The following is a 57,188-nucleotide window of genomic DNA, read 5'->3' as shown; positions in this document are numbered from 1 at the left end:
ACCAAATTCGGTAAAAATCAGGTCGGATTTTAGCAGCATTGTCGTAGGAAGCGATCGCATCTTCGTATTTTTGCAATTTGGAGAGTGCAACGCCTCGATTGTTCCAAGCGTCAGTATAATCATTTTTAATTTGTAGGGCTTGATTGTAAGAAATTACTGCTTGTTCGTACTCCTGCATTTTGGAAAAAGCAACGCCTCGGTTGTTCCAAGCATCGGCATAATCGGGTTTGGCTTGAATTGCTTGTTCGTAACAGCCGATCGCCTCCTGGTACTTCTGCAACTCCAACAATACCACGCCTCGATTGTTCCAAGCATCGGGATAATTGGGGCGAATTGTAGTAGCTTGTTCGTAAGAGGCGATCGCCTCTGGATACCGCTGCATTCTCGTGAGCACTACTCCTCGGTTATTCCAAGTATCGGCTAAATCCGGCTGAATTTGCAGGGCCTGATCGTAAGCGGCGATCGCATCTTGATAACGGTTTTCAAAGAAACAAGCATCTCCCTGTTTAGCATAGTCGGCGGCCGTCAATAACTTTTGGTAATTGCCATAGTTAACCGGAGCAAATTCTTGAATTTGGGCATCGGGGAATAAAAGGTCTGTTTCTGCCTCGGTCGAGTGACTTGGGTTTTGAATTTCGCCTAAGATAGTTTCAGCGTCGGAAATTAATAGTTTTAATTGAGAGATTGTATCGTAATGGAGACTTTCAATTTCTTGGCGGGCAATTGTTGTCTGCTTGGACAATTTGCTCAACAGAAACCAAACCCCGACTCCGGCTGCTGTCGGAAACAAAGTTAGGGCAATTATCAGCCCGTTCAGCAGTACCGCCGTGCGCCCGAAAGCAATGTCAACTTCTTCTTGAACTCGATCGTGAATTTCTTCTTTAAGTTGCTGCTGTGAGAATTGCTGCTGAACCAACAGTGCCGCCGTCGGTTCAGATGCAAAAACGGTATTGGCGCAGACTAGAATAGTCGAAAGGGCGATCGGGCTAATACTTTTTCTAAAGATACTTGACAAACGCATTGCCTTAGTGATACGCACCTGAGTTGCGATTTCCATGTGTCAAGAGATGCTGATAACGATGATCCCAGACTAGCCCATTTGTTCACCAAAAAATTGGGTTTGAAGCCCCGTCATAAGCTTGACGGCTTTAATTATAAAACTTTGTTAAAATATCTAATAAATCCTCAGCTAAAGTTTATAATTTAGACAGGCAAGTAAGAACAACCATCTACGTGTTGAAACGATTTCATAAGGTGAAACTCCTGGGTTGGATCGCTACTCGGCAATGCCGAGCCTGTCCAAACACGTAATAGTGAGTCGTTGAGCGTACCTAACTGGATTATTGATGGAATCAGAAAGCGATCTAAAAACAAAAGTAAGCGCAACAGCAATACTTCTCGTGCAAGTAGTTGTTTCGAGCGTGTAGATGCGATTTGACAGCGCGTTTAAGACTTAAGTCTTAAGAATCTCCGTGGCTTTAGCCCGGAGAGTGTCAAACGTTAGTAGCTTTGACACAGGATACTGTGATTTTGGAGTTTAAGGAAGGGCCTTACGACGTGGGGGCTGATAAAGACTTTTTGGCAAGTTTTCCTGCTGAGGGAACTGCGGCGGCGCGAGAATTAGTCCAGATGTGGGAAGCGGAATTTAACAGTTGACTGTTGACTGTTGACTGTTGGCTGTTGACTGTTGACTGTTGACTGTTGACTGTTAAAAATCTAAAATCTAAAATCTAAAATCTAAAATCTAAAATCGATGGGCTGTTGACTGTTAAAAACCTAAAATCTAAAATCTAAAATCTAAAATCTAAAATCGATGGGCTGATTACTAATTACTGATAAATCTAATTGTCGTCATCCGATTGTATAAATCCGGGGCGGTACGAATGATTTTTCTCAGGAGCTCATCCGTCACCCAAAAGACGAGGGGAAACGAAAATGTTTTGCTGAATTCGCTGCATAGTAGGTTGGTAGAAACGAGCAATCTATCGATCGGCTCCACGGATTCCAAACCGAGGAGCATTAAAGCTGGAGGCTTTTCGCCATCTATTTCTGCTGCGATTGTCGTGTAGAGAGTTGTCGCCGATTTGGGCAAAAACAGTTGTCGCGGTTTCACGGGACAATTTGCTTGCAGCCGATCGACTATTTGCTGCCGCAAAGCTAGCGAGTTGCAGTTGACTAAAACGAAAGAAAAGTAACCTTGGGAAAGACGGAGCGCCCGAATTAAAGTTGAGAACGACCGCTCGTTATATTTAGCTGAGTCGTACTTAGCTGCATCGTCTTTAGCTGTATTTTCTGAGCTTTGCTCGACAAACATAAATTGCATATTTTTTATCTAGTTTTAGAGATTTTCTAGATTAAATGATGTTTCTAAAGAAAATGTGAAGATCGGAAATTTATTTTTTCCTTTAAAAACATTTTGGTCACTATACCACGGTTTTAAATTAATATCAATAGTCCGAGCGAAATAGCCCGATCGACTGATTTGGCTTGAACCACTCAAAAAGCACCTGCGACGGCACAACAAAAGTATAGCCCCAGGCAGAAGGAAGAAGCATATTTCGCAAAGGTTTCAGCAATTAATAACGTTCTAAATATCTGGGACGGTTGCTAGATTAAATGTAATTTAAAATACAAAAAAATCAACGGAAATTCTCAGCTAGCGGCAAAGTAAACCAAAAACTTGCCCCAGCACCGGGAGTGCTAATTACCCCTATTTGGCCACCGTGAGCGCCAATAATTTGCCGACAAAGATATAGACCCAAACCCAAACCGACGGAGTGTCGGGATTGATCGCCCCTAACGTAAAGGTCAAAAAGATGTTCGCACTGTTCCGGCAATATTCCCACCCCGTCATCTTCCACGGTACAGTAAATCATCCTACTTCCGGGATTGGTAATGGGGAATTGTGGATTGGTAATCGGTAATTTGTCGATGTTTTGTTTTGCTGTTGTTTGATTTATAGTTAATTTACCGGCCTTGATTAATTGAGCCGAAACGGTTAAATTAAGTCCGGGCAGATTGTGTTTCAAAGCATTAGCAATCAAATTAGAGAACACACGCCACAACTGAGTTTTGTCAGCATTCACGGCTGGCAAATCTTCGGGAACCAAATTTTTAAAAGTAGCTTTACCCTCATTCATTAAAGGCTCCAAATCTGTCGCAGCAGCTTCAACTATCGCCCTCAAATCAACGGCATCGCAGTGCAAAACCAAACCGCGCAATTCCCCGGCGTGAACTTCCAACAGCGAATTTATCAAGCGCAATTGCTGCTCGCTACCTTGAATCATCCGATCCAAAATAGAACGGGGAATTGCGATCGAATCCCCGGTTTTCGTTTGCCAATTTTTCAGCACCATTAACATTCCCGCCACCGGGTTTCGCAAGTCGTGAGAAAGAGCGTGGATAAACAGCCGTAGCGATTCTTGTGCTTGTTTGCGCTGCGTGATATCCTCAATTAAACCCTCATAATAAAGCACGGCGCCGCTGCTGTCCCGTACCGCCCGCGCCTTCTCGGAAATCCAGACAATACTGCCGTCACAGCGGTAAATTTTAGATTCAAAATCCGATACTGTGCCGCTTTCCTCGATCGATCGCAAAAACTCATTTCTGCGAGCCGGATCGACGTACAACTGCCGCTCAATATCAGTAAACTTTGCCGTCACTTCTTCCGGGGAATCGCAGCCGTAAATCCGCGCCAAAGCGGGATTGGCAGTAATATAACGACCATCGGGAGTGCTTTGAAAAATCCCCTCGCCGGCATTCTCAAAAATGCTGCGGTATTTCGCCTCCGCCGCCTCCAACTGCTGGTAAGCAGATTCCAACTCACGCCTGGTACTAAACTCTTTCCGTTGCAGACATTCGTACCAATAAACCGACAAATCGCAAATCAAACAAAACCAAAACAAATATAAGTACAACCCGGTCAACTTAAAAGGAGTATACTTAGCAAAACTTAGATTTAAAACCAAATTTATCCCGACGTGGCAAAACAAAACGCCGAGTTGAGAAATCAGGTGGAGGCGCCAGCGGACGGGCATCAGCGTAGCTTGGATCAGAAAGGCTAAACTCCAGGTAAAAATTGGTAATTCCCCGGCTTGTGCCACAGCTAGCCCAAGCTGTACAACCACCGTCAGCGACCACGAAAAACCCAAAAATAGCAAACCGGGATAGCGCTGTCCAAAGGAGGTTTTTTGCAACACAAAACAGGTCAACAAACCCAATTCTACAGCAGCGCTCGTGTACAAATAAACACTTTTAAACTCCTGGCGAGCGAAGAATCTTTCGCCCAGAAAATAGACAGTTATTGTGAAGGCAAAAAAGATGGCAATTCCGACAGCAGGGCGTAGCCGATCTCGGAGGAAGCGATCGCGCCACACCTCATAAACCGTTAACGCCTGAACTGATTTTGCATTGCCCCAATAGTTCATACCATTTTAGATTTTAGATTTTAGATTGAGAAAGAGGGCTCATCTGAGTTGACAGCAGGTAGCGAAAACCAGAAAGTCGAGCCACCTCCGGGAGTGCTTTCGACGCCGATTTCGCCGCCGTGAGCTTTGATAATTTGCTTGGAGAGGTACAAGCCCAAACCCAGCCCTGTTAATTGTCGGCTATTAGGGTCGTGAACGTAAAGTTCAAATAGAGATTCCCGCTGTTTGGCGCTGATTCCCACTCCATTATCTGTTACAGTACAGCGAACCATTTTTACGGTGACTCCGGGCAATTTGCTGCCGATATTGCCAATTTGGCCCTGATAGCGGGGCATTTTGCAACTGCCGTCGAGGTTAAATTTGGCCAGGGCTTCCTGATTTTTCTGGGTGGTCTCGCCTATCCTAGGACGATCGTCCGCAGCAGGTATCCGGTTAGCGATACAGCGGGCGATCGGATTATTGGGCGATGTTAAACCATGTAAATTTTCTTCATAACTTAGCGCTGTTTCAACTTCAATTACCTCGGCTTTCAAAGTTATATTGACTCCCGGAGGATTGTGTTTAATAGCATTAGTCAACAGATTTTCTAGGACCCGCTGCAAGTGTTGGCGATCGGCCTTGACTTGTGGCAAATCCACTGGTATTTCCTGAGTCAAAGTTGCTTGATTTTTGGCCAGCATCGGTTCTAAATCGGCAACAATGGCTGAAGCTAAAGACGGCAAATGCAGCGGTACAGTATTGAGAACAATACCTTTGACCTCGCTAGCGTGAGCGTCGAGCAGGGCATTAACCATAGTCAACTGGTGTTCGCTGGCCTGAACGATGCGCTGCAAAATCGATCGAGAAACGGGAACATCTTGTAGAGAGTCAGAGGCCGATTTGTTGAGCAAATTTTTCAGTAGTATTAACATTCCCATAACAGGAGTGCGGAGATTGTGAGAAACTGCGTGCAAAAATAGGTCTTTCAGGCGGTTGCTTTCTTGCAACTCGTGCATTTTTTGCTGTAGTTGGCGGGTGCGTTCCTCGACTTGAGATTCCAAGTTGGCATTCAGAGCTTTTACCTGCTGCAAAAGTTGGGCTTGCTGTAGAGCGATCGCCACTTGAGTAGCGAGTTTTTCCAACAAATCAATTTCAAATTCCTGCCACTGGCGGGGCCCGGAGCACTGGTTGACGGCCAAGATCCCGAACAATTCATCCCCCAGGAAGATCGGCACATTTAACGTCGCTCTAATTTGATAGTCGCTGTACAATTGGGCAATTGGAACGCTGAGTTGAACGCTAGCAGTATCGGAGAGAGCTCGGACGCGGTTGTTAGCATAAAAAGTTTTCTGGCTTTCGAGGTGATTCTCGTCAGCGAGTACCCACCCCAAAAGAGAACGGCATTGGCTTGCCACAGACTCAGCCACAACCTTACCGTACACCGGGCTAGGAAGATTTACCCCGTCCGCGTCCACAATACCGATGAAAGCGCGGTCTGCCTTGAAAAATTGCCGGACTTCGGCAACAGTAGTATTGAGAATTTCTTCGAGGTCGAGGGAGTTGCGAATTCGCAGGGCGATTTCTGAGAGCAAGCGATCGCGATCGGAGGACGCCCGCAAAGCGGTTTCCGCGCGGTGGCGTTCGGTAACGTCTTGGACTGTCGCGGCGATCGCCCCTGACTGAATGGCCGACTGTTCGCAGACAGTGCGTTCGGAGCCGTCTGCTAGCACAATTCGGTAGTTAATGCAATAGGCTTGGCGCTCAAACATAGCTTGGCGCTGCGCTCGCGCCACCAATTCTCGGTCTTCTGGATGTACAGCCTGCAAAAAAACTTCTGGTGTGGGTTTGACAGTTCCCGGAGCAAAACCCAAGAGGCGGTAAAGTTCGTTTGACCACCGCAATTCGATATTGGATATACGATCTTCTGCGGATTCTTGGCAGTTGTCAGTTGCTGTGAGGGCAGCGCAATTTAAATCCCAATTTCCCAACTGAGCGATGCGCTGAGCGTTGGCTAAACTAGCTTCGCGATCGCGCAGCATGGCGGCCGTGCGGCGCACCTCAAAGAGCGCTTGCTGGCGTTCTGCTACGGCGGCGGCCAACATCAGAGCCACTAGGGCGATCGTACCGGTAAAAGCTTGTAAAAATAAAACCGCCTGTTTGAGATTATCGCTTTTGGCCAAAAACGGGCCGCCTCCCTGCACTGCTCCCCAAATCGCGATGTAAGAGACGATCGAATAAGCAAAAATCGCTCCCGGCGGTTGAAAGCGCAGGGCGGCCCAAACTATCAGAGGAAAAGGCAGATACTCCAGCGGATACAGAGCGATCGCCGCTTGTGTTTTTGAGCAAAAGAACAGCCAGCTCACGCTCAGCAAGAGAGTCAGCCACAGCGCTACTTCTGAATAATTAATAATTAAAAATAGAACATTATAGCGGGTTTCAGGTGCAGGAAACCTGCTTGAATAATTTGTAAATTTTGATTGGTAATTGTCCCCGTTAAAAAATGATTTTAATCTTGAAATAATCCCCGGTTTAATCTCACAATTAACACCATTGTCAAGAACAGGCAAGATGCCTGTTCCACAAGAAAATTCATCTCTTGTGGAACAGGCATCTTGCCTGTTCCTAAACAAGTAATTGAGAATAGTGAAAGCTCTCAGTTTTAGTGGAAATTTAAAACTGTTAACGGCGTGGTTCAAAGTCAGCAGCACAGGCGTGACAATCAAAATTCCCATGCCGTCTCCGAGCCACGTAGTCCACCAGTTGCGAGAGAAATTGCTCCACTGAGCCCAACCAAAAATGCACGTACCCAAGTTGCCGAGGATAGAACCCACAAGAGTAGACCCGATGACAGCGCCCGCTACTAAAGCCAGAACATCTCGCAGTCGATCGAGTTTGGTAGAAAATCCGCTCTCCCTCAGCAAAGCCTCTCCAGCCAGCGCTTGCAGGGTGACGCTAAAGGCCGATGTGACAATGACAGCCGACGGTATACCACCGGTAGAGTTTAACAGCACTGAACCGAGGACAATTCCCGGCCACATCCGTCGCCCTTGCAGTAGCAGTGCCGCTAGAGCAATACCGGCGGGCGGCCACACGGGGGAGGGTTCGGCTTTCACCAGTCCCAGCATCGACGCTGCGAGTTTTCCGGTAACAAAGTAGGCCAGCGCCAGGATGCCGGTGTACAGAAGCGTTCGAGTGCGGCGGTTGAGCAGTTTCATGTTTAGGTGCGATCGAATCCTCCATTCCTAGTTTTTAATTTAGGCGGCCCATCGGCGATCGGGCTTCCTCCTGACGACTCACCTGACTGGGGGAGTTGGAAGTAGGGGAGAGGGGGAGAGAGGGAGAGAGGGAGAGAGGGAGAGTGGGAGAGTGGGAGCATTTTTTCTTCTTCCTTCTTCTGACTAATGACTGATGACTGATGACTGATGACTAATGACTTCTTAAAATCCAAAAGTCCGCTTACCATCCGGCTTAACAGTAAGCCAATTGGTCTTTGCCATTGCCAGTTGTTCGTCAGAAACTGTAGCGTTGGTAAGATTCGCCCCGCACAAATTTGCTCCCCGCAAATTCGCCTTAGTCAAATAAGCCCCCGTCAAGTCAGCACCTCGGAAATCCGCGCCTTCAAAATTGGCAGTGCTGCAATAAGCCTCAGTCAAATTAGCATCTCGCAAATTCGCCTGAATTAACCGGGCGTGACCCAAATTCGCCCCCGACAAATCCGCTGCTTGCAAATTTGCCTTCACCAACCTAGCCTGATAAAAATTACTTCCCGCTAACTGCAATTTTTGCAGTTGTAGGCCAGACAGTTCGCAGTCAGCAAAATCGCGCTTGCCTTTAAAATATGCCGCTCGCAAGCTGTTCGTGTCCCACTTAGGAGCAACTTTCGATACCTTTGACGCTGCTAAATTGCCGCTAGAATGTCCAACCGTTCCGAAAGTTCTGCCTGACTCAGCCAGAGTCCGGGAAACTCTCGGCTGCATCCCCGTGTTCCCAGATTGGCTGAAGGAAGTTTTACCAGCGCGGGTGTGGTTCGAGCGTAAATCTTGATTAATTTTGCTCCTCGGCCGTGACCACGAAGAACCCTCGTCATTAAATATTGTCGGTTCTTCAACTGCACGAGAAGAGCCGTTGAATTGAGTTGCCAAGCCATCGACAAGATTTGGGTCTTCAAATTCGCCAGAGAGAGCTCTGAGGACATCTGCTGCCGATTGGAAGCGGTGGCCAACCATCGGCTTCAGCATTTTTTCGAGAATCCGCGCAAAATTTGGACTTACCTGAACGTGGGGCTGCCAAACAATTTCGCCGGTAACTCCATCAAAATCTAAATCCTTGGGCGATTTTCCTGTCAGCAAGTACAAGCAAGTCATGCCCACCGCGTAGATGTCGCTGGCAAATATCGGCCGCAGCGCCATTTGTTCCGGGGGGGCAAAACTAAATGTGCCAACTGAAAATTTCGTGTTGGCGCTTTGGTCTGCGGGGTCTAATAATATTGTTTGGCTAACTTGGTCTTTTACCGCTCCGAAGTCAATCAGAACTAAGTGGCCGTCTTGAATTCGGCGAATAATATTTGCGGGTTTGATGTCTCGGTGAATTACTCCTTGGCTGTGGATATATTGCACTACTGGCAGAATTTCTAATAGAAAATTTTTAACGTCCGATTCGTTGAAACGGCCTGAGTGCTTGACTTCTTGTTTCAAAGTCGAGCCTTTAACATACTCTTGAACTAAGTAAAATTGCTGTTCCGTTTCAAAATAGTCTAGCAGCCTCGGTACTTGCGGGTGGTCGCCCAGTTGGCCGAGGGTTTTCGCCTCTCGCTTGAATAATTCCCGCGCCATCTCTAAAACTCGCGGCGACGAACTACTGGGTCGCAGTTGCTTGACCACGCAACTCGGTTGACCGGGCAATGAGATGTCTTTTGCCAGAAATGTAGCTCCAAAACCTCCTTGTCCTAACGGTTCAATGACTCGGTAGCGAGCGCGCAGCAATAACCGCGCACCGCACGTCTGACATTGGAGAATAGAGTCAGCAGGGTTTTGAGGATGTGGACAGCCCGGATTTACGCAGTAGCTCATGTTGATTGAGTTTGCCTATGTTGTTCTGATCTTGTCAGCGTCGATCGACGCACAAATTGCCTGTTCCTGCTTCTGGTAGAAATACTGATCTATCATTTGCCGGCGGGCCGTGCGTCCGGTTGCGAATTGGAATTGCACCTAAGTCTATTAGGCCGATATCTTTTCCCTATTTTGATTATCTCGCTGCTGTGAGTTTTTTCGGTAGATTATCCTTGAAGATAGTTTAAAGACTTGGTGACGACTCCCAACCCTAACTCGCGGACGAGTATAGGGTGGGCTTCTCAGCTAATCCTGCATCTGCATCGGAAGCACGCTGAGCTTTAATCACTGTCCGCCCGACAGCAATATTCTTGACATTAATTGCAGCATTCACATCCCTATCTAGTTCAAGACCGCAGACATGGCAACTATGCCATCTGTCGGCAATAGTTTTAGGGATGCGAGTACCACAACTAGAACAATTTTGGGTAGTGCCATTTGGATTCACAGCTATAGCCAATTTGCCAGCACTTTCAGCCTTACAAACCAGAATAGATAGGAATTCACTCCAACCAGCATCTAGGATTGACTTTGCCATCCTAGTTCTAGCCAAACTTTTGACATTCAAATCTTCAAAGCCAATTAGGTCGTATTTGTCTAGTAATCGCTTTGCAGTCTTGCAATGAAAGTCTCTGCGTTGCCTTGCCACTTTTTGATGATGTTTAGCAAGACGTTTAACAGCTTTTCGTCTGCGATTACTGCCTTTCTTTTTGCGAGAGACAGATTTATTTCGCAGTTTTTTATCCTTTTGGGCTTTTCTAGCAAACTGAGGAATGGTTACAGTATCAGCATCACTGGTTATCAAGAAATCCTTGAGTCCCATATCAATACCAACTGCACGATCGAGATTGATATCATAGCGTAGGGTTGGCACGGTGACATCTTGTAAAGTCAAGGTGACATAGTAACCATCCGCAGCTTTGACAATCTGAACAGTTTTGATTTTAAATCCATCGGGAATAGGACGGTGCAAGATAATCTTCACGTCACCAATTTTCGGTAAAGTGATGCGATTACCTTTGATGCAGTCCTGTTTCATCTGGCTATAGGTGAAACTGTGATATCTACCTTTCCCTTTAAATCTTGGCTTGCCAGAACGCTGACCAGTTTTGTCAGCCTTGATATATCGATCAAAAGCTTTTTTAACTTTCTCAACACAATTCTGCAATACCTGAGAATGAATCTGTCTGTACTCAGGAAATAGCTTTTTGGTATTGAGTAAGTCTCGCTTTTGCCAGTAATAATCTGGCTGTTCGAGTATGGGAGCAATACTGCATGATACCAGAGAGCATGAATCGAGAGGGCAACGAGTGGACTCATACCAGTTAAAACGCTCTGACAGCCTATAGTTATACTGCATCCGCAACAAATTAAGCCACTCATCAAATTGATTGGCTTGCCATGAGTTAGGACGTAATTTGTATTTATATGCTGTAATCATGCCATAATTATACCATGCTTGAAAGTTAGTCTTGAAATAAAAAATAATTGTCCATCTACGGGGCCTCGAACCCCCTTGATGGGCGGGCTTTTATCCCGCCACTCATCCTCGATCGGATAGAGTGCGGAGATGAAAGCTATTGAGCTAAATTTAGATGCTCTTTGTCCTGTCAGATACTTCTAGCATACCTCATTCTATTTTGAGAATGTTACTAATTTGTCACCAATTAGTGACCTTTGGACTCATCGCTCGTTTTTGCGTCAATCACAAAAATGTGTTGACAAAAATAAACTAATGTGGTATGAGTGTCCGATAATTTATGCTGAGGCTACACAGTCGAAGTTCGCCGGGGCGGACAACGGACAACTAACTACTGACAACTAACTACTGACTACTGACTAAATTATGCGTATTTCTCTAAACTGGCTCCGGGAATTGGTGGATGTGGCGATATCGCCGGAAGAATTAGCCGAAACCCTGACAATGGCAGGCTTTGAAGTTGAAGAAATCGAAGACCGCCGCCCTTGGGCAAGCGGCGTAGTTTTGGGCAAAATCATCGCCTGCGAACAGCATCCGAATGCAGACAAATTGAGAGTTTGTCAAGTGGATGTCGGCTCTTCAGAAGCTCTGAATATTGTTTGCGGCGCACCCAACGCTAGGGCAGACATCTACGTGCCTGTCGCTGTTGTAGGAACTTTTTTATCGACTATTGATTTAAAGATTAAACCTGCTAAATTGCGCGGCGTTCCTTCCGAAGGAATGATTTGCTCTCTGGCAGAATTGGGACTGGCGAAAGAGTCAGCGGGCATTCACATTTTCGAGTTAGAAAATCCCGAATTGGGCAGCGATATTCGCCCACTTTTGGGTTTAGACGATGTGATTTTAGACTTGACAGCAACTGCCAACCGTGCTGACGCTTTGAGCATGGTGGGTGTAGCGCGGGAAGTGGCGGCGCTGACTGGGGCGAGTTTGAGAATTCCCGAAGCGAATGGTGTGGCGATTGAGGGCAAAGAAAGTCCTGGTTTGGCAGTAGAAATATCCCAAGCGCAAGGATGCCCAATTTACATCGGCACGGCAATTGAAGGTGTAAAAATTGCTGCTTCTCCAGCTTGGTTGCAGCAGCGGTTGCAGGCGGCGGGAGTGCGGCCGATTAATAATGTAGTTGACGTGACTAATTACATTTTGCTGGAATGGGGCCAGCCGCTGCACGCTTTCGATCGCGATCGCCTACAATCTTTCACGGGTACTCAAGATATCAGCATCGGTGTCCGCTTTGCCAAAACAGGGGAATCCTTCAAAACTTTGGACGGACAAAACCGCAATTTGCAAGCTCAAAATCTGTTAATTACTGCTAGCGACAAACCTGTTGCCTTAGCTGGAGTAATGGGCGGCGAAGACACGGAAGTTCACGAAGGAACGCAAAATTTAGTTTTGGAAGCAGCGATCTTTGACCAGGCAACGATTCGCCGTTCTGCGCGCGCTCAAGGCTTGCGGAGCGAGGCTTCGATCCGCTACGAACGGGGGGTGAATCAGGCGGCATTGACGACGGCCTGCAACCGCGCTGTAGCTCTAATTTTGGAGTTGGCTGGAGGCACTGCGACGGTGCAGAAAACGGCGAGTTCGGGGGATGATTTGAGTTTTTCGCGATCGCTCGAATTGCGTTTAGACCGAGTAAATCTGGTTTTGGGGCAGTTGAAAAGAGGACAAACGGGCGGTTCTAAATATCTGGAACCGGAAGAGGTGAAAAACATTCTCACAGCTTTGGGATGCGAAGTTGTTCCAACGGAAAAAGAACGGGTGTTTGCGATAACTGTTCCTCCTTACCGCTACCGAGATTTAGAAAGGGAAATTGACTTAATTGAAGAAGTTGCCAGACTCCACGGTTATGACAATTTCTGCGATACTTTGCCCAGCAAAACGGAACCAGGTTATCTGTCACCAGAATATGCGGCAATTCGGAATGTGCGATCGGCTTTTCGGGCGGCCGGTTTGACCGAGTTGATGCACTATTCTTTGGTGAAAACAGAGGGAGACAATCAGGTTGTGCTGGCGAATCCGCTGTTTGTGGAGTATTCGGCTTTGCGGACAGAAATGCTGTCGGGTTTGATTGATGCTTTCCAGTACAATTTGGAACAGGGAAATGGGGCACTCAACGGTTTTGAAGTCGGCCGCATTTTCTGGAAAGATGAGGATGCAATGAAGGAAGCCGATGCAGTTGCGGGGATTATCGGCGGCGATCCGACTGTGTGGAAATGGCAGCAGTCCGGGCGCGATCGACCTTTGACTTGGTTTGAGGCCAAGGGGGTTTTGGAAAGCGTGTTTCAGGGGTTGGCTTTGGCGGTGGAATATCGACAAGATGATGGTAAACAGGATGTTTATCCTATTAGTGGCGGGCAAGATGCCCGCCCCACAAGGCTGCATCCGGGCCGCACCGCTGCGTTATCGTTAAACGGGAAACATTTAGGGGTTTTTGGACAGTTGCACCCGCAATTGCAGCAGGAAAAGGATTTGCCTGAGCAGGTTTACGTGTTTCAATTAGATTTAGCGGTGCTGTTGGGTGAATTAGGGCGATCGAGCATTTCGACTCGCAAATTCGCGGGTTATTCGAGTTTCCCCGCTTCTGACAGAGACATTGCGTTTTTCGCACCGATTGAAGTTCCGGTTGTTGAGATGCAGAGTGCGATGAAAAAGGCGGCGGGTAGTTTGCTGGATTCAGTGGAATTGTTCGACGAATATCGGGGCGACAACGTACCGGCGGGACAGCGCAGTTTGGCTTTTCGGTTAATTTACCGCGCGGGCGATCGAACTTTGAGCGAAACCGATGTCGAACCAGCCCAACAAAAAGTTCGCGATGTTTTAGTAGAGAAATTCGGCGTTAGTTTGAGAAGCTAAAATAGGCCGCTACTCACCAATGGAAACCGCCAGGGAATGAATTCCCTGGCGGACTCAGGGAAAAAGCGTTAAATTGACACCAACGGTCGCAACATATCCCGCACAGCGAAGGAAATATCAGGAAATCGCAAAGGACAAATACTCCCATCATCCGCCAGAATCACTTGACTCAGATAACCATCCTGACTCGGTTCTCGAAAAACGTGAAGTTGCCGATTATTAACATCCAAAACCCAATAATCAGCAATTCCAGATTGAGCATAAAGATTTGCTTTAATTCCCAAATCAGTTCTCAGCGTAGTATCGGCTACTTCAATAATCAGATAAACTTCAGACGGAGTTGGATGGCGGTCTTCATAGTAAAGTGGATCTCGCACAAGTAAAGCAATATCTGGTTCCGGTTCCGAGTTATCATTTAACCGAACAGGATCTTGTATACTTAGCAATACTAACCCCCATAAAAGGTTCTGCAATAGTTCTACAGTCCGTTTCAGCGCTGCACCGTGGGCTGTTCCTTTTGCTGCCATCTTAACTATCTGTCCCGCCAGTAATTCTACTCGTTCATCTTCATCAAAAATCCCAATTTCAGCCATTCGGTGATATTCTTCAACCGTCAACAGGCGAATGTCTAATAAAGTCATAGCCATCTTCTCCTATCTAACAATCCTCTCTCTTTCCCCTCTTCCTCTGCGCCCTCTGCACCCTCTGCGGTTCATTAATCTTCTTCTTAAAATTTTAGTTAAATCCTCTTACTCTTATTGTACAATAACTTTTAAACAAATTCATCTAAGGCTCAAAACCGTGACCAAATATGTGATGTGGGGAAGTTACTGCGAAGACGTTCTCGAAAAACGCGCTCCGTTTCGAGACGCTCATTTAGCCGGATTGGCTAAGCAGAAGGAATCGGGGGTGTTAAGTACGATCGGGCCTACAAAAGATTTAACAAAAGTTTTTGCAATTTACGAAGCGGAAGATGAGGCTGCCGTGCGACAATTGGTGGAAGCCGATCCTTATTGGGTAAATGGGGTTTGGACTGAGTACGATGTGAAAGAGTGGATTCAAGCTTTTTGAAGGAGTTAACAGGGTGAACCTCTTAAGATTGGATGACAGCGATTTAGTTCCAGTGGACTATGGCGATTTGCTGGACAATATTTTAGAAGTTTTGCAGGGGAAAAACCCGTTTAATATATCAGATGACCGCCGCCGTCTGCTCATAGATATTGATGCGATCGCTGCTCAAATATCGAGTATGAACGTGCGACATCCTTTGGGTGGTTTTGAACGTTTAGCACATTCTGCTACAGTCAATTTCACTCCCGAACTTGAAACTCAATTTAGCAGTCAAATAAGACTAATTAGACAATGTTTGCGACAACATATAGCATCACTCGTGGGAGGGAATGATGCTATTGCCGATTTCGTCGCTAGTTTAATTGAGCCTTTAGAATCACGGTATTTTCAGGGAAATGGTACCGACTTAGGTTTTAAATACGATTTTGCCAAATCCTCTCCTACCTTAGCAAAAAAGAAGCTAACATTGCACCGCCCAAATACTGTTGGGACATTGGCAATTTTGAAGCTGCATAAATTGACGATTGCTGTGCGAGATTCAGACATCTTTCAGCAACAACTGAAGGAGGGTTTAGAGAATTACATTAATGAAAATGCTGACACTGAAAGTGATAAACAAGAACTGCATCATCGTCTTGATGAGATGGTTAAAGATAAAAATTCTGATTTCCACAAATTGCTCAAACTTGTAGACAAAGAAACTCTAGGGAAGCTCAAAAAAGAAGCTAAAATTACCTACTTGGAGTACCTGCTAGAACACATCCGCACTAACAGCACAGATAGTGTTGGTATCATCTACTTAGAAGACTTGATCCGGCGGATTAGGTTGCTCGAAGCATACATTGGCGATGGCACTAGAGAAGATGGATATTATAATGTCAATTATGCCGGTGTCTCAGTTAATTATCAAGATATGTTTTCGAGAGCAGAAGTTTTAGATGCGCTTCCCATCATTCCGATTGTAGCAGGTTATTTAGGAGAAACCACAGACACCCCTCTGAGCGAACGTAAATATATTTTCGGTTTAAAACTAAAATTTGGCAACGAAGTTCAAGCCCGTGGCGGTGAACCTGTATTTGATTATAATCTGAATTTGCTAAATCCTGACAGTGATGAACACAAAGCAGAATTAGCGGATAGTTACACTAGCGAAACATTCATTCGCAAAGTATTGAAAATAGCATTATTGTACTTTTTTGTATTTGCTTCTCACAGCAATCCTTTAGCACCGGATTATAACCCTGATTCTGAACTAACTTACGATCCGAAACAAAGGTTTGAATCAGTCATTTCTGTACTGCGAGGTTCGGATGAAGAAAAGAAAAAGGGGATATTTCGAGGTATCAAAAGAGGAATGAATGAATATAATGTTGAATTTAAAATAAACCGTCTCAAGCAACTATTAAAAAACTTTCTAGACAGGCAAACAATTTTGCCAACTCGCACAGAACCGCGGCATATAAGCGTCAAAAGAGGCATCCTAGAAGACCTGGAGCGTGATTCAACCCAAGGTAGATTTTTCAATGATGTTCTGCAACGAAATCCTAAAGAATCACTTCAGTATATTGCCGTCGAACAATCTAGTATCAACGAAACAGCTATCTGTCAACTACCAGTCACTATCACCATCGAAGATGTCCGCTATTTTCCTACAGATCAATTCCAAAATTTCAGTCTAGAATATAATATTAAGGGCATCGATGCTTTGCCTGTAATGTGGGTTCCACAAACTATGATGAGTGTATATAGCAGCAGTTTTTGCGAACAGTATAAATTGCTGTTGTTTCGTTATAACAATAAACGTTTAGACAGCAAGGATGGTTTGAAATCGGATGCAGCGTTTGTTTACAAATTTGCTGTTTCGCTACTGTCTTATGTTTGCCTAGAAATATTGTTAAATAAAGCAAAAAAGAATTTGTTTATTCCGATGGTGAGACTTCACGAAGGCGACCACAATAACCCTTCGCCGTCGGAAAAGTTTATGGCTAACATTTCCAAAACATTGTCTCATCTTTTTAGTGAAAAATACCGATCGACTTCTCAAGGGTTTCGCATCAAGGGAAAAGCAAATGGCTACAGTATCCGCAACGGTTTGAGTTCCCTGTATTCAATTTTGCCTAAAAAGTTTAAATTTCGGAATGTTCCACTATCTCCAGAGTTGGACAATTTAGCAATTATTGTCGTCTCCAGTTGCGAAAGCGATGCAAGAAAAGGTAATAGCGATCGCTTTCAGAGAAAAACCTGTTTGTTAGGCGAAGTTGCCGGAATTAAACGCCTATCAGAGGATACAATTCAAGTCGGAATGCTGAAAACTTTGTCCGAAAACTACAGCGTTCAACACCTTTACAGTCAACCGTCAATCCTCGAAGATACCGTCAGTCAGCTATATAAATATGGATATCGCAATTTCCTATATATTGCACAAGCACCTTATACGAGCACGCTGCACATTACCCAGACGGATGAAGATGAGGAATTGTTTTTCATGTCGAAAAGCTTAATCAAAACGTTGAAAGGAGAGCGAGAAGATATCAGGATTTATCCGGTATTTTTTGATAAATATTACGTCCGCAGTCCTAAACAACACAAGGGAGAATCTTTCTACATTCAGGATACAACGGAACTGGAAAGTTTATCAAAAGATCCCAGTCAACAAGCTGTGATGTTTTTTAATCTGTTTAATGGTATCAAAGTAGAGCAAGGGGAAAAGAACTTTTACAACGGTGTGATTTCTTACTCGACACTGTTGAATATATACGAAGGCATTCTGGATGACCAAGATATTCGCCAAGGTCTGATGTACGATGGTGAAATTAAAGATACTTTACTGCACTATTTAACCATCTTCCACTTTTCTAGGTATGAAGCCCGTCAACAAATTAGTTTGAAACTCGATCCCTACGCTCATATTATCGGCGATGATTCAGTTGGTACTCTATCTGTGTTTAGTCATGGAGGCGGGAGTGCGGATTTTAACTCGCTGGCTTTTTTGAATAAGGTAAGAGAAGTATTAAATGTCACTAAAGGAAGTACACAATTATGATAAGTGAAGATTTTGGAAGGCTGTTTGAAGTAGGATTCAATATCGGGATTCTGGCATATATTCAGCGGGAAAATTTAAGTCACAATTTTGGCGATTCCTACCGTCTCGATTTGCAGAAACTCAAATTGCCGAAGATGACGGCGGAAATCGTCCGGGAAGCCAATCTGCTGGCTAGTTTAGATGCTGAAATAGTTGAAAAATGGAGTTTGTTTTTTGTCCAAAAAGGTTTTTTGGGTGGGTTGAATTTTTTTCGGGAGTACGTCAAATCTACTGGCTGGAATTTGCAGCGGTTGAAAATTGTGTATTGTCAGTGCAGTTTTAGTGATGCTAATAGTATCAGAACCTATAACAAGGGTGATAAAGAAGCGTTTAAAGAGCTATTGTCTCAGTTGACAACTGCCAAACTTAGTTTATCAGATGATGAGATTAACTCGTACATCCGCCGCTACTCGAAAAAGGGTGAGTTTTTGCAGGCTGATACGCTGATGTTGTTACAGTCTGGAAATGACTTTAGAATTCTCGGTGTTGATTTGTCTGTGTTTTCTCCGACGCTAGCTCCAAAACCGGAGGATATCAATGAAATAGAGGTGATACGAAAATATTTGATGAGAGAAATTAGCTATTTGCGATCGAAAAGTGTGTTTTCTAATCTGCGGATGGATACCAGCACTTTAGGTGTGGATTTCTCGGAGGATTTAAAACGCTATTTTACAGCTTTTAAGTATAAGGATAAGGAAAGCGCTAAGCTGATTCAGGCGGGTAGCTACGCTCACAGCTTCTATGGATTTCTACAACAAACAGGTATAATTTCAAGTGATGCTGAGGTTTTGTTTAATGTGGTTGGTTATGGCGATCGCAATATTAGCGCTATTTCCCTACGCCCGGACAAAATTAAGTTATTAGCAACTTGTGCCCAAATTTACCAGAATGAAGCGAAAGGTAAAGAGATTAGTGATGCTCGCACCGAAGTTTTAAAGGTTATTCAACTCAACGCGGCTCGCAGTTTCAAAGAAGGCAAAAAGTTTGTTGATTCTCTGTTAGAAATTGGGAAAAATGTCACTGAACCTGTACCTCATACAGAACGGATCGATAACTTTGTTAATTCCATAGATATTATATCAGATAAACTGGCAGATGACTTGCAAATTTCTCGCGGATTAGACCTGCGAAATGGTCACGCTGAATTGATTGTGAAAGCGCTTCAATCTGATGAAAGTTATATCTTTTTGACGGGGAATCCGGGAATTGGGAAAACAACTGCGATCGCCAATTTCCTCAAAAGCCATATCGAGGACGGTTTCTTATTCCTGTACGTCAGTCCCCGCAAGCAAGTAAACTTGGATATTATCGAAAAATTCCAAGATAAAAATACGGGTTTGCTGTGCAACGATCGATTATTTTGTATCAACACTAACGCCGATATCATCAAAAGTAATTCAGGACACTGTACCGTCAAGTACGGATCGAATAAATATCGAGAAGATTTGACAAAAAAAGCTGTTCGCTTCCTCAAGGATGATTCAGAAATTAAGAGGACGGAATATCATCAATCAGAACTTGAAAAAAAGGGAGAAACAGTAATTAAACCCATTAATTCCAAAGGAAATGGAGTGCTTAAGAGCATTTGCGAAGGTATATACGCGCTGATAAATTGCCAGGTATCTAATAATATCGTAGCTACCGTTTCTATTCAATCGGTGAAGATGAAAGAAAACCGACAAAATACCCTAGAGCATTTAGATAAAATTTTTCAAGATACTTACAATAAACGGGACAAACGGGTCATTCCCGCTAAGATGCAAGAAATATCCAGTCGCATCAAACATATTTTCATTATGATAGATGAAATTACGGGAGATGATGGTGGCGTTGAGTTTTTAGCCGGAATTGCCAAAATTGTCAAAAAACATGAGTTGCACAAGCTGGAACATGGTTTTAATACTAAAATTATTGTCGCCGATGCTTCGATTGTGGACTGCGATGTCATCAAACAACACCTTGATAACACGTCACCGGAACCGGACAAAATCTATTTTAAAAAGTTAGCGAAAGATTCGGAAGAAATTCAACCTTTACAAGTCATTCCTTTTAAATTTAACAATCTAGCTGCAAAGGTGATTAATGCGAATTCCTACCCGGCGCGCAGTTTAGAGATAACTTATAAGGTATTTGTCGAAACTGTTAAATACAGTGAAAATGCGCCTTTAAAACAGAATAGTAATTTAGTCAAGCGGGTACAGTCTGAAATAATTGAGGATATCAATCAGCGATTAGCAATCCCCGGTGTGGAACAAATTATAGTATATATTCAAAACAAGCAAAGATTGGCAGAATTAATTGAAAAAATTAAAGATAGTCGCGAAAAGTTTGAGCAGTTTACCGATTATCTGGAAGTCCACGCTAATATCTCGGAAGAGGAGAAAGAAAAAATACAGAAATACAAAAATACAGCTACAGTAATTTTTATGACTGCATCGGGAAGTCGTGGACTTTCTTTCCCAAAAACTAAGCATATTTTAGTGGATATTCCCCGCTTCCAAATTGAGAAAAATCTGATGGAAATCATACAGGTGATTTATCGGGGACGCGGAGAATATGATAACGGTAAAACCCTTGATGGTGAAGACAAAGAATTGGTTTTTTACCTATCTGATACGGCAGTTTATTACGCTGATGATGCGGAACTTTCCCTGCAAGAAAGCAAATTGAGTTTGTTGAATTTATTGCTAATTCTGAAGACGGCGGTGATGACGCGAATTTCGGGATACGGTTATTTAGGTAGGGAAAAGTTTTTGATCATTCCCATCGGCGGTAAGTCGGTTTCCGCAGTAGGGGATACTTTTAGCAGCAAAATGGCGGCTCTAATTAAGACATTAAAGAGCGAGAGCCAGCGAGGAAATATGTTGTTTAAGGAGGTTTATACGAGTCTGGAACAGCTTTTGAGTCGCGGGGAGTTTGTTTTGACGAATTCTGATAACTCGCGTCAAAAGGGCAACTCTTACCTGGAAATGCGGGATGATTTTAATCGTAAATTTTTGGAGAAGTGCAATCCTCTTGATGGTTTGTTGAGCTATGATAATTTAGAACTCGGTCATGTTTGCGGTAGTTTGTTGATCGTACCTCTAGCCGATCGCACTTTGGTAGAAACATACCAGATGCGGCTTCATCGAGAAATTAAGGAATGTCTAGAGAAGAAGTTGCTGCCCAAAATGCGTCAAATTAGGGATAGCGATTCGTCCCCGGAGAATGTAATATCGGCTATAAGAGGAGGTGCGATCGAGCTTTTGCAGTTTCTCAACGGCGAAGTCGAGAAAACTCAGTATTTTGAAGAGCAGAGTCAGCAGTTCGATCGCTATTATGCCATACCGCTGTTTGCTTTTGTCAGCGGGGAGGAGATGCAGGAGTATTTTGCTGACAGCCAACTGGAAGAACCGGAAGATAGGCGGTTTCGGGATATTTTGTCGGCTTATGTGCGATCGATCTACCCTGTAGATAGTGTAATGCCGATCGGACACAAGTATCGAGATTTCCCATTTATCCTGTTTAGAAGCTACAGTTTAGAGCAAAGTCGAGAAAAGATTTTTACAGATAAATATCTTTTAAGTTCCAACGAATTGAACGTACTCAATTTAATTTTGTCGAAGCAGGTAAACTGAAACTTGTAGGTGCGTCAGACGATTTTAGATTTTAGATTTTAGATTTTAGATTGGGAATCAAGGATGACTATCGGGGTTGGGAATTTACCTACAGTTGCATTCTTGTTTGAAACGGCTATCAGTTAGCCCTCACCCTATCCGCACACATTGGTCACAAGTTAAGCCTGTATGGCAGTTGTCAAGGGGATTTGAGAAGATGTCTCAAAGAAAAATTGGTTGTTGCCTCGCTGTCGATCAGGGAAAGGTGCAACAATTAATTTAACATTGGGCTTTCGTTGAGATTTAACAATACCTAAATCTCGGTTTTCTCTTCAAGGCGAAATACTTTGGGGGGTCAGTTGCCTTACCTTTTTGATGAGCTACATAAAAATGGTAAAGACCCCGGTAAATCATTTCTAATGAAATCGAATCTATTGGTAAAGAGAGTTCGTCAGCAACGGCATCACCTAAATCGACCAAGAGCGCATAAAATATCCAAGTCCCCCAAATTTGGAGCTGAATGCCGTTAAGAGAACCAGTCCACAAATAACTTAAGCCCAAGAGCCTTTTGACAGTATTAAAAGCATCTTCAATCCTCCAGCGCCTACGATATAAATCTGCCACGACGTAGGGAGGTAATACATGAGGATCTAGTACGCTTGTCAAATAGGAATGCCAAATCTTGTCTGAACGAACTTCAATCAAACGTAAGGTAATAAATGGAGTTTTTGAAGTTCCTGAGCCTAGCCTTATCCGACTATCTCGGAGTTCATAACTATTGGTAAATACTTGCTCTATTTTAATTGATGCTCCTTTTTTCAAACGAGTAATGAGCGTGGATATCTCGTTCAATTAATTTGAGCCAAAAGCTAAAATGATCAAATCCTCTATCCAGTAAGAGTAAGGTTTGAGTTGGCACAAATTGCAGAATATTTTCTTCAAGCTTAACATCAGAAGCTCTCGGGTTTTCCAGAAACCACATATCAACAGGGAGCCTGGTCATTAAATCTATGACTGTTGCCATTTTTCCTGCCAACTGCCCTCTCGGTATATCTTCCAAGCTTTTGAGCTTGCAAAACAATGCTTCGAGCGTTGAACTATCTATTATCCAAATTCTCGAAAATTTGGTCAAGGCAAATTGAATGCTTTCTGGTAGGGGTCGTTGGTTTCTCTTGTACCAAGCAGTTCTTAAATTCGGTAATAAATTTTTGAAGACTCCCTCAAATAAGGTGGCGGGAAAACTTAAAAACCTTTGAGACATTGCTTGTTGACTAACTGTCGTAGGCCTGCACCACAAAAAACCTTCTCTTGCCAGCATTCTTGTGAGTTCTGTCACTCCAGCTACGTCTCGCCACAGCAAGGTTAATACTGCTGCTACCATCAACGGTAAGTTGAGAATTCTCCCTCGTAAACCCAGTTGACGGTAGTAATTTTCTTGGGAGGTGATGGCTGGTGTTAATAATGCAGATAGTTGCGAGGCAATTACCTCATCTTCCACCATTGGTCTTGTGTTTTTTTTGGCGTGGTCACGGTTGGTTTTTTGACTTTTAGCCATATTTACTGACCTACACAATCGCTCAATTATTTGTCAATTATATCGTTTGATAATACCAACATGGTACAACTATTATCGCTGGCCCCGACGCTGCTGTGCTCTGGCGGTGCAACTATACTCGCTCGACCGCCCACAATGCCTGTCAAGCGAACAAATTATTAATAATGATAATCGCTGTCGGTGGAAGAGTCTGCCGTTGGCGGACTCTCCCCCCTTACTCCTTGTTTGATTATCATTATTATTTAATTATATTTATACACAAAGAGGTATTGACAAAATCTACTTTCTTCTAACTTGTTACCAATGATCCGCACAGAAAATAAAACTATTCTGACGCACCATATAGCGGTTCTCAAGAAAGTGAGCTATGCCCTATGCCCTATGCACGTCGGGTACCTCATGTTACCGAGAAAGGCTATACTTACTACTTGCTAACTTCAAACGGCGTGTATTTCCCCCCCAAAGCTTCGACGATGGCGCGAGTATTAGCAGACATCATTTTCACATAAGAATCACCCTCGCTTCCCGGCGCCCCAATCGAATCAGAATAAAGTTGCTGCGCCGCCAATTTCACCCCCGCTTCCTCCGCCACTGTTCTAATCAGTTGCGGGTTAATTGTAGTCTCGGCAAAAATAGCAGGAACGCCCGCAGCTTTCACCGATTCTACTAACTTCTGCACCGTTTGAGCGCTCGGCTGTTCCTCGGTACTAATCCCGATCAAACTGTTAGCCTCTCCCAATCCGTAGGCGCGGCTGTAATATTGAAAAGCATCGTGACTTGTGACTAATTTGCGCTGCTTTTCGGGAATAGTTTTAATCTCTTGTTCGATCCAACTATCCAAGCGTTTTAACTCTTCAGTAAGTTTCACAGCATTCTGCGTAAACTTCTCCCGATCTTCCGGCGATAGTTCGATTAGCGCATCCCGAATCGCTTCGACCATTTGAACTGCATTTTCCACATTTCCCCAAACGTGCGGATCGGGTACGGTATTGCCTTCTTTATTCAGTAGCAAAGGCTTGACAACTTCCCCCACTGCTAATTTCCGTGCCTTAATTCCGGCGGCATTCATCATCCTAATTAATCCCGGTTCCAAATTGTAACCGTTATATAAAATTAAGTTAGCTTGTTCTAAGGCTTGAGAATCTTTTGGCACCGGTTCGTAAACGTGAGGATCGGTTCCCGGCTGCAAAATTCCTGTTAGCTGAACTTCGCCTCCCGCTACTCGATCGGTCAAATCCTCAATAATTGTGCTCGTAGCAACTACCTTCGGTTTAGCATCTGCCTGTGGAGAGAGGCGATCGCCCTGGGTTTGAGCGCAACTAAATAAACCCACAGTCAAAATGCCGCAAGCAATAGTTCTAATCCAAAATACCTTGGACTTGTCCCATCCAGGGGCGGCGGTTTCAATCCCCGACTCACGGCTAAACTCCCCTTTATCAAGTTGCTTCACAATTGCCGTCGGTTTTAACTCACATCTGACACCATTCTCAATTACTTGCTTAGGAACAGGCAAGATGCCTGTGCCACAGGAAAACTGATTCTTTGTGGAACGGGCATCTTGCCCGTTCTGGGCGGGCAGGATGCCCACCCCACAAGAAAACTGATTCTTTGTGGAACGGGCATCTTGCCTGTTCTGGGCGGGCAGGATGCCCACCCCACAAGAAAACTGATTCTTTGTGGAACGGGCATCTTGCCCGTTCTGGGCGGGCAGGATGCCCACCTCACAAGAAAACTCACTCTTTGTGGAACGGGCATCTTGCCCCTTCTTGACGGGCAGGATGTCCACCCCACAAGAAAACTCACTCTTTGTGGAACAGGCATCTTGCCTGTGCTTGAGAAGGGTGGAAGATATGAGTTTTAACCGACTTGAGATTTTCGCCGCCAAACCTATGGTTTGAGGGGTTTCGAGCTTGCAGTGTCCCATTATCTACCTCTCGTGCGTTCCAGATTATTCCTATTTACCGATGATTTCATATTCTTTTCATTTTTACAGTAAACTTAATAAAAAGGAGATAGACTCACCACCATGAATACCGCCGCCTTCCCCAACGAGAATCCTTGGTCTAAAATGGTTTGCCACCTCAAAGACAGCGCTACCGACACTGAAATTATCGCTGTTAAGCACTTAGCAGTAAACTACCGCACGGTAGAGGCACTCAGAGATATCAATCTTTCCGTCAAACCGGGAAGGCTGACGGGTATTATTGGCCCCAACGGTGCCGGCAAAAGCACCCTAATCAAAGCAATGTTGGGCTTAATTCCCGCAGCTCGCGGCACTGTTACCTGGGGCGAAGAAGCGATCGCCGATCGACTCGAAACAGTAGCCTACGTGCCCCAGCGATCGCAAATTGACTGGAACTATCCCGCCACCGTTTGGGATGTCGTCATGATGGGAAGAGTCAGAAAAGCCGGATGGTTTCGCCGCTTCTCGGCAGCTAGCCGCCGCACCGCTGCCGATGCCCTAGAAAGAGTAGGCATGACTGCTTACAAAGACAGACCGATCGGGCAACTTTCCGGTGGACAGCAACAGCGAGTATTTCTAGCGAGAGCATTAGCCCAAGAAGCCGCTATTTTCTGCTTTGACGAGCCGTTTGTCGGCGTTGACCAAAAAACTCAAAATATCATTTTTGACATCTTCCACCAACTAGCAAATGCCGGGAAAATCGTCTTAGTAGTCAACCACGACTTAGGCGAATCAATCACTAATTTTGACGATTTAATTTTGCTCAATACAGAACTGATTGCCGCTGGTCCCCGCCAAGAAGTGCTAACCCAAGAAAACCTTTACCGCGCCTACGGCGGACAAGTAATGTTTTTTGCCGGACAAGCCGCTTAATTAGCTAGCAGTCATTAATCTACGAGTTACGCTTTTGAACCCAGTTTCTTGGGTAATATTGGGTTTGGCAACGATCGATCTCCCCTTAAACCCGGTTGCTTTGGTTGTTAGTCATTAGTTAACTGTGATGTTATAATTTTATGCTACAAACCTTAATTGAGCCGTTGCAGTACGGATTCATGCAGCGATCGCTCATAATTGCCATTCTCGTCGGCATCGTCTGCGCGATCGTCGGCAGCTACCTAATGGTACAGCGGCTGGCCTTGCTCGGAGACGCCATCAGCCACTCGGTTTTGCCCGGATTGGCGATCGCATTTATCCTCGGAGCAAACATCTTTCTCGGCGCGTTCATTGCCGGAGTTTTGAGTACAGTAATCATAGCTTGGATCAAAGCTCGATCGACAATCAAAGAAGACGCCGCCATGGGCATCGTATTTTCGGCATTCTTCGCCCTCGGCATCACTTTAATTACGATCGTCCAAAAAGACAACAAAATCGACCTCAACCACTTTCTTTTCGGCAACATCTTGGGGGTTACTGCCGAAGATGCGATCGACACAGCCGTCATAGTCGCCGTAGTCTTATTAGTTGTAGTATTCTTTTACAAAGAACTGCTATTCTACACATTCGATCCATTAGGAGCGCAAGCAACAGGTTTGCCAGTAAACCTGCTCAACTTCGGATTGATGGTACTAATCGCCCTCACAATAGTTGCCAGCCTCAAAGCCGTTGGCGTAGTGCTAGTCTTGTCCCTATTAATTACACCCGCAAGTACCGCCTATCTCCTAGTCACTCGCCTGCACCAAGTCATGATTTTAGGCGCAATAATTGGAGTTATTTCCAGCATTAGCGGAATGTATCTCAGCTACTTTTATAACTTGCCATCCGGGCCCGCAATAGTTTTAGTTGCATCGGGATTCTTTGTGCTATCATTACTGTTCAGTCCGACTCAAGGAATCCTCACCCAGCCCCGCACACACTCCGGCCAAATTCCTCCAATATGGCGGGAATTAAAAAATTTAACTAAAGGCCGATAACAATTAAGTTTGTAGTAACTCACATCTTGCACAATTCTCGCTTAACAGGCTTTTCGGCCTGTTCCACAATAAAATTCACTCTTTGTGGAACAGGCCGAAAAGCCTGTTCCTAAAAGGCTTATTGAGAATGGTGCAGCATCTCAGATACTCCCGACTCGCCCGATCGCAACTACGAACTATTGGTCACAAAAAACAGTACAATAACAAAAGTTAAAATTTCACGCCAACACATCTACTAAGTTAAAAAAACATGACCGTCAAAGTAGGAGACACCGCACCCGATTTTACCTTACCATCTCAAACTGGCACATCAGTCAGCCTCAAAGATTTTAAAGGTAAAAAAAACGTCATAGTCTACTTTTACCCCAAAGACGACACACCCGGATGCACCACCCAAGCTTGCGCTTTTCGAGATAGTTACGAAGTCTTCAAAGACGCAGGTGCAGAAGTCATAGGAATTAGCGAAGATTCGCAACAATCGCACCAGCAATTTTCGGCAAAATATCAGCTACCCTTTACACTGCTGAGCGATACTGGCAACAAAGTTCGGCAATTATATGGAGTTCCAGCTACCCTGTGGATTATGCCCGGTAGAGTAACTTATGTCATTGACAAAGAAGGCGTTGTCAAGCATATTTTCGACTCGATGTTAGACTTCAAAGCACACGTTGCAGAAGCACTCAAAACTTTGGAAGCTATTAAAAGTTAGGTGGATTTGCTTAAATATATTGTTGGTAGTGAGGACGAGAGTCCTCATGCCTCATTGTCTAAAAAACCATAAAAAACTAAATTCCTGATTGCGAACTAAAGGTTTTTAGTGAGAACGGAAATTCTCAGACTAGAGGTTTTCCCGTACCCAATTTTTAAAAGCTTGAATAGCGTGGGTTCTACCAGCAACTTGACTCTGCTGAGTGTACTGATTCACCAGTTGGACAATCGGGATATTGGGGAAAGTGGGACTCACATCAGACTCAATATATTGTTCGGCTTGCAAGACGTTGATTTGTAGCCCTCGCCGTGCGTATCGCCAAAGTTCCGGCACTCCTAGAATTTGATAATTATCCAACTGCGTGCGAGAGGTGAGATCAATTTCTATCGCTAAATCTGGGGGTGGATCAACACTCATATCGAGGCGATTTTTACCTATAACTGCTGCTTGATTTTGAATGTAAAAACAGGTATCCGGTTCTACAGCCTGACTCATGCGTTCATTTTTCAACGTTGTCGAACCTAATGACTCAAATGCTATTTGTCGTGTTTCCAACAAAATTTTTACCATGTCGCCAATGATTTCCTTGGCTTTTTCATGTTCGGGCAGAGGAACCATAATTTCTAACCGTCCGTTACTATAGGAAAGTCGGGAAGCACGACGTTCTCCCAATTCCGCCAAAATACTTTCAAATTGTTGCCAGTTAACATCCTCAACCAGTAATTGCTGACCCGGTTGAATCTTTAATTGTCTTAACTCCAATAGCATAATTGTTCATCCATTTTCTCTAGAAAATATCCGCAAAGTCCTGACTACGAATCATGATATTAAAAAACAAGAAAGGACTAAAGTCCTTACTAAAAACTCGTGGTTCGTAGTAAGGACTTTAGTCCTTTTTTGCTAACGGCTTGCACCCATTAACAATTAGCACTCAGCAATTATCTAGCTTTTTGCAACACTCGATTTTTCAGATGTAGCGCTTTCGGCAGTTTTGCCATTTTTGCTATTACCGTTACCGTTGCTGTGGCGGGGTTGGATAACTCCATAGCCACCGTGAGTCTTGCGTTCGTAGAGTACGTTAATTTCGCCTGTTTCCGAATTACGGAACATATAGAAATCGTGATCGATAATCTGCAATTGTTCCAAAGCTTCTTGCACAGTCATTGGAGGCATAGCAAAATACTTAGTCCGTACAACCTCAGCAGGAAGTTCGGGAGTTCGATCGCCAATCAGATCCGCTACTACAGGATGTTCTTCAACTACCGTAACCGTTTTGGCACTACTTTGGGTCTTGTTGTCGTGGCGTTTTTCCTTAAATTTCCGCAGTTGACGAGCTATCTTGTCGGCAACCAAATCTATGCTGGCATACAGGCTTTCCGTGCTTTCCTCAGCCCGAATCACGCTGCCGTTAGCATAAATTGTCACCTCAGCAGTCTGCTTAGGATTGATCCTGGGGTTACGAGCCACCGATAGATGTATGTCCACTTCTGTCGTCAAAGTTTGAAAATGGCTAACTGCCTTTTCCACCTTTTGATTGACGTACTCGCGAATCGCATCGGTGATTTCTATATTTTTACCCTGGATAACAAGCTTCATAGAGCTCCCTCCCTTCTGTAACTTCGGTATATTTTATACAGTAGCACTATGTATTCTCGAAAACACTTATCTTCCAAATCTTTTATTATATGTTGACAATTCTTGATTTAAGCTGGGCCAATATTCCGTAAAAATACTATTGATTTTTTGCATGGTTTCTCCTCTAATCCATCAACCACTAAATGCACAACCCTGCTTGCTCCTCGATTGGGGACTTGTGCCCTACTCCCAAGCTTGGGAAATCCAGCAAAAACTCGTGCAAGAACGGCGCGACAGGCCAGATTTGCCAGATGTCCTGATTTTGCTGGAACACCCGCCGGTTTACACTTTGGGAATGGGAGCAAAGCTGGAATTTCTGAAATTTGACCCAAGCCAAACTGGGGCGGAACTGCACCGAGTTGAGCGGGGCGGCGAGGTGACTTACCACTGTCCGGGCCAATTGGTGGGCTATCCGATTTTAAATTTGCGCCGTCACCAGCAAGATTTGCACTGGTATTTGCGGCAGTTGGAGGAAGTGCTGCTGGGGGTGCTGGAAGTTTTGGGGTTGAAGGGTTCGCGGGTTCCCGGTATGACTGGGGTTTGGGTGGATGGGTGCAAGGTAGGTGCGATCGGCATTAAAGTCAGCCGCTGGATTACGATGCACGGTTTTGCTTTAAATGTTTGTCCGGATCTGGCCGGTTTTGGGCAAATTGTACCTTGCGGGATTCCCGATCGACCTGTTGGGAGTTTAGAGCAGTTTATCCCCGGAATTGAGGTCGATCGAGTGCGATCGATCCTTGTCGCTGAGTTTGCTCGCGTTTTTGCACTGGAAATAGTGCGATTCCCTACGGGATAGCTTCGCTTCACGAATGTGTAGTGTGCGTCGCTGTCAACCCTACTCCTAACCGCAGTCGGTTTTTTAAGTGCGATCGGGCTGGTCTTCCTCATACACCATTAAATCGCCCGGTTGGCAGTTTAGTGCTTTGCACAGAGCATTGAGAGTGGATTCGTCAATTCTCGTGAGGCGACGGCGGGTTTTGAGTCTCGAAAACGAAGTTGGGTGCATCCCCACCAAAGCAGCCAACTCTTTGTTGCTGATATTACGCTCGGCCATTACAACTGCCAATTTCCAACGGATGACCACTGTTGATGCTCAATTAATAGCCTGGACTTTGCAAGCTGATGTTACCATCCCGCAACCTTCACTCTCCTTTAATTAACCGCTACGGTAAATTATTTGAGCTTGGCAGTTGACTAAATTCAGAAAATGAACTATGCTGAGGATGTACAAACGGAAAAGCGATCGCCCCTTGGCCTCGAAAACTCAAGGGCGATCGCTATCCGACTATTGTGTAGTTAAAACTCATGATATCACAGCCAAAGTCAGTTCCCGAACTCCTGCGCGAAGAAATTCCCGACGCACCCACCGGCAAGCAACCGATCCGATTGTTGATTTGCGGGATTCCCAAAGGAGTCGAAAGCCTCATCAATCTGCTGCACGTTTTGGGTTTTGCAGAAGTTGGTGAATGGAGCCCGCCTTTACCGTCCCCGATCGCAGGCGAAGTAATGCGGATTTTAACCCGTTACTGGAAAGAATAATCTTTAAGGGCGATCGCCCTTTCTTGAGCCAAGTGCGATCGCTCTTAAATTATCAAAAACATCAGGCTTAATTCTCTACCCAATCACTTAAAAACTCAACCGTAAGGATGCTAAATATCGAATCGAATTAACGCGGCCGTGTTTGCGAGACTTGGGGGTATTAGAGAGAGCATTTAAACGGTCTGTACTTAGGAGCGCGAATTAAATAACTTACAATTTTAATTGTTATTGTGGGATGGGCGTCCCGCCCGTCCCACTTTCAAGAGTGGAAGTTATTTAATTCTCATTCCTTACTGATTCAAGAATTGAGAGAATTGGTGCTATGATGCGCGATCGCGGGCTTCTCTAACCTTAGAGAGAAGCAAGACCGATGCAGAAATACGTCCTAAGAGTTTTGCGATCCCCCCTAGCATCAAGTAAGATTCTTGTTAATTATTGCGCTTTGCTCAGGAGAAAAAATTTATGCCAGATATGTCCGGTCAAGACCCCTCGGAAATTAAAATGGCGACGGTTGATGAAGAAGAAAAAGGCGCAACGTTTAGCGGTACGGTCATCCTTGCTATCGATGTCGAGGGTGCTGGGGAAGTCCTTTTCTTCAGAGACTTTTTGATTGAAGATTATAAAGGCGAACTTAGCGCTTATCTGGCAACAGATGGCAATATAACGAAAAGCATTGATTTAGGCGAAGTTAAGCATAAGAGCAGCAGCTTTAAGCTGCCAATTCCGCTGGGGACGGATACATCACCCTACAATACCGTCGTGCTGCGCGACGAAAAAAGCAAGAAAAAAGTTGTGACGATCAAGCTGTAAAATTTGCAATGAGAGCTCGTAGTTGGGCCAAATTCGTTAGCGCAGCCCTCGAAGAGGATCGCCCTTTTTTTCCTGAAGTGCGATCGCTCTTAAATTAAGGTGCGTCACTTTCGATCCAACAGTCGAGTTGTAAAGTGATGCACCCTAATTTTTAAAATGGAATCGGATCGTAATCGGGATTGTCAGCTTCGTTAGACGAACCCGACTGGCGATCGGACTCAGAATTTGAAGACTGATGCGAGTTCCAATCCGAACTAGACGTGCGGTTAGCGCCGCTTGGAGCGCTGTTAGAACTGCGGTTACGCGAGCCTAAAGGTACTACATTGCTCGGCACATTAGCCGGGGCGCTGTCGCGAATTTGAGCCGGTTCGGGGGCGGTTCTAGTTGGGGCAGCCGAACTCATTGCATCGGCGCCGACACTGTAAATCCTTTGAGCTGTCAGTTCGGCGCGCTTTTCTTTGATACCATCTATTTCGATCGTATTCATGCCCAGCCGACCTTCAATAATCACGCGATCGCCCTCGCGATATTTATCGTGAATTTCTTGAGCCAAATTGCCCCATCCTATCACCTTCAAACGTTCGGGCGGATCTTCAGGTTTTGGGCCGGGAAACTGCACCAGCATTTCAGCGATTGGAACTTGATTTTCAGGAGTATAACGGAGTTGCGGTTGTTGAGTTATTTCCGCCATCAAAATGCAGCTATTCATCGGTTATCTGTGCGTAATTGGGAATTGGGCATTGGGCATCGGGAATTGGGCATCGGGAATTGGGAATTGACCAAACAGGGAATTCGGGATTGGGAATTGGGCATGAACTTTCAAGTAAAAAGGTAAAACTTAAAATAACGCATTTTATTTTTTTACTTTTGCATTACCAATTCCCCATTGCCAATGCCCAATGCCCTGTTTGGCCAATGCCCAATTCCCGATTACACGTTACCAAATTTATCTTGGAGAACCGCCGCCTCGGCTTGACTGACAAAATCGTGAACGAGGGCGCGGTACTCCTTCAACGTTTCAGATACCCAATCTCGATCCTCACTGTTGGCGAAGATATGAACGGTCGGTTCACTAGCATCGGGTAAAACTAATACCCAATTGTCGTCGCTGTAGTTAAAAATCTTCACTCCATCTAATAATTCTAAACGATCGGGCGAATGAGTTTCTACTAAATGTCGCATCAGCGAACCCTTGATAGTCCAAGGACAGCGGACGCTGTAACTGCGGTGGGTGATGCGGGGAAGTTCCGCCTTGATCTGTCCGAGCGATCGCTCCTGAATCGTCATCATTTCTATCACTTTAGCAATGCAGAACATTCCGTCAAATCCGGGATGCAACTGCGGGAAAATAAAACCCATAAGGCCGCTGCCGCCCAAAACCACATTCGGGTTCCTGTTAGCGGCTTCCATCAAAGCAGTTGGGTTCGCCTTCGTGCGGATTACCTTGCTTTGATAGCGTCGGGCGATCGCCTCCACCGCAGAAGACGCATGCACCGGCACTACTACTGTACCTTTGGGATGAGAAGTCAGCATCAAATTTACCATCAACGCCGTCAGCATTTCCCCACGAATCGCTATCCCAGACTCATCTACCAAAATGAGCTGTTCGCCGTTAGCCGATACCTGCACTCCAAAATTAGCGCTGAGTGCTTTCACCACCCGGCCGAGTTGGTCGAGCAAATATTCCCGTTCCCCGTTGCTTAGAGAAGTCTGTTTGAGACTGGCATTGAGGACCACCGCATCGCAGCCGAACTTGGCAAGCATTTGGGGCAGAATTGCTCCTGAAACTGCGTAAACGTAATCGATTACCACCTTAGAATTGCTGTAGCGTATTGCCTCAACATTCATCTGCCGCTCAAAAATGCGGTTGTAAACATCAAGAGCTTGGTTAAAGTACGTCATCTCTCCAATTTCGGGAATTAGAGCACGCCGCAAATCTTCCTTAAAATAAGCCCCCTCGATTTTCTTCTCAGCTCCTTTAGTAATATTGATGCCTTTGATATCGAAGAATTCAATTAAAATGTGGTCGGAGCGATCGGGCGAAATGCGAACGTGAATGCCGCCGGCAATTGATATCGTAGACGAAACCGTGCGCGCGATCGGAATTGCCGTCGATTCCAAATTGATCACATTAATACCCACCGACATCAAACCCGCAATCAAAGACCTCGAAACCATCCGCGAAATGCTCCGCTGGTCACGAGAAACCGATACCGCAGTCCCCGGTTTCAAAGTCGAGCCATAAGCCGCGCCCAATTTCACTGCAAATTCCGGGGTAACATCCACATTTGCCAGTCCTTGAACGCCACGCTGACCGAACAAATTCCGCTTAGCTTGTTCTCCCCAAATTAAATTTTGATTTAACAGAGCGCCGGATTCAATATTTTTGCTCGGCCAGACGCGCACGCTTGGCCCCACTTGTGCTTCTTCTCCCACGATGGACATTGAACCGACGACAGCACCTTCGAGGACGTGAGCGCGCCTGTCTACGCGGGTACTCCGGCAAATCACGCAGGCCCTAAGATGAGCGTCTTCGCCGACAATTGCTCCGTTCCAGACGATGGGACGTTTGAGGTTGGCATCGGCCCCGACTGTCACGTTATCTCCGATCACGGTACCGGCATCGAGTTTAACTCGGGCTCCAATTCGGCAATTGTTGCCGATCATGACCGGTACTTCGACGATCGCGCTATCGTCAATAAAAGTATTCTGACCTACCCAAAGTCCCGATCGAACTTCGTTGTAGTAGCTCAAATCGAGTTTGACCTTTCCCCGCAGCGCGTCGTACTGAGATTCCCGGTAAACATCTAGCTGGCCGACATCGCACCAGTAACCTTCGGCGATGTAGCCGTACATCGGCTCGTTTTTTTCCAGTAGCAGGGGAAACAAGTCTTTGGAGAAGTCGCACTCCTGATGTGTCGGCAGGTAATCCAAGACTTCGGGTTCTAAAATATAAATGCCGGTATTGATAGTATCGGAGAAAATTTCGCTGCTAGAAGGCTTTTCCAGAAAGCGGCTGATGCGGTAATTTTCCTCGGTAATCACGACCCCGAATTCCATCGGGTTGGGAACGCGAGTTAAAATTAACGTGGCTTTGGATTGCTGACTGCGGTGAAATTTGATCGCTGCGGTTAAGTCGAAGTCTGTGATGCTGTCGCCGCTGATGACCAGAAAAGTTCGATCGAGCAATTCAGCAATATTTTTGACGCAACCAGCCGTACCCAGCGGTTGGTCTTCCTCCACAGCGTAAGTCATTTGAACGCCAAACTCTGCCCCGTCAGTAAAATATTCGCGCATGACATCGGGAAGGTAGTGCAGCGTCGCAATAATTTCCGTGATCTGATGCCTTTTTAGCAAATTAATAATGTGTTCTGCGATCGGGCGATTCAGAATCGGCACCATCGGTTTGGGCAAATCGCACGTCAGGGGTCTGAGCCTCGTTCCCGATCCCCCAGCCATCAGCACTGCACGCATAAAATCCTCCTTGCTTAAAAAGCTCTCTACCGCTATTGTCCGCTAGAAAAAGTTTGCCTGCTGTAATTCGTCGGCCGCGAGCTATCAGTTCTTAGTTAATTATCTTCGAGTAGTGACACGTCTGGTAAATCCCGTTGGGCCAGGCCGTCCCCCAACAGCAACCGATTTCAACCGAATTAGAACTTGCGGCATCGCACCAATCCCCCGGTCGAGCTCGGATTTGTAGGGGATGTTGGGTAATACCAGTTAAAAAACAGAATGCAACTGTAGGCCCGTACTCGAAACCCTTATCTCATCAGTCATTCCCCATTCTTTAATTCTTCACTTATTCAATCTTATAAGTCCTCAGAACGATCGACTTTTACCAGAAGTCCCTTCTTGCTTGCTCGGTGAAAGCTATTTCGGGGGTGTTATTTTTAAGTTTGTGGCCAGCGGGGATTTTGCAGTCTCTTTCGGAAGGTGGAATTACTACAGCTATCGGTGTGCCTTGGCGTCTGATAAATGATAGATTAAGGGTAGCGATGCAGGCTCGCTGACTCAAAATCCAATCAGTCGCTTAGGGGGTTATTTGATGGAACCGTTAATTGGATTGGTGTTGCTAGCCGCTTACGGCGGCGGTATTTGGAAATTTTGGAATGGGTTCAATCGCACTAACTTCGATCGAAGTTTTACAAATCGCCTGAAGCTCTCCCTGCTCTGGCCCGCGTTAATTTTTAATAAGCCTTACCGCCAAAACTTTACAAAAGCTCTCAAAGCTTCTAAAAGGTAATTCAAGAATGTCTAAAAAGTCCGAACGCCCAGTAGCGGGTCAGGAGCAGACTTGGTTTGCTAAAGGCAAATCAGATAGCTGGCAAGTTTTACTATCGCAGGTTGCTGCCCGGTTCGATCGCGAATACCGAGGAGAAGCTTTCGCTTTACCCGAAGAAGTCGAAGCAATGCCGATTTTCCTAGAATCTGTTGCAGGAACTCTCCAAGCAAAAACAGTTTCTCCTTTCTGGAAAATTGCCAAACCTCAAAAAAATCAGCGCTGTTTAGACATTGGGTGCGGAGTCAGCTTTCTCATCTACCCTTGGCGGGAGTGGGAGGCCTATTTTTACGGTCAAGAAATCAGCAGCGCCGCGCGAGACGCCTTAAACGCTCGCGGCCCTCAGCTCAATTCTAAGCTGTTCAAAGGCGTAGAATGGGCCCCCGCTCACCAGTTAAATTACGAGGAGGCTCAGTTCGATTTATGCCTCGCTACAGGCTTTAGCTGTTACTATCCCATAGACTATTGGAGTATTGTGATGGGAGAAGTAAAGCGGGTACTAAAACCGGGCGGTCATTTTGTTTTTGATGTCCTCAACCCCAATGCTCCTTTAGCCGAAGATTGGGCAATTTTGGAAACTTATAGAGCCGGGGAAGTATTTTTAGAGACAATAGAAGATTGGGAAAAAATGATAAAAGCTGCTGGCGCTAAGGTAGTAAAAAAGCAAAGCGGCGACTTATTTCAAATGTATAAAGTTCAATACAATTGAGAGGTTAAGGGGAATAGGTAATTAGCTTTGTAGTCAAAACTTCAATCATCCAAAGCCTGGTCAGGCAGACGAAAAACTACTTTATTCTTAGTGGATAAAGTAGGGTGCCTTAGCAAGTTGAAATTAGTTGGATAAGCAACAAATATTCAAGCTGAGGCACCCTACTAACTACTAACTCACAATATTGAAGCAAGCAGATTGGATATTACCTATTCCCATATCCGATTGCCAATTACGGATGCCCAATTACGGATGCCCAATTAATTTTCCGTAGCAGCAGGAGATGGCGCAGCTTCCGGCGACACTTCCGGGGCCGGAGATGGCGACACTTCCGGGGCCGGAGAAGGCGCAGCTTCCGGCGAGGGTGACACTTCCGGGGCGGGAGAAGGCGCAGCTTCAGGCGAGGGCGACACTTCCGGGACAGGAGATGGCGCAGCTTCCGGCTGCGGGGACTCTTCGGCGGCGGGAGATGGTGCAGCTTCGGGCTGCGGGGACTCTTCGGCGGGTTGCGGTTGAGGAGAAGGCGACTGTTCCGCTGCTGGTTTCTGTTCAGGCGAGGGCGACGGTTGAGCCGTGGGCTTGGGTGCCGACGGCGACGGTTGGGCCCCTGGCTGCGGTTTGTTTGAGGGGGCCGGCGGCTTCTCAAACTGCGGCTTCACTTCTGTAGGCGCTGGGGAGGGCGGCTGGCCTGTTGGTCTGCTGGGCGCTGTCGGCGCGGGCGCGGGCTGCGGCTGGCCTGGTGGGTTGGGCCTGGTTGGGGTGAGAGGAATGCCACTACAAACTTTTTCGTCGTACTTAAACTCGACAGTCAGTTGGTAAAGCTTGTGCGTGCTGGCTGCTTCAAATGTTAGAGAAGGGCTAATAATCGCAATTTTAGCCGCATTATCGAGAATACCGTAACCCGTGGGGACGATCGGCTGTGGCTCGGCCTTGAGCAAGCCTTGAGGGCTGACAACTGCTCCAAAAACTGCTCTTCCTTGGAGTTTTTGTGAGCAAGCTGTTACGGGATAAGGCACAGGCACAGGAGTCGGGCCCGTCGTTTCCAAGTCAGGATAAGCCTTTTTGAATTTCTCAAACAAAGCAACATAGGTCTCTCCAGCCGCCAGCAGTGTCTCTCTGTCGGTGGGTAAGTTTGAACCGGGAACTCCCTGCTGTTCTAGCTGTCGCTGTCCCTGGTCAAATTGTGCCCTCCTGATTCTTTCTTCGGGAGTTTCTGCGATGAGATTCCTTTTATTGGGATCTTTTTGAGTCAATTTTGGTACTCCATCGGGTCCCACATTCCTGCCAATTGGGAATTCCGGGGTAAAGACTGGAGCTCCGTCTGGAAATAGTGGCAGTCCGCCTCTACTGGATATAATCCTTTTGAGCGCCTCTGCTTCGTCTTCCGAGCCGCCGCCGGGAAGCTGGGGCGCTTCTGTCAACGATGGTGGTGGCGGGATATTGCGATCGAAATTACCAGGTAAGGGCGGGAAAAGAAAACCGCTGGGAGGTACGGGTGGGACGAAAGTGGGTATTGGCTGGGAGGGGGCTCTGACTGTTGGGGATGGAGTTTTGGGAGGTGGCGGGGCTGTTGGGGCCGTGAAGGGCGGGAGAGGGGAAGGAGGGAGAGGGGAAAAGAATCCAGGAGGGGGCATTCCCGGCGGCATGGCGGGCAAGTTGATGGTATCAGGTGGGGGGGGCAAGGGCGGGGCTAACTTGGGCGCTGGCCGAAGGGGAACTGGTGCGATCGAAAATGGCGTAAATCGCGTATTAGACGGTTTCGGTGGTATGGTTTGTGGCAGGCGGCCGGCTTCTGCTGGAGTTAGTTCTACTAAGCCGACAGAACCGGGGATATTTTTTGAGGAATTTCCACCATAAAGTATGTTTGAGAGCGTTGGGGCGGTTGCTCCGAGGACTCCGTGCAGGCCCACAGAAGCTAGGGCTGCCCACCAAAAAGGCTGGCGCAGCGGTTCCGAAAGGGTGTTGGCTAGGGAGGAAGAGTCAGTCATTTAAATTTTAGATTTTAGATTTTAGATTTTAGATTGGGGGATTGCGAGATTGAGTGATTGGGGGATTGGTAATTTATATTGTTGTGGTTGTGATTGAGTGTAAATTCGTTTTAATGAGGAGAGGTTGGGAATTCAAAGGTATAATTTTAGCACGATCGCCCTCGAAGTTGCCCGATCGACCTTGATGAAAATTCATGGGCCCGAAACTGAACCAAATTTATTAAACACGATCGACAAGTTCGATGGATCGGCGTTTCCAATTCGGTTACGCCATCAAAAAACTGATCGAGTGGCTGTCAGCCCAGCCCGCAGTCCCTCGGTAGCCCCGCCCCAAAATGAGTACAAGCCCCCGACACTAGCGTCAGGGTCGATTCTACAAATTGTAAATTAAAGTTCCTGCTCCCTGATTCACTGCGCTGCAAGTAAATCTAAAATCGTAAGGGCGATCGCACTCACGCCGAAGTCTCAAATCGAAAATCCAAAATCCAAAATCCAAAATCTATGGATTCACCAGCGATAGCGGTAATTTTTAAAAGGAGCTCCCTCGATGGTGAGTAAGTCGATGGGATAAATTGGAGCGCCGCTGGCCATATATTGAAACATTTCTCGAACTTCCTCTCCCCGCAACGACAACTGGTCTAATTCCTTGAGAGAATACCAGCCCGCGCACAAAGTATGCTCATCCGGCTTACTCTTGGGCGGGGTCTTATCTTGTGGACGAGCCACAAAAATGACTCGGAGGCGCACATTACCCCTAGGCATCACTGTGTGCTCTACCCGGAGAATTCCCTCAACGATGATGGAAATGCCTGCTTCCTCAAAGGTATTACGCATAGCAGCTTCGAGCAAAGTCTCCCCTTTTTCCACTCGCCCTGCTGGGAGATACCACTGCTGCTCGTACTTGCGCTCTTGTACCAGTAGAAAACGGTCTTCTAAGTGAACGACAACTAGGGTAAAATACCATGTTTGAATCGGCTCGCGAGCCATAGAAGTAGATATTCCCTAAGCAAAAGGTTAAACGAGCGGCAGATGTTAGCAATCCAAAGGATGCTTTGGCAAGTGTCTTTTAACTTGAAAAACAGATCGTAGCACTCCGACCGCAAAATCTAAAATCTAAAATCTAAAATCTAAAATTGACCATGCCATTACCAACCGTGATTTTACCAGGATATTTTGCTGCTGCTTCCGACTATCGGGAATTAGAAAAGTCTCTGGTCGATCGAGGTTTCCCAACAGTAACAGTGCCTCTGGGCAAGGGAGATTGGTTGCCGACTTTTGGCGGGCGGTCGATGGTGCCAATTTTGCGACAGCTCGATCGCACGGTCAAACAAATGTTACAGCAATACGGCGTTCCCCAGATCAATCTCGTCGGTCATTCCGCCGGCGGCTGGATTTCTCGCATCTATTTGGGCGAAAAGCCTTACACGATTCACGGCGACGTGCTTGAGGATGCGGGTTTGTGGGAAGCTCACCCTTATGTGAATACTTTAATCACTTTAGGCACGCCGCACGTCTCTCAAGAGCGCTGGACGCGCAAAAATCTAGATTTTGTCAAAATTCACTATCCGGGGGCTTTTCACCCCCAGGTGCGCTACGTGTGCGCTGCTGGGAAGGCTGTTTTTGGCAAGCGCGGTTTTGGGACTTGGCTGGCTTACAAAAGTTATGAATTGACTGTGGGGAAAGGCGAAACTTGGGGAGATGGAATTACGCCGGTGGAAGCTGCTGTTTTGGACGGGGCCGAAAATCTGGTGTTGGAGGGGGTTTGGCATTCGCCTCGTTCTCCGGGGAAGTGGTACGGTTCGCCGGAGGTTTTGCCGGCTTGGATTGAGTATTTGCGTTAGAAACGAACCGCGAAGACGCAAAGGACGCGAAGGAAGAAGCAGAAGGTTTAAGGGAACGTACCAAAACCCCCCTCACCATCATCCATGAAGGGAAACCATTAGTGATTATCTATCCTGCCACTACCCAAACCCCACGCCCCCTGTTTGGCACAATGAAAGGAAGCGGTGAAATATTAGGAGATTTAATTGCTCCTGTCGCCGAACTATGGGAAGTTTTGGAATGAAACTTTTACTTGATACCTGCATTTAGCCAGCGATCGCACTAGACTGTTGCTTGAACAAGCATATCCTCTACTTGCCTAATTTGCTTCCAATCAATTACTGCAACCCAAAGACTTTCCTCTTCGGAATATTGCACTACGCCATCGACTTCTAACTCTTCGTCATACAAGGCTAAAAATTTGCCATCTTCTAACTTAATATTTTGGCGACTCAAATCTTCAATAGTACCAACGCAATTTAGGCGAAGGCGACCTTGTTCATCCGCATTATGAAAGTCGGCAAAGATTCTGGGATATTTCATATTTTTGCTCAACTCACTATGATTGTTGTGATGGATTAGGAATCGTTGGTGTCAGCAGCAGACTTGCTTGTTCTGGTGTTAAGCCAGTTAATGTTGCATGATTTGGGCTTCGGCCAGAAGTACGGATGACATCTCCATCGGACGATCGAACCTCGCCTACTGTCGTCACACCAACTTGTCCATGAGGGATTGTTGCTGCTAACTCTGCTACAGATAATCCTACTCCACATTCTACAGAAATTCCCGTGATGCCGCTGGGGTGAGTTGCCGTGCTGCGTTTAATATCTTCTGGGCGATTGCGACCGCCACGAACTACTAAGGCCTCGTTTGGAATTCTTTCCACAAGTGTAGGCTGTTTGATTTAAGTACGCGCTATACTTTAGCAGAAATGTTTGCCCATAGGGCGATCGATCTTTTGTTTAACTCAATCATCGCACTCCGTAGAATAATCGCAGTGTTTGGTATTTGGTGTGAGGGGCGATCGCTTGGGTGCAGTGATTTGTTATACTGATAATTGTAGACTTACGAAGCTTAGAACCATGAAAACCTATAGCTTTGATGCCATTATAGAGTTAGTCGAAGAAATGTCTGATGACGAACAGATCACTCTCATCGATTTGATCGGACGACGACTTAGGGAAAAACGGAGAGATGAGATCGCTCTTAATATTGTTCGTGCCGATGAAGAGTATTCGCATGAACAAGTATTCCGAGGCACAGTAAATGATATCATGGCAGAATTAAAAAGATGAGAAGTCTTGTCTTAGCCTCTTCGTTCAAACGAGCTTTCAAATCCTTAATCCGCCAAGAACCTGAAATGGAGGAAAAAATAGCTGAGCGACTAGAACTATTGGCAAATGATCCATTTCATCCCTCACTTAAGACCCACAAGCTGAAAGGTAAACTATCTGGTGCTTGGGCTTGTACTGTAGAGTACGACTGTCGAATAGTCTTCAATTTCAAAAAATATTCTGATTCAGATGTTGAAGAGATCCTTCTGATTGATATTGGTAGCCATGACGAAGTTTATTGAGGTCATCCTTTCAGCAATAGATGTAACTCGCTCGTCATACAGTTATTAGGAGGATTATGAGAGATTGGAATGCTCTAAAGGAACGCTATTTGCGAGATGATCTACCCATTCGTTTGGGAAATTTAGCATGGGATTTGGCACGAATTAAATCTCGCTGTCAAAATGCAGCTAATGGCGAAATAATTGAAAGTCTGCTGCAAGAAAGTAAGCTGTTTATTGAATGGACTGCTCAAGATGCAGAGATAGAAATAGCTGCTGAGTTAGTTGAGTTGCAGATTCAGTTAGCTTGCTGGCAGTATTCTTGGGCAAGGATTTGGGAGGATGCGACACAACGAATGAGAGTTGGCGAAGAGGGAAGGATTTGCTCGGAAAAAGTGCTGAATATGTCGGGTTTGTTGGCTGTGAATTAGGGAAGGGCGATCGCTCTTTCATTTTAGGCGATCGGTCATCAGAAACAAGAAAGGGCGATCGCATATTGGTTAAACAATTCATTTTTCTCTTGGGTAAAGCTCAAAAGCTAACTCGTGACGAAAAAAACAGACATTAAACTCCGAGAAAAAGTTGAGGTGTCCAAGGATTACGGGTGCATCTGTCGAACGAGTCCAAGCGAATGCCAGCAAGAGCGACGAAAACTGAGCAACTGTAGCCGAAAGCACCAATCCCCGCGCCTCACTGTGAGCCAAATTCCCACTCAATTGAATAGGAACGGTTTGCTGTTCCCATGTTGCCCCTAGTTGTAGACCAATCTGATAAGGCAAAACGTTGACACTTGCACCCGTATCCAACAATGCCATCACTTCTACGGAGTTGCTGCCGTTGGAGAGAGTGATTGGCAAATATGGCATGATACTCGATCGCCCAAGGCTATCAATTCGCTCTATAAATGGAAATCGCTGACTATTAAGCATGAGCTGATTCTTGGGCAGCAAGTAGAAGTTCTGATAATGCTTGAACTGATTCTCGATCGGCCTGTGGAGACCATACAACTGCACTCGTTGATGCTAGTTGATTCAAAAGTACATTTTCTGAATTAGTATCTTCAGCAGGTTCTAGGCTGCATCCTTGTTCCTTGGCAACTGCAAGTAGGAGAAAGTGAATGAGTCGCAGTTTATCTTGATGAGATAATTGATCGATGGTGGGTAAAAGCTCGCTGAGAGGCATATCGCTTGTTTAAGATTACATACATTTATTTTAGCCTTTAAACTCGTGTTTTAATGGCGATCGGCCTTTCTTTTGCTGGGGCGATTCCCTATGGGATAGCTACGCTTCACACCCTGCGTGCAACCATCGCACTTTGAAATGGTGAAAATGGCTCAGAGTGCCAGTGGAAAAAGAGGTTGAGTAACACGAGGGTTAATAGAATATGCTTGGTGGGCGATCGCTCTTTCATTTTAGGTGATCGATCATCAGAAACAAGAAAGGGCGATCACTCTTGATGCGTGTTCGGGCGATCGCTCTTTGTAGAATCATCACTAGGGCTGAGATTCTGCGTTATTTTTATGAGATTCTCCTTTGCTTTTCTGAGATTCTCCTTTGTTTTCCTTTGTTTCTAAGTTAGTTACCTTTGTTTCTAAGTTAGTTACCTTTGTTTCTAAGTTAGTTACCTTGGATTCTAAGTTAGTTACCTTGGATTCTAAGTTAGTTACCTTTGTTTCTAAATCACTAGCTTGTCCTCCGTCACATCTTGTTATTAAAAATAGAACTATAACAAGAACTAAGGCATAAACAAAGGATTTGCGTATAGGGGTTCCAGTTGCACGTCCATAAGACCTAATAACTCGATAGTCCATCCCATCTTCAGGATCGCTATATTTCGGCTGCTTTTCAGACATATTTAACTCCTTGTTCCTAACAGACGGAGGATTGGGTTCAACTCATCCCTACTTCTTGTACTGACTATAAAAACCAAAGAATCCCTGTTAGATAAATATTCTATACCTAATGCCTGACAAACTCCAAAAACATTTTCAATCATCCCTTTAAAAAGATGCTTGGCATACTCTCTACCATTTGAAAAATTGCTGATATTTAAATATCCGTTATCAATTAATCTGTCAATCAAATCTATTTTGTTGATCACAAATATAACTGTTTTCAAATTTTGGCTATGTAAGCTGCCAAAGAGTAATTGTAAGGATGCTTCATTAATGTATTCGTGGTGTTCTTTAACTCTTGCTCTGATTATATCTAACATATTTCCGCTCCTAAGCCACTCAAGCATATCTTCATCATTGAAAGGGTTGCCAAATCTGTCACTCTTTCTAGGCACAAGATCTACAATGAATATAATCGCATTAAGTACACGACTGCCTGGAGCGCCAAAAAAATCTTGCGGAGCATTAAGTATTACCTGGAGGAGATCTTGCCCTTTGTAGTCGGCTATTGCCACCTTAGTGCTTTCCCCATCGATTCCTTGTAATAAACTCCTAAATTGATAAGACTTAAAATTCTGAGTAGACCGCATATTTATATCGGTATCTGCAAGTGTAAAAGCAGTTTTTATAAATGTAGTTTTACCACTTCCCGCTCGACCAAAAATTAAAATCCTATAAATTGATTTGTCGATGTATGCGCTGGTGAATAAGTCATCAATCGAAACCTCCAATTTTTTTCTGATAGGCTCAAATAACAACGCTCCAACTGGACTCAATATGAAAAGTGTCACAGCTACAGCAGCTTCCTGATTTAAATATTTAGAAGAAAATATCCACAAGATGAGCTGAACAGCACCAATTAAGTAAATACTGACAATACTCAAGCAAAAAGCGACAACCGAATCCCTATTATTCATGTTTTTTTCAACCTTTATTACGCGGGCTTTCCTCTATATAAGATAGAAAAGTGCAAGCGTTTAATCCCTAAATTAACTATTTACTACTTCTCCTCTAGTTCTGAGAAATCCGAAGTATTTTAATAAAAAAATGTTCAATTTTGCCGACACTTTCATTCTACTGAATCTATTTTTGTCCAAAAATGTACTAAAAAGCCGGAAATGTGAGCTATAATACACAAAATTCTGGTGTCTACCTAAACCGATGAACCTAAAAGAAGCGTTAAAACTCGCCGATCGCATAGTCTTCGAGAAAACGGGTCAACACCTTGATGATTTACAAGAGGCGGTACTGCGGGGAACTCTAGAACGCGAGACATACAAGCACATAGCCAAAGATTTTGACTGTTCTGAAAGTAGCGCTAGGAATGCGGGTTCGGAATTATGGCGGATTCTTTCAGAAGAATTAGGGGAAGATGTCAATAAAAAGAATTTTTGCTCGGCAATGCAGAGGTGGCAAGTTTCAAATGTTTCCAATTTTGCAAAAGACGTTGTAGCAATTAGTAGTTTTAACACCTGTGGAGAAGCCAGACATCCGCCAAACATACCGAACTCACGCCCACCAAATCAAGAAACCTCACATCAAGATTTAAGCCATATGCCAGAATTAGGCGATTTCTTCGATCGCACTCCCGAACTCCAAACCCTCACCACCTGGATTCTACAACAACGCTGTCGCCTCATCACCCTCACCGGCATCAGCGGTATCGGCAAAACCACCCTAGCAGTACAACTCGTACAACAAATTAAAGACGAGTTTGAGTACGCAGTTTGGTACACTCTAGAGGAATTCCCCACCCTAGAAAAATTTCAATCTAACCTAACACAGCTTTTTTCCAATTCCGAAAAAGAATATTCATCCCCAATAAACCAGAAACGCTTACCGCTGATTAAGTATTTACAAAACCATCGCTGTTTAATCGTCTTAGATGACGTTCACAACCTTTTCTGTAGCGGAGAATTGGCAGGAAAATATAAACCAGAATCCGAAGAATATCGCTCTTTATTCAAACAAATAGAAAAATTATCCCATCAAAGCTGCTTTCTGTTAATCGGTTGGGAACAACCCAGAGAAGTGACTCAAGTTAAAAGCCAAAATACTTCTATTCGCACCTTACAACTCCAAGGTTTAGACATCGCCGCCGCACGGGAAATACTCAGAGATTATGGGTTAGAAGAAAGCGACAACAGTGAAACTTTCATTCATCGTTACCAAGCCAATCCCTTATGGTTAAAAAGCGTGGCGAATCTGATTCAAGACTTGGGAGGAGGCGTGACCGAGTTATTACCAAATGATACCATATTGTTGCCGGAAGATTTGAAAGATATTTTACAGCAGCAGTTCGATCGCCTATCGGAACTAGAAACACAAGTAATCTCCTTGTTAGCGAAAGAAAGCCAGCCAATCAACCGGGCAAAATTGCTAGAAAATGACATAATTCCGGCTTCAGATTTGCTAAATGCGCTGCAATCTCTATCGCGGCGCTGCTTGATTGAACAACAAGCAAATTTTTACACTCTGCCGCCAGTAATCAGGGAATATATCAAAGGGTTATAACCCAATACGCTTGGGTTATAACTATTTATTCCGGGCGAGATCCCCCTAAATCCCCCTGATTGTTGGGGGACGCAAGAGTAATTTCTTGTCCCACCCCCTAAGCTGTGGAGCATTTAAACCAGTAACGAGGCTAGTAGGGTGCGTCATTCGCGAACCCTTACGCTGAAACGGAAAACCTTAGATGCTGACGCACCTTACGCAAGTCCTTTAAATGCCGAACAGCTTACTCCCCTTCGTAGGGGCGGTGTCAAGAGTGCCCGCCCTAGGCTAGGGGGGATCGAGCTTAACTGAACCGTATTGGGTTATAACTGGCATCTTGCAGCAATATCAATAAGAGGATTTTTCGTGGGGTCGGGCGGGTTTATAGAACCTATTTGCAAGCTTTAAGGCTGTTGGCGAACCCGCCCCTACGGCTAATTGAGAATGGTGCAATATCTCAGTTATAACCAACGATATGCTTCAGGCTCAACAGTCAAAGCCGATCGCGAAATTCTTCAAAACAAGCTTCAATTTCCCCCCATGATGGATAATTTCCATAGCAGAGTCTACCGCACTGCTGTTCGTATTCTCTAGCAATAGTTTGACGCAGTTCTCCTGTTGGGAAGAGAGCCGAACTGTTGGAAAAATTCATCGCTGACGGCGGCTGATAATCTGGGAAGTGTTCGCGGCTAATGCGATCGCAATCCTCTTTAATCTGGCTGTATTCATCAGTTTGGAACATTTGGCGCACTTCGGACTTTTGAGCTAAACAAAACAGGTCATAATAATGTCTGGCGTATGTCCCAATTGATTGCCCATCCTGCTGAATCTTCACTACTTTAGAGTGAATTGCAAACAGCTTCTCAACAAAGGTGCGCCGAAAGTCCAGCAATAGCATAGAGAAAGGCAATTCATCTTCAGTATCAAGACTCTGCCCAATTTTACGCAGAAATTCAGCCACATAAGAAGACAGTTGTACAGTCTGCGTAGGATAAGTGCCGCTGCGAGTTCCCATTTCTAAGAATACACGATTAGCGATCGCCTGATTGCCCGAAAATTGCTGAGTGTAGCTGAAATAGCTGTTGCGAAAAACCCCCCGCTTCCGCTTGGACGAATCAGGTTCTAGCTTGACACTCCTCGACCTAAAGGTACGAGGATTCTTGGTTCACAGGGATTCCAACGAATTTACCCTCACCAAGCATCTTGACCGTATGCCCTACGGCTGCAAGCCCTCTAATTAAAACTACTTGTGCTGCTGCAACATCTCTGTCTGTTGTATACCCACAGCTAGAACAAGAATGGGTTCGCTCCGACAGTTCTTTCTTGCCTGTCTCCACACCACAATTAGGACAAATTTGACTTGTTTTATGAGCACTTACTTTCTGAAAACACACACCATGCTTAAAACAGGTTTGCTGCAAGATAGTAAAGAATTGCCCCCAACTAGCATCTAAACAGTGCTTACCGAGCATTGCTCTAGACAAACCAATCAAGTTCAAATCTTCAACAAATATCATTCCTGCATCTTCGCAAAGTTGGTGTGCCAGTTTCCAGTGCCAGTATGAGCGACAGTTGGCTATATATTCGTGCAGCTTGGCAACTTTCTTCTGAGCTTTTTTTCGGTTATTCGAGCCTAACTTCTTTCGACTGACGCGCTGTTGCAGCAATTTAAGCTTGCGTTCAGCGTCAACGAAAAACTTTTGGCGCTTTACTAGAAGACCGTTGGAAGTCGCTATGAAATTAGTTAGACCAACGTCAATACCCAAAGCTTCGCCGTGAGGCATAACCGTCGGTACAGAAACGTCCCATTGCAGGGTTAGCATTACATACCAACCGCTAGCTTTCTTGACAATTCGAGCTTGCTTGATTGTTGCACCATCAGGAATGGGACGCGATTGATGGAATTTCACCCAACCAATCTTGGGTAGTTTCACCCTCTCGCCTTGAACTGGATTGACGCCCATTTCTGGAAACACAAAAGAACGCATTCCACCAATTTTTTTAAAGCGCGGAAATCCGTGTTTCTGTTCCCACATACTGACAAATGCTTTCTCAAGCCTTCGCAATGTTTGCTGCAAGACGTGGACTTGAACCGCACCGAGAGCAGGAATGTTTGCCCTGGCTGCGGTTAAGTTTTTGCACTGACTTGCGTAAGTCGGTCGCTTTGTTTCCGCAGGGATGATGAATTCAGAACGGATAGAGCAAGCGTTAACTTGACAGCTACGAGATTGAAACCAATGTTTGCGTTCAGCTAGCGCGTAATTGTAGACGCGACGGCATTGCTCTAGCCAATCTTCAAAGATGGCTGTTTGCACCGCTGTTGGTTTCAGTTTAAATTCGTAGGTTAAGTTAAACATTTGCTCTGTCCTTCCTATCCTAATTATAGAAGTTTGGCTAAACGCAAATGCGATTACTCACAATTCTTAATTAAAGCCGGCCACTGAAGAAGGGGCTTGTATCCCATTTTCTTGGTCAAAGCAGGATGCTCTCCCACAGCACTTTCGATTGCTGCTAATTCTTTATCAATTCTGTTTGCACCAAGGGGAGGAACGAATGCCTGTTTGTTCAAAAACAGATCGATATCCTCCGAGAATCGTTCTATCAGTCTCCACCCCTTCGAGAGGCTGGTTCCGCCTTTAAAAATGACTTGAGTACGCCACTGATTGGCCACAATTCGCAGCGCCTCAGTGACATAGTAATCTTTCTCGATGAATTGTTCGGTGAGTCCAAAGCGATCGAAATGTTCCCTAGCTGCGATGACAGCATCGCGGAAATCAGGATGTTCAAACATTTTCACTCGGCTTGCCACTCCTTGGCATAACTCAGATTGCTGAATTTACCAAAATCAAACCGAGAGACTGGATTTAGGCTTTTTCGGAGTTTTTCTAGCTCTTTAGGACTCTTTCTGAGCTCCTGTCCGATCGCACCCAGCATAGCTCGTACTCGCGGCGGTTCCGCATCTGCAACTGCAAGCAAACGTTCAAAGCGAGATCCTTCTCGAAAATAGTCTAGCAACCTTTGCTTCGTCTCCGTCAGAGACAACTCGCTCAACTTACCCCTAGACCTTAAAAAATCAAGCATTGCTGCATCAGTTGCTTCTAAGCGATTCCAAGTTTCAGGTCTGCGAGTGTGGAGTCGGGCGCGAGAACCAATTATAGTGCGGGGGACACTGTTCGCTGAGGTAGCAAATTCACCTTGAATTGCGTTTTGAGTGGTAAACCCCAATAAATTAGCCGCACTCAGTCCAGCCGGATGCAAGTTCTGTTTTGTCAGCAGTTTTTGGATATCGCTTGGAGAGGGACGACTGCGACCAAATCGAGTCGGGCGCGATCGATAGTATAGTCCTTTGCTGACTCGCTCCAAAATTCCGTTTTCCGCCATTCGGGAAAGTGCTTTGCTGACCGCAGTTGACGGCAGGTTAGAAAAGTCAGAGTGCCGCCAATAGCCTTCTCCCCGTTCCTCAATCTGTCTGCGAATTAACTCTGCTGTGTTGACTTGACTCCTTTTCATCTCTTGAATCCCAGGTCAGGCTTTTAATCCCATTATTCTCACCACTTTCTAAATTGTCAAGTTTTTGTGGAAAAAAACTTGACAAATAACCTGGATCATCTGCTGCGTTATAGTACCAGAGAACATTTCAAAGCTTGAGTTGTGCAAGCAAGCGTATGGGGAGGGCGATCGCCCGTGCAGTGTAATTGATACAACCGTTGCTTGCATTCCCCGCGCTTCACCCAAATTACTAGAAGTGGCAATGGGCGATCGGGTAAATGGGGCGATCGGTTCGATAGAATGATCGGTAGTCGCAATTCCATTGTTTGCCATGACGCTAAAAGAATTAGAGCCTCAACTGCTGGCACTCTCTGACGACGAAAAAGCTCAAGTCGTTCAACTCCTATCTCAAGGTAAAATTACTCCTTGGCGCGGTATTGAAAAAACGCCTGATGTTTGTGGCGGGAGTGCGTGCATAGCTGGAACTCGCATCACCGTTTGGGGACTTGTAGAAGCTCGTCGCATTGGCTACAGCGAAGCTGATTTACTCACAAGCTATCTATCGCTATCTGCGACTGATATTGCTAACGCTTGGGCTTATGCTGAAGCCTTTCCCGATGAAATTGAAACAGAAATTCGGGAAAACAATGAAGTGATGGACGAGGATTTGTAGCAGATGGCACGTCTCTATGCCGATGAGCAATACCCCTATCCTGTTGTAGAATTACTGAGAGCTTTAGGACATGATGTTTTGACTGTTCAAGAAGCAGGCAGAGCGAATCAGAAAATTCCTGACTCGGATGTTTTAGCTTTTGCTACTAGCGAAAAACCGGTCGTCATTACCGAAAACCGTGATTTCTTTCGGCTGCACCGCATACAGCCCCTTCATGCTGGCATTATCGCCTGTACGAACGATCGCAATTGGGAAGCGCTGGCTAACCGAATCAACGCGGCTATTACAGCAGAAGAATCTTTGCAAGGTAAACTAATTCGTGTTGTGCGCCCTTCCCCTTAACTTATAGTAATTCTCAACACTCATGCAACAGTAGCTGTAGGGTGCGTCGCTCTCAAAAATCCTCAATCATAGCGACAATCTCCCAGCGACGCACCGGTGCATACAGTCTTTCAGGAAACAAAGCCAACACTCATCATTGTTGCTTTCTGGAGGCGAGAATTGGTATTAAACGGCAGTGATGCCTTGGCCTAAATGCTTCAAGACTTGAAAAGCCGATCGCAATTCACTTCGTACAGTATAAATCGAAAATGCCCGCGATAACCCGTATTCGGCTGTAGGTTGAGCCCTGAGTTTCACAAACAACACACCATCGCCATTCGTCAACATACCAAATCTCGGTTTATCCAAATCAGGATTTGCCATCATGTATGCTAATGCTTGGGGTAATGCCGATCGCGTCGAAATCGTAGTCTTCTTACACTCCAAAACCATTACCCAAAGCTGCCAAGGCAAAATCAAAATATCAATTCGTCCGCGCAGGGTTTCTTCCCCATCATCGATCGCAATTTCGATAGCAGCTTCAGCCTTCATCCTGAAAGGTGGATCGTAGAATCCCGCCAGTTCTAACAAAGGTGATGCCACCAGCAAAGTCACTGCCCCTTCTAACAATTCTCCATCGGATCTATGATATAGCAATCTGCGTCGTAGCGTATCCAAAGCAGTCTGTTCAGAATCGCTGAGACTTGGCAATTGGGTTTGCCACTCTGTAAAAAAAGCCTCATCCTCATTTCGGCTCAAATTCAACCTTGATTCAGCCTCCTCTTGGCTTTTAATAGCTTCTGTAACTGCAATAACCTTTGCCATTCGTTCACCTTTGATTCAAACCGTTGAATTTCCCAGGAAAATTAGCTTCATTGTAATACCAATTCTCGCCTCCAGAAAGCAACAATCATGAGTGTTAGGTTTGTTTCCTGAACTATCAGGTAAGGTGCGTCGCTTTGAGATTGTCGCTCTTTTTTAGGATTTAAGGGTGGCGACGCACCCTACAGCTACTGTTGCATGACTTTTGAGAATTAGTATAAGCAAAAGTATGGGTTTCTGTCCAAAAACAAAAACCGGGCAACTCCACAGCTACCCGGCAATCCTAACTTTAGACTTCAGACAAATCTAAAATCTAAAACCTAAAATTCTTAAACAGCTACAGCCTTCTTAGGAGCGCTCAATTCGCCCTTAGCATACTTAGCTGCAAAATCGTCCAAAGACACTTGCTTAATCTTTGTACCGTGACCGGCGCAACCGAAAGAATTATAACGATCGCTACAAACCTTCTGCATATACTTGATCGACGGCTTCAAGAAGTGGCGGGGGTCAAACTCGTCGGGCTTCGCAAACAAAGCTTCGCGCACCGCAGCAGTAATCGCCAAACGGTTGTCAGTATCGATATTGATCTTGCGAACGCCGCACTTGATGCCCTTTTGGATTTCTTCCACAGGTACGCCGTAGGTTTCGCGGATTTTGCCACCGTTGCTGTTGATGATTTCCAACAATTCTTGGGGCACAGAAGATGAACCGTGCATTACCAAGTGAGTATTCGGCAAGCGGCGGTGAATTTCTTCAATGCGGCTGATTGCCAAAATTTCGCCAGTCGGCTTGCGAGTGAACTTGTAAGCGCCGTGAGAAGTGCCAATGGCGACTGCTAGAGCATCAACGCCGGTTTGCTCAACGAAATCCACAGCTTGTTCAGGATCTGTCAGCAACTGATCGTGAGAAAGCGCACCTTCAAAACCGTGGCCATCTTCTGCTTCGCCCATCCCTGTTTCCAGAGAACCCAAGCAACCCAGTTCGCCTTCAACGCTAACGCCGATCGAATGAGCAACATTCACCACATCGCGAGTAACTTGAACATTGTACTCGTAGCTAGCGGGAGTCTTAGCATCCGCTTCCAGAGAACCGTCCATCATCACGCTGGTGAAACCTTGGCGCATGGCAGAATAGCAAGTGCCGGGGGCATTGCCGTGGTCTTGGTGCATGGAAATGGGAATGTGAGGATAGGTTTCAACTGCTGCCAAAATCAAGTGGCGCAGGAAATTTTCGCCAGCGTAGGAGCGAGCGCCGCGAGAAGCTTGCAGAATCACGGGGCTGTTGGTTTCGTCAGCAGCGCGCATGATCGCTTGGATTTGCTCCATGTTGTTGACGTTGTAAGCCGGTAGGCCGTAACCATTTTCAGCCGCGTGGTCGAGCAGCAATCGCATAGGTACAAGCGCCATAGATATTCCTCCTAATTATTTGTGATTTTTGGGCAGTGAATTTTGGACAAGCTTAATTCTTACGATAATATTAAGACAATTTGCGACCGATCGCGCACTATCTTTCCAGATTTACTAAAAAGTTCAACAAACAAAATTTTGAGTTCCGAGCATTCAGCTCAAAACTCAAAATTCTTAACTCACAAATTTTTTATGGGTCGCCCGGGATTTGAACCCGAGACCAATCGGTTAAAAGCCGAATGCTCTACCGCTGAGCTAGCGACCCGCGAAAACATTGTTACCGCACACAATTTCTAATAGTAGCACCCCTCATTTGAAATAGCAAGTGTTTTGTTAAATAAAATTTGCAGTCATGCGAACCAGCATCTCGCAAGTGGCTCCCGGCTGCAAATAAATCAAGTGTTCGCCAGTGTTGAGGGCATTTCGAGGAGCAGTCCAAGGTTCCAAACAGTAAAAATCCTTGCCCTTCACCATCCAGAAAACCAACTTCCCATAGCTGGAGTTGTAACTGAGGGTGAGCCGCAAGCCGCTCGCCGCGTCAGTGACAGTAGCAGCCAGACCAGTGAGCTCGTCAAAGGAAACATCAATTTCATCCAGCGTCGGGTCAAAAACCCCGGTGAAGTAACCCTTGGAATGGGTGTTCTGATCTCTGTACTGCATCCCCGGAATCTCAAAGCGGAGCTTAGATTTGTCCGTAGCCAAAAAGTAGGGATGCAAACCACTAGAAAACGGCATGGGTTCGTCAGACAGATTGGTGTATCGCTGAAAAATTTCCAAAGAATTGCCTTTAATCTGATAAGTGAAGGCTAGTTGGAAATCAAAGGGATAAACAGCCAGCGTCTTGTCGCTGCTGTCGAGAATCAGCGTAATAGCGGCGCAACCCTCCGTAACTTGTTCGCCTATTGTCCAAGGCAAGTCTCGAGCAAAGCCGTGCTGTTTGAGCTTACGCTCCACTCCCTTGTGGGTGTAAGTATTGTCGGGGAGATTGCTGCAGATGGGAAACAGGATGGGAATCCCGCCACGTACAGTTAGCTCGGGATTGGCGAACCGTTCCGCGTCCAAGTAGAAGATTTCTTTGCCTTCAACCAGCCAGCTAGTGGCAATACCGCCCCGTTCCGGCACAACTTCTAGAGTAGAGTTAGCGGTTTCGTCGGAGAGGATATAGGTTTTGTACTGCTTTTGCTTGAGCGCGATCGCAAACACATTTGTCATCGGTAGTAGGTCATTGATCATTGGTTGTCAGTAAATCGATCGTTAATAATTGGTCGCTGGTATGTTGATGTTCACCCATTACCGCCCCTATCCTCCCCCTGCATCCTCGCTCCGGCCCCCACCGGCTAACCAATGCTCCCAGCTATAGGAGGCAGGGCGATCCGCTGCTTGGAGCGGTTGCTGGTGGTAGCTGGAACGATCGCCGAGGCCGGCTGCTCTTTGAGTGCGACTTCAAAAGATACAGCCCGATTCGGGGGAAGATAGCTTTGGGGACTCGGCACTGCTCCTTGACTGGGAGATGGGGGCGAAATAAACGGCTCTTTGATGAATGGCTCTTTTGTAAACGGCTCTGGTTCCCGGCTGGGATTTTGAGGTTGAGTGGGGTAGATGCGCGGCGGCAAATTTTGATTCGGAGGCGGATTTGACTCAATTGCAGGCCCTGTCCCGTTCGGGAAAAATGAGGAGTTGTCCGGCTGTTGGGGCGCAGCCGGCAAAGCCGGCAAAATCAAAGTAGGTTTGGGTTGTCCGGGGCCTTGCTGAGTGCTTTCACCGTCGCTGGCCCCAGAACCTCGCCCAGGCTGGTATGTACCGCTCTTGGCTGCTCCTGGCAAGGTCGAATTTGGAGTTTTTGATGCCGCTCCTGGCTGAACTAGGGCATCGAGAACTACAGAAGATTGCATCGGTCGATCGAAAATACTAGAAATTTGCTCGACACGTTTGAGGATGCGATCGGCTGCGGATCCCTTCACCACCTTCGGCTGAAAATTTTTCACCTCCACAGGCAGAAACTCTACCTTCATATTCCTGTCTTTGAGCGATACTTTCAGGACTGCGGTATCGTAATCCCTGCGAGCATTGCCGCCGAATATAAAATTACCCAGCGAGTAAACTATGGGCCGGCCCTTGTAAATTTCTGCACCTTGCAGTACCTGGGGATGGTGTCCCACTACCAAATCAGCTCCTTGGTCGATCGTGAACCGAGCCAAATCAATCTGCCAGTCGCCCGGATAATCGGCCAATTCGACTCCCCAGTGGTAATTAACAATAATCCAGTCTACCTGACCCCTAAGAGCTCGAATATCCTCGGCCACGCGATTGTTACGGCGGGGGTTAGTGCCCGCTTTCCCTTGGTCAGCGACGTGAAGCTCGGCATCGTAATAACCGAGGTAGGCAATCCGCTGACCCTTAACTTCAATAATATCTGGACGCCTCGCTTCTTTAATATCTCTGCCGGCTCCCAGGTGTTGAATCCCACTATTATCTAGAGTATTCATCGTCTCCACCAGCCCCGGTTCCTCGTAATCCATAACGCGGCTATTTGCCAGATTGACAATATCCACTCCTCCGGCTGTTAATACTTTCACCGATTCTGGATCGGCTTTAAAATTTAATTGTTTTTTGCCAGACCCCAATGTAGAGCGAGTCAGGGAGTTTTCTAGGTTAACCATCGCCACATCTGCTTGCCGGTACTCGTCCATATTGGCGAAAGCCCATTGGTGATCGTTGGCAGCAGATGCTCCGAGCGCATCCGATAGATTCACATTTCCTCCGAACATCAGCGTTACTGTTGGGTCGTAAGGATTAGCAACTTGCTTTTGCTGTACTACTGGTACCACTTCTAAGGCCGCTTGCACGGTATCCGCACGTTTTGGAGGCGGCCCCGACATTACCCCAGTTTGCTGGTACCCGGATACTGGGGCTACTGACCGCAGGGTCACAGCTTCGTGGTAGCTGACCCAACACCCTAAAATAAATGAGGCAAGTGCCGATCCCACTAGCAGCAGAGAACGATACGTTTTAAATTTAACCCAATCGACGGCCGGTAGGGAACGGTAACGCCGTCGCTGGCGGTTTGCCGGAGTCACAATTCGCACTGACTGTTTCCAGAGAATGTCTGCATCCCCAGCCAAGCGCGCGTGAATTCGCACTCCTTCTACTGCTGGCGAGTTCAGTCTCCAGAGTTGGTGGCAAATAAATTTGACTAAGCCTTCCCGGAGAGTGCTCCCGAGTAATGTAGTATCTGGCGCAAATTCGCGCTGGAATTCTACGAGGATTTGGACGCAGCCGGCCTGAGCCTGTTCGACGCGGGCATAAATCCCTTCGGGCCGCAGCAAGCTGTCAATCCAGTAATTTAGGGCTTGAAAGTTGCCCGATCGCGCTAGCTCCAAGATAGACGGCTGCGACCAATTTTCTGCGTACACCATCAATTAGCCTCCTTAATACGCACGAGCGATGACTCCAATTTGTTTTGAACGGAACCGCAATTCTTTTAGCTTAACCGCCACAGGTTCCGCTGCCCGTTTTGAAGCTAGTTGTTGGCCGCCACCATTTTCTACATTTAGGGGCTGCCTGCTGTCAGTGATTTTTATCACACTCCGATCAATCGATTTTAGATTTTAGATTTTTGATTTGAGATTGAGCCTTGACGGCGTTAGTGGACGATCGAACAAACGTCGCAACAAAAGGTTTATGGGGGACTTGAGGCAGAAAAGAGGGAGATTTCTGAGGCAGAGTCTGTTTTTATTGTCGCTGTTTGAGTGTCGCTTTAGAGCTTTCGTTTCGAGATTTGAGATTTGAGATTGAGCCTTGACGGCGTTAGTGGGCGATCGATTTTAAATTTTAGATTTTAGATTTTAGATTTTAGATTGAGTTCACAGAGGGTACTGGGGGCTAGAAATAACCTCCGAACACTCTTGTTTCTGGGGGACTTGAGGCAGAAAAGAGGGAGATATCTGAGGCAGAGTCTGTTTTTATTGTCGCTGTTTGAGTGTCGCTTTAGAGCTTTCGTTTCGAGATTTGAGATTTGAG

The 57,188-nt window shown here is 45.7% G+C and carries 51 protein-coding genes, 1 tRNA gene and 2 pseudogenes (1 of these 54 cut by a window edge); 21 read left to right on the top strand and 33 right to left on the bottom strand.

Annotated elements, in window-relative coordinates:
* A protein-coding gene (locus tag QUB10_RS16555; protein WP_333203715.1) for a tetratricopeptide repeat protein crosses the window boundary here: on the bottom strand, nt 1-1,057 show its 5' portion. Its footprint begins 167 nt before the window's first position; the window shows 1,057 of its 1,224 coding nt (coding positions 1-1,057); it begins with the start codon at nt 1,055-1,057; the stop codon falls past the left edge of the window.
* 452 nt (nt 1,058-1,509) lie between these two features.
* Between QUB10_RS16555 and QUB10_RS16550 the strand changes: the two genes are divergently transcribed.
* Nucleotides 1,510-1,656 (top strand): hypothetical protein, encoded by a 147-nt coding sequence (locus QUB10_RS16550; protein WP_333203713.1) that lies wholly within the window; start codon nt 1,510-1,512, stop codon nt 1,654-1,656.
* A gap of 169 nt (nt 1,657-1,825) precedes the next feature.
* Here the strand turns inward: QUB10_RS16550 and QUB10_RS16545 are convergent, their stop codons facing one another.
* The 5 genes from QUB10_RS16545 to QUB10_RS16525 all read right to left on the bottom strand — a co-directional run bounded on the left by QUB10_RS16545 (nt 1,826) and on the right by QUB10_RS16525 (nt 10,955).
* Nucleotides 1,826-2,323: a hypothetical protein gene (locus tag QUB10_RS16545; protein WP_333203711.1), complete on the bottom strand. Its 498-nt coding sequence runs from the start codon at nt 2,321-2,323 to the stop codon at nt 1,826-1,828.
* A gap of 316 nt (nt 2,324-2,639) precedes the next feature.
* The gene (locus tag QUB10_RS16540; RefSeq protein ID WP_333203709.1) at nt 2,640-4,427 is read right to left on the bottom strand and encodes a PAS domain-containing sensor histidine kinase; all 1,788 of its coding nucleotides are present in this window, start codon (nt 4,425-4,427) and stop codon (nt 2,640-2,642) included.
* Nucleotides 4,428-4,447: 20 nt separating this feature from the next.
* A complete protein-coding gene (locus tag QUB10_RS16535) occupies nt 4,448-7,621 on the bottom strand; it encodes an MASE1 domain-containing protein (protein WP_333203707.1) in 3,174 nt (1,057 codons plus the stop codon).
* A gap of 222 nt (nt 7,622-7,843) precedes the next feature.
* Nucleotides 7,844-9,475, bottom strand: coding sequence for a serine/threonine-protein kinase (locus tag QUB10_RS16530; protein WP_333203705.1), 1,632 nt, complete (start codon nt 9,473-9,475; stop codon nt 7,844-7,846).
* Between the two features lie 250 nt (nt 9,476-9,725).
* The gene (locus QUB10_RS16525; RefSeq protein ID WP_333143046.1) at nt 9,726-10,955 is read right to left on the bottom strand and encodes a transposase; all 1,230 of its coding nucleotides are present in this window, start codon (nt 10,953-10,955) and stop codon (nt 9,726-9,728) included.
* Between the two features lie 405 nt (nt 10,956-11,360).
* Between QUB10_RS16525 and pheT the strand changes: the two genes are divergently transcribed.
* Nucleotides 11,361-13,847, top strand: coding sequence for a phenylalanine--tRNA ligase subunit beta (gene pheT / locus QUB10_RS16520; protein ID WP_333203703.1), 2,487 nt, complete (start codon nt 11,361-11,363; stop codon nt 13,845-13,847).
* Between the two features lie 68 nt (nt 13,848-13,915).
* On the opposite strand, the gene QUB10_RS16515 is transcribed toward pheT, so the two are convergent.
* Entirely contained in the window at nt 13,916-14,488 is a 573-nt protein-coding gene (locus QUB10_RS16515) for a Uma2 family endonuclease (protein WP_333203701.1), read from the bottom strand.
* A gap of 160 nt (nt 14,489-14,648) precedes the next feature.
* Between QUB10_RS16515 and QUB10_RS16510 the strand changes: the two genes are divergently transcribed.
* Genes QUB10_RS16510 through QUB10_RS16500 form a run of 3 tightly spaced genes read left to right on the top strand, consistent with a single transcriptional unit; the run spans nt 14,649 to nt 21,617 of the window.
* On the top strand, nt 14,649-14,918 hold the full coding sequence (locus tag QUB10_RS16510; RefSeq protein ID WP_190741349.1) for a YciI family protein: 270 nt from the start codon (nt 14,649-14,651) through the stop codon (nt 14,916-14,918).
* A gap of 13 nt (nt 14,919-14,931) precedes the next feature.
* Nucleotides 14,932-17,961: a hypothetical protein gene (locus QUB10_RS16505; protein ID WP_333203699.1), complete on the top strand. Its 3,030-nt coding sequence runs from the start codon at nt 14,932-14,934 to the stop codon at nt 17,959-17,961.
* Nucleotides 17,958-21,617, top strand: a complete 3,660-nt coding sequence (locus tag QUB10_RS16500; RefSeq protein WP_333203696.1) for a helicase-related protein — start codon at nt 17,958-17,960, stop codon at nt 21,615-21,617. Before QUB10_RS16505 ends, QUB10_RS16500 begins: the two co-directional genes overlap by 4 nt.
* A 158-nt stretch (nt 21,618-21,775) precedes the next feature.
* Here the strand turns inward: QUB10_RS16500 and QUB10_RS16495 are convergent.
* Together QUB10_RS16495 and QUB10_RS34255 are read right to left on the bottom strand one after the other, a co-directional pair.
* A pseudogene (locus QUB10_RS16495) lies at nt 21,776-23,097 on the bottom strand (IS4 family transposase).
* A 478-nt stretch (nt 23,098-23,575) separates the two neighbouring features.
* Nucleotides 23,576-25,075, bottom strand: a complete 1,500-nt coding sequence (locus tag QUB10_RS34255; RefSeq protein ID WP_445300771.1) for a metal ABC transporter substrate-binding protein — start codon at nt 25,073-25,075, stop codon at nt 23,576-23,578.
* Nucleotides 25,076-25,177: 102 nt separating this feature from the next.
* Here QUB10_RS34255 and QUB10_RS16485 point away from each other — a divergent pair, with 102 nt between their 5' ends.
* From QUB10_RS16485 to QUB10_RS16475, 3 genes are all read left to right on the top strand, one after another.
* Nucleotides 25,178-25,987 (top strand): metal ABC transporter ATP-binding protein, encoded by an 810-nt coding sequence (locus QUB10_RS16485; protein WP_333203695.1) that lies wholly within the window; start codon nt 25,178-25,180, stop codon nt 25,985-25,987.
* A 140-nt stretch (nt 25,988-26,127) separates the two neighbouring features.
* Nucleotides 26,128-27,024 carry a metal ABC transporter permease gene (locus QUB10_RS16480; protein WP_333203693.1) on the top strand — a complete coding sequence of 299 codons (897 nt, stop codon included), beginning with the start codon at nt 26,128-26,130 and terminating at the stop codon, nt 27,022-27,024.
* 250 nt (nt 27,025-27,274) lie between these two features.
* The gene (locus tag QUB10_RS16475; protein ID WP_333203691.1) at nt 27,275-27,733 is read left to right on the top strand and encodes a peroxiredoxin; all 459 of its coding nucleotides are present in this window, start codon (nt 27,275-27,277) and stop codon (nt 27,731-27,733) included.
* Between the two features lie 129 nt (nt 27,734-27,862).
* Here QUB10_RS16475 and QUB10_RS16470 read toward each other — a convergent pair whose 3' ends face one another.
* Nucleotides 27,863-28,501, bottom strand: coding sequence for a Uma2 family endonuclease (locus QUB10_RS16470; protein ID WP_333203689.1), 639 nt, complete (start codon nt 28,499-28,501; stop codon nt 27,863-27,865).
* A gap of 174 nt (nt 28,502-28,675) precedes the next feature.
* The gene (hpf, locus tag QUB10_RS16465; protein ID WP_333203687.1) at nt 28,676-29,329 is read right to left on the bottom strand and encodes a ribosome hibernation-promoting factor, HPF/YfiA family; all 654 of its coding nucleotides are present in this window, start codon (nt 29,327-29,329) and stop codon (nt 28,676-28,678) included.
* Nucleotides 29,330-29,480: 151 nt separating this feature from the next.
* On the opposite strand from hpf, the gene lipB reads away from it, so the two are divergent.
* Nucleotides 29,481-30,164 carry a lipoyl(octanoyl) transferase LipB gene (gene lipB / locus QUB10_RS16460; protein WP_333203685.1) on the top strand — a complete coding sequence of 228 codons (684 nt, stop codon included), beginning with the start codon at nt 29,481-29,483 and terminating at the stop codon, nt 30,162-30,164.
* A gap of 63 nt (nt 30,165-30,227) precedes the next feature.
* On the opposite strand, the gene QUB10_RS16455 is transcribed toward lipB, so the two are convergent.
* A complete protein-coding gene (locus QUB10_RS16455) occupies nt 30,228-30,452 on the bottom strand; it encodes a helix-turn-helix domain-containing protein (RefSeq protein ID WP_333053918.1) in 225 nt (74 codons plus the stop codon).
* 221 nt (nt 30,453-30,673) lie between these two features.
* On the opposite strand from QUB10_RS16455, the gene QUB10_RS16450 reads away from it, so the two are divergent.
* Nucleotides 30,674-30,907, top strand: a complete 234-nt coding sequence (locus QUB10_RS16450; RefSeq protein WP_333053920.1) for a hypothetical protein — start codon at nt 30,674-30,676, stop codon at nt 30,905-30,907.
* A gap of 462 nt (nt 30,908-31,369) precedes the next feature.
* Entirely contained in the window at nt 31,370-31,717 is a 348-nt protein-coding gene (locus QUB10_RS16445) for a hypothetical protein (protein ID WP_333053922.1), read from the top strand.
* A 151-nt stretch (nt 31,718-31,868) separates the two neighbouring features.
* Here the strand turns inward: QUB10_RS16445 and QUB10_RS16440 are convergent, their stop codons facing one another.
* Together QUB10_RS16440 and QUB10_RS16435 are read right to left on the bottom strand one after the other, a co-directional pair.
* On the bottom strand, nt 31,869-32,426 hold the full coding sequence (locus QUB10_RS16440; RefSeq protein ID WP_333203682.1) for a single-stranded DNA-binding protein: 558 nt from the start codon (nt 32,424-32,426) through the stop codon (nt 31,869-31,871).
* Between the two features lie 221 nt (nt 32,427-32,647).
* Nucleotides 32,648-35,191: a mannose-1-phosphate guanyltransferase gene (locus QUB10_RS16435; protein ID WP_333203680.1), complete on the bottom strand. Its 2,544-nt coding sequence runs from the start codon at nt 35,189-35,191 to the stop codon at nt 32,648-32,650.
* Nucleotides 35,192-35,762: 571 nt separating this feature from the next.
* On the opposite strand from QUB10_RS16435, the gene QUB10_RS16430 reads away from it, so the two are divergent.
* Nucleotides 35,763-35,960, top strand: coding sequence for a hypothetical protein (locus QUB10_RS16430; RefSeq protein ID WP_333109345.1), 198 nt, complete (start codon nt 35,763-35,765; stop codon nt 35,958-35,960).
* Nucleotides 35,961-35,967: 7 nt separating this feature from the next.
* Nucleotides 35,968-36,705, top strand: coding sequence for a class I SAM-dependent methyltransferase (locus tag QUB10_RS16425; protein WP_333203678.1), 738 nt, complete (start codon nt 35,968-35,970; stop codon nt 36,703-36,705).
* Nucleotides 36,706-36,965: 260 nt separating this feature from the next.
* Here QUB10_RS16425 and QUB10_RS16420 read toward each other — a convergent pair whose 3' ends face one another.
* A complete protein-coding gene (locus QUB10_RS16420) occupies nt 36,966-38,693 on the bottom strand; it encodes a hypothetical protein (RefSeq protein ID WP_333203676.1) in 1,728 nt (575 codons plus the stop codon).
* 507 nt (nt 38,694-39,200) lie between these two features.
* On the bottom strand, nt 39,201-39,680 hold the full coding sequence (locus QUB10_RS16415) for an NUDIX domain-containing protein (protein WP_333053933.1): 480 nt from the start codon (nt 39,678-39,680) through the stop codon (nt 39,201-39,203).
* Nucleotides 39,681-39,832: 152 nt separating this feature from the next.
* Here QUB10_RS16415 and QUB10_RS16410 point away from each other — a divergent pair, with 152 nt between their 5' ends.
* Together QUB10_RS16410 and QUB10_RS16405 are read left to right on the top strand one after the other, a co-directional pair.
* Nucleotides 39,833-40,534: an alpha/beta fold hydrolase gene (locus QUB10_RS16410; RefSeq protein ID WP_333203674.1), complete on the top strand. Its 702-nt coding sequence runs from the start codon at nt 39,833-39,835 to the stop codon at nt 40,532-40,534.
* Nucleotides 40,535-40,635: 101 nt separating this feature from the next.
* The gene (locus QUB10_RS16405; RefSeq protein WP_333203672.1) at nt 40,636-40,758 is read left to right on the top strand and encodes a hypothetical protein; all 123 of its coding nucleotides are present in this window, start codon (nt 40,636-40,638) and stop codon (nt 40,756-40,758) included.
* 38 nt (nt 40,759-40,796) lie between these two features.
* Here the strand turns inward: QUB10_RS16405 and QUB10_RS16400 are convergent, their stop codons facing one another.
* Complete coding sequence (locus QUB10_RS16400; protein ID WP_242722229.1) at nt 40,797-41,057, bottom strand: hypothetical protein; 261 nt, start codon at nt 41,055-41,057, stop codon at nt 40,797-40,799.
* 16 nt (nt 41,058-41,073) lie between these two features.
* A complete protein-coding gene (locus QUB10_RS16395; protein WP_333203670.1) occupies nt 41,074-41,400 on the bottom strand; it encodes a flavoredoxin in 327 nt (108 codons plus the stop codon).
* A 196-nt stretch (nt 41,401-41,596) separates the two neighbouring features.
* Between QUB10_RS16395 and QUB10_RS16390 the strand changes: the two genes are divergently transcribed.
* The 3 genes from QUB10_RS16390 to QUB10_RS16380 are packed head-to-tail and all read left to right on the top strand — an operon-like array spanning nt 41,597 to nt 42,500.
* A complete protein-coding gene (locus QUB10_RS16390) occupies nt 41,597-41,809 on the top strand; it encodes a hypothetical protein (protein WP_333181497.1) in 213 nt (70 codons plus the stop codon).
* A complete protein-coding gene (locus QUB10_RS16385; protein WP_333203667.1) occupies nt 41,806-42,090 on the top strand; it encodes a type II toxin-antitoxin system mRNA interferase toxin, RelE/StbE family in 285 nt (94 codons plus the stop codon). Before QUB10_RS16390 ends, QUB10_RS16385 begins: the two co-directional genes overlap by 4 nt.
* A gap of 56 nt (nt 42,091-42,146) precedes the next feature.
* Nucleotides 42,147-42,500, top strand: coding sequence for a hypothetical protein (locus QUB10_RS16380; RefSeq protein WP_333203666.1), 354 nt, complete (start codon nt 42,147-42,149; stop codon nt 42,498-42,500).
* Between the two features lie 78 nt (nt 42,501-42,578).
* Here the strand turns inward: QUB10_RS16380 and QUB10_RS16375 are convergent, their stop codons facing one another.
* The 4 genes from QUB10_RS16375 to QUB10_RS16360 form a co-directional block, all read right to left on the bottom strand.
* Complete coding sequence (locus tag QUB10_RS16375; protein ID WP_333143073.1) at nt 42,579-42,998, bottom strand: hypothetical protein; 420 nt, start codon at nt 42,996-42,998, stop codon at nt 42,579-42,581.
* Nucleotides 42,991-43,251 (bottom strand): hypothetical protein, encoded by a 261-nt coding sequence (locus QUB10_RS16370; protein ID WP_333203664.1) that lies wholly within the window; start codon nt 43,249-43,251, stop codon nt 42,991-42,993. Before QUB10_RS16370 ends, QUB10_RS16375 begins: the two co-directional genes overlap by 8 nt.
* 311 nt (nt 43,252-43,562) lie before the next feature.
* Nucleotides 43,563-43,922 carry a hypothetical protein gene (locus tag QUB10_RS16365; protein ID WP_333203662.1) on the bottom strand — a complete coding sequence of 120 codons (360 nt, stop codon included), beginning with the start codon at nt 43,920-43,922 and terminating at the stop codon, nt 43,563-43,565.
* A 2-nt stretch (nt 43,923-43,924) separates the two neighbouring features.
* Nucleotides 43,925-44,881, bottom strand: a complete 957-nt coding sequence (locus tag QUB10_RS16360) for a hypothetical protein (RefSeq protein WP_333203660.1) — start codon at nt 44,879-44,881, stop codon at nt 43,925-43,927.
* A gap of 244 nt (nt 44,882-45,125) precedes the next feature.
* Here QUB10_RS16360 and QUB10_RS16355 point away from each other — a divergent pair, with 244 nt between their 5' ends.
* Nucleotides 45,126-46,478 carry an ATP-binding protein gene (locus QUB10_RS16355; RefSeq protein WP_333203658.1) on the top strand — a complete coding sequence of 451 codons (1,353 nt, stop codon included), beginning with the start codon at nt 45,126-45,128 and terminating at the stop codon, nt 46,476-46,478.
* 472 nt (nt 46,479-46,950) lie between these two features.
* Here QUB10_RS16355 and QUB10_RS16350 read toward each other — a convergent pair.
* From QUB10_RS16350 to QUB10_RS16330, 5 genes and pseudogenes are all read right to left on the bottom strand, one after another.
* Nucleotides 46,951-47,538: pseudogene (locus QUB10_RS16350) on the bottom strand (nucleotidyl transferase AbiEii/AbiGii toxin family protein); the annotation flags it as partial.
* A gap of 61 nt (nt 47,539-47,599) precedes the next feature.
* Nucleotides 47,600-48,814 (bottom strand): transposase, encoded by a 1,215-nt coding sequence (locus tag QUB10_RS16345; protein WP_333203656.1) that lies wholly within the window; start codon nt 48,812-48,814, stop codon nt 47,600-47,602.
* 53 nt (nt 48,815-48,867) lie between these two features.
* Nucleotides 48,868-49,248 (bottom strand): nucleotidyl transferase AbiEii/AbiGii toxin family protein, encoded by a 381-nt coding sequence (locus QUB10_RS16340; RefSeq protein WP_333203734.1) that lies wholly within the window; start codon nt 49,246-49,248, stop codon nt 48,868-48,870.
* Between the two features lie 2 nt (nt 49,249-49,250).
* Nucleotides 49,251-49,967 carry a DUF6088 family protein gene (locus tag QUB10_RS16335; RefSeq protein ID WP_333203654.1) on the bottom strand — a complete coding sequence of 239 codons (717 nt, stop codon included), beginning with the start codon at nt 49,965-49,967 and terminating at the stop codon, nt 49,251-49,253.
* Nucleotides 49,968-50,015: 48 nt separating this feature from the next.
* A complete protein-coding gene (locus QUB10_RS16330; RefSeq protein ID WP_333203652.1) occupies nt 50,016-50,279 on the bottom strand; it encodes a hypothetical protein in 264 nt (87 codons plus the stop codon).
* Between QUB10_RS16330 and QUB10_RS16325 the strand changes: the two genes are divergently transcribed.
* Nucleotides 50,278-50,619: a DUF433 domain-containing protein gene (locus QUB10_RS16325; protein ID WP_333203650.1), complete on the top strand. Its 342-nt coding sequence runs from the start codon at nt 50,278-50,280 to the stop codon at nt 50,617-50,619. The two genes, QUB10_RS16330 and QUB10_RS16325, sit on opposite strands and share 2 nt — an antisense overlap.
* Nucleotides 50,620-50,622: 3 nt before the next feature.
* On the top strand, nt 50,623-50,961 hold the full coding sequence (locus tag QUB10_RS16320; RefSeq protein ID WP_333203648.1) for a DUF5615 family PIN-like protein: 339 nt from the start codon (nt 50,623-50,625) through the stop codon (nt 50,959-50,961).
* 165 nt (nt 50,962-51,126) lie between these two features.
* Here QUB10_RS16320 and QUB10_RS16315 read toward each other — a convergent pair whose 3' ends face one another.
* From QUB10_RS16315 to QUB10_RS16290, 6 genes are all read right to left on the bottom strand, one after another.
* Nucleotides 51,127-51,765, bottom strand: coding sequence for a type I restriction endonuclease (locus QUB10_RS16315; RefSeq protein ID WP_333203646.1), 639 nt, complete (start codon nt 51,763-51,765; stop codon nt 51,127-51,129).
* Nucleotides 51,766-52,091: 326 nt separating this feature from the next.
* Nucleotides 52,092-53,168, bottom strand: coding sequence for a class II fructose-bisphosphate aldolase (fba, locus tag QUB10_RS16310; RefSeq protein ID WP_333151971.1), 1,077 nt, complete (start codon nt 53,166-53,168; stop codon nt 52,092-52,094).
* A 193-nt stretch (nt 53,169-53,361) separates the two neighbouring features.
* A tRNA-Lys gene (locus QUB10_RS16305) sits at nt 53,362-53,433 on the bottom strand.
* A 68-nt stretch (nt 53,434-53,501) separates the two neighbouring features.
* Nucleotides 53,502-54,371 (bottom strand): aldose epimerase family protein, encoded by an 870-nt coding sequence (locus QUB10_RS16300; RefSeq protein ID WP_445300772.1) that lies wholly within the window; start codon nt 54,369-54,371, stop codon nt 53,502-53,504.
* 134 nt (nt 54,372-54,505) lie between these two features.
* Nucleotides 54,506-56,584 (bottom strand): CapA family protein, encoded by a 2,079-nt coding sequence (locus QUB10_RS16295; RefSeq protein WP_333203642.1) that lies wholly within the window; start codon nt 56,582-56,584, stop codon nt 54,506-54,508.
* Nucleotides 56,585-56,596: 12 nt separating this feature from the next.
* Nucleotides 56,597-56,752 (bottom strand): hypothetical protein, encoded by a 156-nt coding sequence (locus QUB10_RS16290; protein ID WP_158307982.1) that lies wholly within the window; start codon nt 56,750-56,752, stop codon nt 56,597-56,599.
* Nucleotides 56,753-57,188: the final 436 nt, after the last annotated feature.

It is taken from the genome of Microcoleus sp. B5-D4, from assembly GCF_036705145.1.
GTDB lineage: Bacteria > Cyanobacteriota > Cyanobacteriia > Cyanobacteriales > Microcoleaceae > Microcoleus.
This window is presented reverse-complemented; position numbering and strand designations above follow the sequence as displayed.

What these genes read in the sequence shown, in the direction of transcription:
- QUB10_RS16325 (WP_333203650.1), top strand. Translation starts at nt 50,278, where the DNA reads ATGACGCTAAAAGAATTAGAGCCTCAACTGCTGGCACTCTCTGACGAC.
- QUB10_RS16480 (WP_333203693.1), top strand. Translation starts at nt 26,128, where the DNA reads ATGCTACAAACCTTAATTGAGCCGTTGCAGTACGGATTCATGCAGCGA.
- QUB10_RS16335 (WP_333203654.1), bottom strand. Translation starts at nt 49,967, where the DNA reads ATGAAAAGGAGTCAAGTCAACACAGCAGAGTTAATTCGCAGACAGATT.
- QUB10_RS16525 (WP_333143046.1), bottom strand. Translation starts at nt 10,955, where the DNA reads ATGATTACAGCATATAAATACAAATTACGTCCTAACTCATGGCAAGCC.
- QUB10_RS16385 (WP_333203667.1), top strand. Translation starts at nt 41,806, where the DNA reads ATGAGAAGTCTTGTCTTAGCCTCTTCGTTCAAACGAGCTTTCAAATCC.
- QUB10_RS16380 (WP_333203666.1), top strand. Translation starts at nt 42,147, where the DNA reads ATGAGAGATTGGAATGCTCTAAAGGAACGCTATTTGCGAGATGATCTA.
- QUB10_RS16475 (WP_333203691.1), top strand. Translation starts at nt 27,275, where the DNA reads ATGACCGTCAAAGTAGGAGACACCGCACCCGATTTTACCTTACCATCT.
- QUB10_RS16440 (WP_333203682.1), bottom strand. Translation starts at nt 32,426, where the DNA reads ATGAATAGCTGCATTTTGATGGCGGAAATAACTCAACAACCGCAACTC.
- QUB10_RS16355 (WP_333203658.1), top strand. Translation starts at nt 45,126, where the DNA reads ATGAACCTAAAAGAAGCGTTAAAACTCGCCGATCGCATAGTCTTCGAG.
- QUB10_RS16365 (WP_333203662.1), bottom strand. Translation starts at nt 43,922, where the DNA reads ATGTCTGAAAAGCAGCCGAAATATAGCGATCCTGAAGATGGGATGGAC.
- QUB10_RS16345 (WP_333203656.1), bottom strand. Translation starts at nt 48,814, where the DNA reads ATGTTTAACTTAACCTACGAATTTAAACTGAAACCAACAGCGGTGCAA.
- QUB10_RS16540 (WP_333203709.1), bottom strand. Translation starts at nt 4,427, where the DNA reads ATGAACTATTGGGGCAATGCAAAATCAGTTCAGGCGTTAACGGTTTAT.
- QUB10_RS16450 (WP_333053920.1), top strand. Translation starts at nt 30,674, where the DNA reads ATGATATCACAGCCAAAGTCAGTTCCCGAACTCCTGCGCGAAGAAATT.
- QUB10_RS16420 (WP_333203676.1), bottom strand. Translation starts at nt 38,693, where the DNA reads ATGACTGACTCTTCCTCCCTAGCCAACACCCTTTCGGAACCGCTGCGC.
- QUB10_RS16535 (WP_333203707.1), bottom strand. Translation starts at nt 7,621, where the DNA reads ATGAAACTGCTCAACCGCCGCACTCGAACGCTTCTGTACACCGGCATC.
- QUB10_RS16370 (WP_333203664.1), bottom strand. Translation starts at nt 43,251, where the DNA reads ATGCCTCTCAGCGAGCTTTTACCCACCATCGATCAATTATCTCATCAA.
- hpf (WP_333203687.1), bottom strand. Translation starts at nt 29,329, where the DNA reads ATGAAGCTTGTTATCCAGGGTAAAAATATAGAAATCACCGATGCGATT.
- QUB10_RS16500 (WP_333203696.1), top strand. Translation starts at nt 17,958, where the DNA reads ATGATAAGTGAAGATTTTGGAAGGCTGTTTGAAGTAGGATTCAATATC.
- QUB10_RS16425 (WP_333203678.1), top strand. Translation starts at nt 35,968, where the DNA reads ATGTCTAAAAAGTCCGAACGCCCAGTAGCGGGTCAGGAGCAGACTTGG.
- QUB10_RS16330 (WP_333203652.1), bottom strand. Translation starts at nt 50,279, where the DNA reads ATGGCAAACAATGGAATTGCGACTACCGATCATTCTATCGAACCGATC.
- QUB10_RS16400 (WP_242722229.1), bottom strand. Translation starts at nt 41,057, where the DNA reads ATGAAATATCCCAGAATCTTTGCCGACTTTCATAATGCGGATGAACAA.
- QUB10_RS16390 (WP_333181497.1), top strand. Translation starts at nt 41,597, where the DNA reads ATGAAAACCTATAGCTTTGATGCCATTATAGAGTTAGTCGAAGAAATG.
- fba (WP_333151971.1), bottom strand. Translation starts at nt 53,168, where the DNA reads ATGGCGCTTGTACCTATGCGATTGCTGCTCGACCACGCGGCTGAAAAT.
- QUB10_RS16545 (WP_333203711.1), bottom strand. Translation starts at nt 2,323, where the DNA reads ATGCAATTTATGTTTGTCGAGCAAAGCTCAGAAAATACAGCTAAAGAC.
- QUB10_RS16470 (WP_333203689.1), bottom strand. Translation starts at nt 28,501, where the DNA reads ATGCTATTGGAGTTAAGACAATTAAAGATTCAACCGGGTCAGCAATTA.
- QUB10_RS16410 (WP_333203674.1), top strand. Translation starts at nt 39,833, where the DNA reads ATGCCATTACCAACCGTGATTTTACCAGGATATTTTGCTGCTGCTTCC.
- lipB (WP_333203685.1), top strand. Translation starts at nt 29,481, where the DNA reads ATGGTTTCTCCTCTAATCCATCAACCACTAAATGCACAACCCTGCTTG.
- QUB10_RS16295 (WP_333203642.1), bottom strand. Translation starts at nt 56,584, where the DNA reads ATGGTGTACGCAGAAAATTGGTCGCAGCCGTCTATCTTGGAGCTAGCG.
- QUB10_RS16375 (WP_333143073.1), bottom strand. Translation starts at nt 42,998, where the DNA reads ATGCTTAATAGTCAGCGATTTCCATTTATAGAGCGAATTGATAGCCTT.
- QUB10_RS16430 (WP_333109345.1), top strand. Translation starts at nt 35,763, where the DNA reads ATGGAACCGTTAATTGGATTGGTGTTGCTAGCCGCTTACGGCGGCGGT.
- QUB10_RS16320 (WP_333203648.1), top strand. Translation starts at nt 50,623, where the DNA reads ATGGCACGTCTCTATGCCGATGAGCAATACCCCTATCCTGTTGTAGAA.
- QUB10_RS16445 (WP_333053922.1), top strand. Translation starts at nt 31,370, where the DNA reads ATGCCAGATATGTCCGGTCAAGACCCCTCGGAAATTAAAATGGCGACG.
- QUB10_RS16515 (WP_333203701.1), bottom strand. Translation starts at nt 14,488, where the DNA reads ATGACTTTATTAGACATTCGCCTGTTGACGGTTGAAGAATATCACCGA.
- QUB10_RS16315 (WP_333203646.1), bottom strand. Translation starts at nt 51,765, where the DNA reads ATGGCAAAGGTTATTGCAGTTACAGAAGCTATTAAAAGCCAAGAGGAG.
- pheT (WP_333203703.1), top strand. Translation starts at nt 11,361, where the DNA reads ATGCGTATTTCTCTAAACTGGCTCCGGGAATTGGTGGATGTGGCGATA.
- QUB10_RS16530 (WP_333203705.1), bottom strand. Translation starts at nt 9,475, where the DNA reads ATGAGCTACTGCGTAAATCCGGGCTGTCCACATCCTCAAAACCCTGCT.
- QUB10_RS16340 (WP_333203734.1), bottom strand. Translation starts at nt 49,248, where the DNA reads ATGTTTGAACATCCTGATTTCCGCGATGCTGTCATCGCAGCTAGGGAA.
- QUB10_RS16415 (WP_333053933.1), bottom strand. Translation starts at nt 39,680, where the DNA reads ATGGCTCGCGAGCCGATTCAAACATGGTATTTTACCCTAGTTGTCGTT.
- QUB10_RS16360 (WP_333203660.1), bottom strand. Translation starts at nt 44,881, where the DNA reads ATGAATAATAGGGATTCGGTTGTCGCTTTTTGCTTGAGTATTGTCAGT.
- QUB10_RS16435 (WP_333203680.1), bottom strand. Translation starts at nt 35,191, where the DNA reads ATGCGTGCAGTGCTGATGGCTGGGGGATCGGGAACGAGGCTCAGACCC.
- QUB10_RS16485 (WP_333203695.1), top strand. Translation starts at nt 25,178, where the DNA reads ATGAATACCGCCGCCTTCCCCAACGAGAATCCTTGGTCTAAAATGGTT.
- QUB10_RS34255 (WP_445300771.1), bottom strand. Translation starts at nt 25,075, where the DNA reads ATGGGACACTGCAAGCTCGAAACCCCTCAAACCATAGGTTTGGCGGCG.